Raw genomic sequence first — 57,671 nt, 5'->3', positions numbered from 1 at the left:
GACACCGACCTGACCGCGGCCGAGCGGCGGGAGCAGCCGGAGACCAGGCAGGTCATCATCGACATGACCGCGCTCGGCCGGATCGGCACCCCCGCCGATGTCGCCGACGTCGTGGCGTTCCTCGCCTCGGACGACGCGAGGTGGGTCACCGGACAGCTCATCGAGGTCAGCGGTGGCCTGTTCCTGGGGCTGCCCCCTGGCCTCGCACACTGACCGCGCCCGCCGACCACGGAGAGGAGAGCCCGTGTTCCCGGGCCGTGTCCGCGAAGTCCCGCCGAGCCGCCCCCGGCACCAGACGCCGCGCGCTGCTCCGCGGCGACTTCGCGGACCCGACCTAGTGGGACTCGCCGAGCCAGCCCGCGTCCGACGGTGCGTCACATCCGACGAAGGAGTTGACGAAGGCCTCCGCGGCCCGCTCGTCGGCGGCGGTCCGCGCCAGGTCGTCGAGGAACTCCGCGGTGAAGGGACGCAACTCGGCTTGCTCGCAGGTGTAGGCGAAGGCCGCGAGCCGCTGCGCATCGCGGGTCGCGGCATAGCCCGCCAGCGCCTCGTCGAGCCCGACCGCACCCGAGAGCCCGGCGTCGAGGGCGTCGGCGAGCACGGCGGCGTCGGCGAAGGCGTCGGAGATCCCCTGAGCCGAGACGGGATCCTTGTGGTGGCCGGCGTCCCCGGCCAGGACCCATCCCGGGCCGTGGGCGTGCCTGCGGGCATTGCGGACGGCTGCGGACCGGGGCTGGGACACCAGGTCCGCGCTCGCCAGCACCCGGCCGACCTCGGGGACCTCCGTCAGGGACGACATGTAGAACTCATCCAGCGCCGAACGCCCCGGGCCGGGAGCCTCCTCGGGAGGGAAGACCAGCGAAACCACGGTGAGATCGCAGTTCGTCGGCCACAGGGAGATGCCGCGCCGACCGCGGAACACCACCCGCACCCCCCGTTCCGCGACCCCCGTCCAGTAGCCGTAGAGGCTGCGTGCGAGAACCCCCCTGTCCTCCAGGACCGGGGCCTCCACCAGGCGGGCGACCGTCGAGTTGCGGCCGTCGGCCCCGACCACCACGCGGGCGTGCAGGCCGGCGGGCCCGTCCGGGCCGGTTCCCCGTACCCCCGCCACCCTGCCGTCGACGACGATGAGACCGGTGACCGCGAAGAGTTCCCGCAGCCGCGCCCCCTTGGCGCGGGCCTCGGCCACCAACAGGGCGTCCAACTCGGTCCGCCGGGGTGCGTAGGTCACGGCTTCCGTCCCCGCGGCCCTCGGTCCGCCCGTCACCACCCGGCCCTCGAAGTCGAGCGAGGCACTTGCGATGGGCGGGCATCCCGTTTTCTCCAATGCCGGAACAAGCCCCCATGCGCGGAGTTGTTGAACACCCGGCCACCGGATCCAGTGCGTGGATACCGTATCGGTTCCGATGGGATTTTGATCAACCAGCTCCACCGCGTAACCGCGTTGGGAGAGAAGCATTCCCAGCGGGGCACCAGCACACCGCGCGCCCACGACCAAGACATCGTAAGGGTGATCTGCCGTGCCTAATTGATTAACGCTCAACACTTTCCTTTCTTCGCGACAAAGTCGACTCCAGTGTTCGCGCAACTCGCACCGGTCGATGGGCGATGCAGTGAAATGCTGCCTAAAGCAGCAGGTCAGATGCGCTATGGAGGTGCAGTCGACTTGTTGAAAAAGTTTCCGTCACAGATGGCTGATTCGCGCCCGGAAAACCGTCCCCCGCGCGACCACAGATACCCGTCCGGCTACGGACCGACACTCCGCCGCATGGCCTTGGCTCAAATTCTTTTATTGCTTCGGCATTCCGTTGACGCCGCTCGGTGGGCCAACCTAGCATCGCATTATGGTCAGCGATTCGATTCCGCTAATTGCGGCGCGATGTCATCAGCAGACAGATCCCATACACCTGCTCTGTTACTTCGCCCCCGAGGTCGAACAGGAATTGACCTCCGCGGGACTCCAGCCAGGGCACATGGCGTATTTCGCCGGCCGCGCCGCTGCGCTCGGCCGCGCCTCGTCCGCCGCGGTGGCAGCCATGCTCTACAACTTCAACCCCGCCCTCGTCGCCCGCCATCTGCCCAGGGCGTGGGACCTGGCCTCGCCGGAGCGCGTGACCGAGGCCCGTCTGACTGCCGTGGACCGCGCGTTGAGCCGCATCCTCGGCGACGAGGCGGTGGGCAGCCCGGAGGTCGCCGAGGCGGCCGCACTCGCCCGAGTCGCCGCCGAGGCATGCTCCCCCGAGGGACGGCCCCTGTACGCCGCGCACGCCGAGCTGCCGTGGCCCCGTGAACCGCACTTGGTGCTGTGGCACGCCATCACGCTGCTGCGTGAGCACCGGGGCGACGGCCACATCACCGCGCTGGTCGGCCACGGGGTCGGCGCCATCGCGGCGCTGGTCACCGACACCGCCACCGGCAGAAGCCTGTTCGGGGCCCAGCAGCTGCGCGAGCACCGCGACTGGTCCGAGGGGGAGTGGGACGCGGAGGTGACGGCGCTCACCGAATCGGGCCTCCTGGACTCCTCCGGACGGTTGACCGAACCGGGCAGACGGCTGCGTTCCCGGATCGAGGACGCGACCGACGCCGCCGCGGCTCCCCCCTACCGAGCCTTGGGAGCCGAACGCGCGGAACGGCTGATCGCGCTGTGCAAGCCGCTCCACGACGCCGTGGTCGCCTCAGGCGAGCTGCCCGCCAACGACGCGGCGGACCAGCTCGCCCACGGGTGAGATCGAGCCCACCCCCGTCCGCTCGCGCCGGTAGTTCCCGCCGACCACCGGTGCCGACCTGAAAGGAGCATCTCGCACACCACCCGCCAACCGCTGCCCACTCCACCACCTTCCGCTCGCCGTCCCGCTGCGGGTCGTGTCCGTACCGCCATCCGGACGCGACCCGCTCCTCAGCCGGGAACGCCCGGGACGAGCCGCCGGTACCCGGTCCCGCCCGCCCTGCCCCGACCGGCGACCTCAGCAGGTCGTCCGCCCACGCGACCAACCCCCAGCGGAGCTATACGACTCACGCAGTGGAAGTGATCCATGGACGTCACCACACTCATCGACGCGGTCGCACAGATCAAGTGTCAGGCCGACGAACTCACACACCAGGAGGTGATCGACAGCCTCTCCCGCCCGCTCGCGGAGTTCACCACCTCGGCGGAGAACCAGGGCTTCGCCGAGGCGTACGGACCGAGCGGGAACTACACGCGGCTGCTGCTGAACGACCCGCGGGAGCCCTACCAGATCGTCCTGGTGTTCTGGGGTCCGGGACGGGGGAGCCCGATACACGACCACGACGACACGATCGGCGCGGTCAGCGCGCTCACCGGCGAGGCGAAGGAGATCAAGTACGGCGTCACCCGGTGCCAGGGAGAGCGTGTCAAGCTCACCCAGGGCAGCGAGTTCACCATCGCGCCCGGCCGGGTCACCCCGATCCTGCCCGAGGCCGACAAGCAACTGCACCTGATGGTCAACGAAGAGACGCGCTGGGCGGCCACCGTCCACATCTACCTCACCGCGATCCACCGCTACCGGCAGTACGAGCCCACGCCGGACGGCTCTTTCCGCACGGCCGAGACCTCGCTGTGGTTCGACGAGTGCCGGGTCGCGCGCAGGATGCCCACGCGCACCCGTATCTGACCCCGCCGGGGCACACCTCCCGGCCGCCGGGGGCGCGCCACGCCCAGCGTGCGCGTCCGGTCCCGCAGAAAAGGGGTAACGATGGACATGCTCGACGCCGTGGCCCGCCAGGTCCGCCGGGCGCCGGACGCCCCGGCGCTCACCGACCACCGGGGCACCCGGCTGACCTACGCCGAACTCGACTCCGCCGCCCGTGCGGCGGCCGGCGCCCTGACCTCCCTCGGTATACGCCCCGGGGACCGCGTCGGGCTGGTGTTGCCCCGCACCGCGGACCTGTTCGTGCTCGAACTCGCCGTGCTGCTCGCGGGTGCCTGCTTCACCCCGCTGGACCAGGCCCAGCCACCGGACCGGCTGCGCCTGCTGGTGCGGCGCGCCTCCGTGGCGCTGCTCATCACCGACGACGAGGAACTGGCCGGGGACGCCGGCGTCTCCACGGTCCGGCCCGATGGGCTGCCCACCCGGGGCGGCCCCGCCCCGCGCGCTCCGGGCGCCCGCCCGGAGGACCCCGCCTACTGCCTGTTCACCTCCGGATCGACGGGGACGCCGGTGGGCGCCCTGATCAGCCGTGCGGCCCTGGACGTGTACGTCGCCGCGTACGCGCGGCTGGTGGGCGCATCGCCACGAGAGCGCGGAGCGCAGATCGGCTCGCCGGGGTTCGACGTCACCATCGACGAGCTCTGGCCGTTCCTGAGCACGGGCGCATCCGTGCACATCACGTCCGACGCCGACCGCTCGTCGCCCCGCGCGCTGGTGGACTGGCTGCGCGCCAACCGGATCACCCAGACCTACGTCCCCCCGCTGCTGCTGGAGTCGATATTCCGTCTCGACGGCGTGGACCTCGGTGAGGTACGGCTCATCCGCACCGGCGGCGAGCGACTCGCCGCCTACCCACCGCCGGGATTCCCCAGCCGCGTCCTCAATGAGTACGGGCCGACCGAGACCGTCGCCGGCGCCGTGTTCTGCGATGTCTCCGCGTGGCCCGACCGCGGCATCCTGCCGCCGATCGGGACCCCGCTGCCGCACATCAGGGCCAGTGTCCGCGACCCGCGGGGAGCGCCGGTCGCGCGCGGCACACCGGGCGAGCTGTACCTGGGCGGCCCGACCGTCGGCATCGGCTACGTCGGCGACGACGAGCGCACCGCGCGCAGGTTCGTCGAGGTGGGCGGGGAGCGCTGTTTCCGCACCGGCGACCTGGTCCGCGAACTGCCCTCGGGCGACCTGGAGTTCCTGCGCCGCCTCGACGACCAGGTGCAACTCCTCGGGAAGCGCGTCGAGCCGGGCGAAACGGAGAGCGCGGCGGTCGCCCATCCCGCGGTCCGGCGGGCGGCGGTGGCCGCCGCGACGGACGACGCGGGCCGTGCGGAGCGGCTGGTGTGCTTCGTGGAGTGGCACCCGGGGCACGGCGACGCGGACACCGCCGACCTCCGCGCCCACCTGAGCCGGCTGCTGCCCGGCCACATGGTGCCCACCGAGGTGCGCACGGTCGACCGGCTGCCCACGACTCCCGCCGGCAAGATCGACCGGAGGGCGCTGCTGCGCGCCCGGTCGGGTCCGGCACGCCCGGCGCCGACCCCGCAGGCGCTGGTGCCGGTGTGGGAACGAGTGCTGGGCGTCACCGGCCTCACCGTCCATTCCGACTTCTTCCTGCACGGCGGTGACTCGGCGCGGGCGGTGACCGCGGTGACCGAGATCGGTCTGCGGCTGGGCCTGCGGGTCAGCGTACGCGAAGTGTTCGTCCACCCCACCCCTGCCAAGCTGGCCGAGCGGCTGACGGAGGATAAGCAGTGAGCGCAAGCCCCGTGCTCGACATGGTCACGACCACCGCGACCGCCCACGCCGAGGCGACCGCCATCGTCCAGGGCGAGCGGTCGCTGACCTACCGCGAACTGGCGGCGGCCGTGCCCCGCTTCGCGGCGGCGCTGACCGGCGCGGGCGCGTCCCCCGGCGCCCACGTGCTGCTCGCGCTGGACAACCGGCCCGAGTTCGCGATCGCCTACTTCGCCACGGCCGAGGCGGGCTGCACGGTGGAGGCCATCGATCCGGACCAGCCGGACGAGGTACTGCGGCGGAGGCTGGCCGGCGGCCGGCCGGCCGTCGTGGTCACCACGTCGGGACACCCCGTCGCCGCACTCGCCGACTGCCCCGTCCTCACCGTGGACGCCCCCCTGCCCCGGGCGCGGGGGGCGGCGGAGCGCCCGCCGTCACAGGCCAACGGCCCGTGGGTGACCGCTCTCTCCTCCGGCAGCACGGGCGAACCCAAGCGCGTCGTCCGCGGCCAGGCCCACCAGGTCGCGGAAGCGACCAACATCACCGCGACGGCGGGCATCACCGCCGCTGACGTCCTGCTCTGCCCGCTGCCGCTGTTCCACGCCCTCGGACAGTTCTGCTGCCTGCTGGCGGCGGTGCGCTCCGGCGCCACGTTGGTGCTGCCGGACCGGAGCGCCGGCGCGTCGTCGGTGGACGCCGTGGCGCACGCCCTGGCCCGGCACCGCGTCACGCTGTTGATCGCCGTGCCCCAGATCTTCGACGCCCTGGCCGACCTGCCCTCGGACACCCCGGTCGACCTGGGCACGGTGCGCCTGTGCCTGTCCGGGAGCAACTTCCTCGATCCCGCCGTGGCGCGGCGCTTCCAAGCGCGCTTCGGCATCCCCGTGCGCCAGACCTACGGCAGCACGGAGGCGGGCAGCGTCTGCTGGGACGTCGGCGCGGAGCCCTCCCCGGGCACGGTCGGAACCCCGCTGAAGGGCGTACAGGTCCAAGTGACCGACGAGAGCGGCGCCCCACTGCCGCCGGGTGCGACGGGCGAGATCGTGGTGCACGGTCCCGCCGTGGTCAACGACCCCGGAAGCGACCACCACAGAACGGGTGACCTGGGCAGGCTGGACACACGCGGCAGGCTGACCGTTGTCGGGCGGTCCCGGGTCCTGATCGACACCGGCGGGCACAAGGTGAATCCGGTCGAGGTCGAACAGGTGCTGGCCGACCACCCGCTGATCGCCGACGCCGGAGTGGCCGGCATCCCGCTGCCCGGCCGGGGAGCACTGCTGGTGGCGGCGGTACGACTGCGCGACGCGGCCCGGCCCGAACCCCCCGACGTGCTCGCGCACTGCGCACGGCGCCTGCCCCCCTACGCGGTGCCCCAGCGGGTGCGCGTGGTGGCCGAGGTGCCCCGCACCCCGCTGGGCAAGATTCGCCGCGCGGTGCTCGCCGCCAGGCTCGCGGAGGAGCAGGAGGAGACGGAGGCCGGCCTGCGGGAGCGGCTGGCGGCGCTGCCCCCGGACCGGCGGCGCACCGAGGTGTGCGACCACCTGCGCCTCAAGGTGGCCGAGGTGGTGGGCACGACACCCTCAGCGGTGGACCCCGGCGCCCCGCTCCGGGCGGCCGGCGTGGACTCCCTGGCCGCGCTGCGGCTGCGCATGGCCGTGCACAGGGACCTGGGGGTGAGGCTGCCGCTGCCCTCTCTCCTGGGCCCGCGCGCGCTGGCGGAGCTGACCGACGAACTCGTGAAAGGGCTCGACGGACCCGGGGACGACCCCGATCCGGTTTCGCACGGACCCGTCGAGGGCCGCTTCCCGCTGGCACCGAACCAGCTGTCGCTGTGGCACGCCGACAACCTCGACCTCGGCGGATCGGCCTACGTGGTGGCCTTCGCGGCGCGCCTGACCGACGGCTGCGACGTGGCGGCACTGCGGCGGACGTGGACGACCCTGGCCCACCGGCACCCCGTTCTGCGCACCTCCTTCCCGCTGCGCGACGGCACCCCCGTGCAGCAGGTGTCCGCCGGGCCGGAGGTGGACTTCGCGGTCGTACCGGTGCCGCCGGCCTGGGACCGCACGAACCGCGAGGACCTGGTCCGTACGGCGTTCGAGCCCTTCGACCTGGCCGCGCGACCGCCCCTGCGCGTCCGGCTCTACACCGGATGGGCCAAGGGGCCGGTGATGGTGGTGTCCCAACACCACCTGATCACGGACTACTGGTCCATGATCACCATGCTGCGGGAGCTCGCGGTGGTCTACGCGGCGGAGAGCACCGGAGCCGAGGCGTACCTGCCCGCCCCCGCGCACACCTACACCGACTTCGCGGCCTGGTCGCTCACACGGTCCCGGACACCCCAGGGTGCCGAGGACCTCGAGTACTGGGTGCGGCATCTGACGCCCCCGCCGCTACCCGCGGACCTGCCCACCGACCGGCCCCGACCGGTGGTGCGCGGGCAGCGCGGCTCGACGGTGCGCACGGAGCTGTCGCCGGCCCGGGCAGCCGCCGTCCGCACCCACGCCCGCGCCACCGGCACAACCCCGTTCGCCGTGCTGCTCACGGTGTTCCACGTGCTGTTGCACGCCCACACCGGACGCGCCGACAGCGCCGTCGGGGTGAACATCGCGGGCCGCGAACGGCCCGAGTTCGCCGATGTGCTCGGCTACTTCGTCAACCCCGTGGTGCACCGGGTCCGGCTGGCACCGGACCAGACGTTCTCCGCCCTGCTCGACTCGGTCACCGAGACGCTGCTCGCGGCGCTCGGGCACAGCGGCCCCACCTTCCAGGACCTGCTGCAACCGGTCGGCGCACCCCGCGACCGAAGTCGCGCTCCACTGGTGGAAGTCGGCTTCGGGCAGAACACCGCGCACGACCCCGCGCTGAGCGGAGTGGGCGCGCTGCTGTTCGCCGACCGCGACGGCGTACGCGTGCCCCTGGGCCCGCTGACCCTGGAAACGGTCGCGCTGCGCCGCACGGGAGCCGTCTACGATCTGGCGGGCGCGGTCTTCGAGGGCGACGACTCGATCTCGATCACCTGGGAGTACGACGCGGACCTGTTCACCCGGGCCACGGTGCGCCGGCTGGCGGCCCGGTTCGAGACCTTGCTGGACACCCTGCTCGCCGCACCCGACACCGAGCTGGGGACCCTGTCCGCGCCGGCCTCGCGCCCGGGTGGGCTCACCGGAGCGCGCCCCGATGAGCCGATCGCCGACCGCGTACGACGGTGGGCCGAGGCGGACCCCGCGGCCCTGGCGATCGCCGACGGCACGGATACGGCCACCTACGGCGAGATCGACCGGGCCGCGGACCGGGTGGCGGCCGCACTCGCCGTCCACACCGATCCAGACCGCTCCGCCGTGGTGGCCGTGCGGGCCGAACGGGCAACCGGCCTGGCCGCCGCGTGCCTCGGGGTGCTGCGCGCGGGCCTGGTCTGCGCCCCCGTCACCGCACAGGACGACTCCGCCCCCGCCGAGCCGTCCGATGCGGGGGCATCGGCCCTGGTGGACATGGCGGGGTCCGCGGACGCCCCGGGCCCACCCACGGTGCGCGTCCACGGTACGTCCACGGCGTCCGCGCCCCCGGCGGAGCGCCCCTATGGTCCGCGCGGGCCCGCGCTGGTGGTACGCACCAGCGGCACCACCGGCGCCCGACGGCCGATGGTGCTCACGCACCGGGCGCTCACCGGCGCGGTGCGCGACGACGAGCGCGGCGAGGTGTTGATCGCCCATGGCACGGCCGACCGGCTCGCGCTCGACCTGCTCACCGCCCTCGCGGCAGGGAGTACCGCGGTGCCCTTGCCTCCCGCCACGCGACTGGCGGAGCTCGCCCGGGGGCGGGCGGCGGCCTCGGCCCAGGTCACCCCCACCGAACTGGCCGACCTCCTCCGCCGCCTGGACGAGGGCGGCGGCACCCCGCTGGTGCGGACCCTGGTGGTCAGTGGCGAGACCCTCTGCTCGGACCTCGCCGACCGGTGGCGGCACCACGCTCCGCGAAGCCGCCTCGTGCACAGGTACGGCGGTGCCGAATGGGGACCGGTGGTCGCCGAGGAGGAGGTGCCCGCCGGCAAGGCGGCGGCGGTCGTGGAACCGGCCACCGGCATCGTGCCCGTGGGCAGGGCCTCGGCCGATCCACTGCTGTGCGTGGTGGACCCGTGGGGCCGTGCCTGCCCGACGGGAGTGCCCGGGGAGATCTGCGTCGGCGAGACGGACGCGCCGGCCCCGCTCGGCGCGGCACGGGAGAAACCCTCGTTCCGGCACCCGCTGATACCCGATGCCCGGGTACGGCGGACGGGGGACGCCGGCGTGCTCCTCCGGGACGGCAGGCTGCTCGTGCTCGGCCGGATCGCGGAGATTCACTCCGAGCACGGCTACCACCACGCCCCGGCCCGGGTCGAGCGCGTGCTGCGTGGCCACCCGGCCGTACGGGCGGCCACGGCTCCAGGAGGCGGAGCCGGACGGTCCATCGCGGTGGCGGAGACGGACGGTTCGGTGTCCGAGGGGGAGCTGATGGACGTGCTGCGCCGCGAGTTGCCCGCCCATCTGCTGCCCGGACGACTGCGGTGCGAGGCGCGGCTGCCGAGGACGCCGGACGGCAAGGCCTCGCGCGTCCTGCCGGCACCCGCGGACGCCGGCGCTCAGGCGCCCACGCCCGTCCAGGACATGACCGAGGTCGAGGCCGCGCTGGCGAGCGTCTGGCGCGACGTCCTCGGCGTCGGAGACGTCGGCCTGGATGACGACTACTACGCGCTGGGCGGCGACTCGGTGCAGGCCGTGCGGATCGCCACGAAGGCCGCCGAAAAGGGACTGCAGGTCACCCGCCGACATCTGTTCACCCACCCGACCGTCCGGTCACTGGCCCGGGTCACCACCTCGGCCGCCGGGGCGACAAAAGTGAGCGAGACCTTCGCCCGGCGCAGGTCCATCCCTCTGACCCCGGTCCAACGCTGGTTCTTCGAGCTGGAACTGCCCGACGCGAACCACTGGAACCAGTCGGTCGCGGTGCGGGTGCCGCGGTCGCCGGCCTCGAAGACGCTGCTGGCCGCCGTCCAAGCGGTGGCCGACCACCACGGCGTACTGCGTCACCGCTTCCGCAAGCGGGCAACGGATTGGGAGCAGGTCAGCGATCCGACGGCGCAGACCGTGGCGATCGAGGACGTGACGGCATCCGACGACGATGCCGTGTCCGCCGCGATCGACCGGGCCAGACGGGGTGTCGACATCGCCGGGGGCCCGCTGCTGCGCGCCACACTGATCCGAAAGGGGGCAGGCCGGGGCCTGCTGGTCCTCACCGCGCACCACCTTGTGGTGGACGTGCTGTCATGGGGCGTGTTCCTGGACGACCTGCGGACCGCCTGCGCCAACTGCGCCGCGGCAGACCCCGTCCGGCTGCCCCCGGTGCCCGTCGCCTACCACCAGTGGGCACGTTCCCTGCAGCAGCACGCCGACGACCTCGCCGGGCGCCTCGGCCCAGCCGTACGGGACGGCACGCCCGGCGCTCTCCCCGGCCCGCCGCCCACGACGTACGAGGGCGGCACCCGCGTCGTCGAGCGCGCGCTCGACTCGGCGCACACCCGTCCCCTGCTGAAGGGCCTGCGAAGGCGGGGCGCGCACCCGGCTGACGCGGTACTGGCGGCCGCGTCGAGCGCTGCCGCCGCCGACCTGGGCTGCCGCGAGGTCCGCGTCGTAACGGAACTGCACGGTCGGGAAGAGGAGGTGGTCGGCGGTGCCGACCTGTCGCGGACCGTGGGCTGGTTCACCACCCTGGCCCTCGTGCTGGTCGACGCCGCGCCGGACGCCGAGCCGCGCGAGGTGCTCGACCGTGCCCGGCAGGCCCGTGCACGCCATGCCCTCGAACACGCCCTGGTGCGGCACGGCACCTCCGACACCGCCGTCCGGTCCCGGCTCGCCGAGACGGAACGCCCCTGGGTGAGCGTGAACTACCTGGGCAGGCTCGGGTCGGTGTTCGCGGGTACGGCAGGACGGGACGACGACGGCCTGGTGGAGGTCCCGTTGCCGTACCGAGGCGACCGGGGCCCGGCCAACCCCAGGCCATTCCACTGGGAGTTCAGCGCTTACACGGAGGGGGAGGAGCTGAGATTGCGGCTGGCACACGCGGGCGACGGCGACCAGGCGGAACGCCTTCTGGACACCGCCCGCGACTACCTCCGTTCCCTCGCCGCCGTCCTGGACCAGGCAGCGCAGGGGGAGTCGCGGTGAGCGAGAACTGGCTGGTGGACCTCGTGCCCGCCGAGCGGCCGGAGCGGGTGGCGTACCTGTTCCCGCACGCGGGCGCGGGCGTCAGCGCGGTACTGGCACTGGGCCGGGCCCTGGCCCCGGACCCCCACCCGGTGGCGATCCGTCTGCCCGGCAGGGAGGTGCTGCTCGACCACGCTCCGATCGCCGACCTCCCGGCCGTGGCCAAGCGGCTGGCGGACGCCATCCGTACGCATGCGGGCGAGGCGCGGATCATCCTCTACGGCCACTCGTCGGGGTCGGCGCTGGCGTACGAGACAGCCCGTGCGCTGGAGCCGGAGACCGCCCTTCTGCTCGCGGTCTCGGCACAACAGGCGCCGGGGACACCCGTCCGCATGGCCGCCGGGTGCTGGGACTTCCCGGACCACCGGTTCTTCGCCCAGGTCGTCGCGGACGGCTACCTGCCCGCCGAACTGCTCGACACCCCGGACGTCCTGGAGATGGTGGCCCCGGCTCTGCGCGCGGACTACCGGGCGACCTACGAGTACCTCACCGGAACCACCCAGTGGCCACCCGTGGCCTCCCCGATCCTGGCCATCCGCGCCACGGAGGACGCGACCGTCGCCGAGGAGGACATCACCGCGTGGTCGGCGCTGACGACGAGCGGCCTCACGACCGCGCTGATCACCGCCGGGCACAACCTGCTGCGCGACCGTCCGCTGGAACTCGCCGCCGCGCTCCGGCACGCGCTGCCCTGAGCGCCGGGCCCGGCGGCGGGCGGTCAGGGGCTGCGGTGGACGGAAACGGCGTACTCTCCGCCGGTGTAAGGGTTCCGGGACCAGGTGGCGTATCTGGCTTCGAGGTTGAGTCCCGCCGCACGGCAGTGAGCGTCGTAGTCGTCCAGTGTGTAATCGCGGTTCAGCGAGAACCCGGCGACGAGGCGCCCACCTGGATGGACGTGACTCGCCGCCCCGGTCACCAGGGCCGGTTCCGTTCCCGGTGGGGTGAACAGGGGGACGTTGCCCGCCATCACCACCACGTCGAATGACTGTCCGAGGTCGAGTCCCACCAGGTCGTGCCGGTACCAGGTGATCTGAGGCGCGCGGCGCCGGGCGGTGGCGAGCATCGACTCGTCGACGTCCACGCCCGTCACGGCGATCCCGTGGCGAGCCAGCTCGATGGCCACCCGACCGGTGCCACAGCCCGCGTCGAGGACCGTGGTCGGCGCGAAGGAACGGATCAGCGCGGCTTCACCATGGACATCCCCTCCCTCGACTGCGATGCGGTCGAACCGGGCCTGGTACTCCTCACCGTTCCACGTCATGCGATCACCATGGCACACCCGCCGCATCGCCCCAAGGCAGATTTCCGGTGCTTCGTGAACCCCAGTCCGCAGACGGGATGGGGGTCGTACGAACGAGATGCGGACACCACATCGGCTCCTCACTGGATGCCAAGAAGTCCGTTAACGATAACGTTCGGCAACCGAAGAGGCCCACGACTCACCTCCCATGAATCTTCGCGCTTTGTGTGGGCCTTTGACCTCCATATTCATTGCGGTGAAGGGGCTGGCATCTGCTCGCTCCACATCGAGACCCTTGCTATGAACTGAATGGTGTCGTTAACGTCACGCAACGTGCGTTCGGTGACTCCGGAGTTCGGGGGGTCCGCGTGTGCCCTGTGGTTCACATACAGCCATCACATGTGGCCCGATTCGGTGGAGGTGATCAATGTCAGCATCGGGCAGGATCCGTCGTGCGACTGCGCCGCTCGCTCGGCGTGGCTTCTTGCCGGGATGGCCGCCGGCCGGCGCCCTCCTGGTCTCCCTGCCGACTCCGGTGCTGTGCATCTCCGCCCAGCGCTGCTTCGTCAGCAGCCTGAAGATCCACCGCTTACCCCTGCGCACCTCCTCCTCGCCGTGAAGGGAACTCCATGCTGAGATCTCTGCTCCGCCACGCCACCGTGACCGCGGTCTGCTCCGGGCTGCTGTGGAGTGCCGTCCCCGCCTCCGCCCAGTCCTCTCACCACACCCGCCACCCTCACACCGTCCCCTCCGCCCGGTGGGCCGACCGCGCCACCGACGCCTACCGGGCCTTGCAGGCCAACCTCTACCAAGGTCCCGACGCGCACGGCCTGTACCTGGAGCGCACGCCCCGGCGGGCCGGGGACCCGGAGCACTCCTACCTGTGGCCGATGCGGGAGGCCACGGCAGCCGCCGTGGACATGCAGCGACTCCCGAACACCGGCCAGGACTACCGTCGGGACGCGGCCGAGCGCTTCGACACCGTCGAGTTGTACTTCGGCTCCGGTGACCGGCCGGGTTACCAGTCCTACCTGCCCGCCCCCCTGGGATCGGGCGGCGACGTCTACTACGACGACAACGCCGTGGTGGGCTTGAGCGAACTCGACCAGTACGAGGTCACCGGCGGCAACACATTCCTCAACCGTGCCGAACAGGTCATGCCCATCGTCACGCGTGCCTGGGACGACGACAGCACCAAGGCCTGCCCGGGCGGCATGGACTGGTTCGACTCGCCCAACAACAACATCCGCGCCACCAACGTCACCTCGCTGTCCGCCGAACTCGCCGCCAGGCTCTACGAGGACACTCACAACAGTGTCTACCTGGACGCGGCCGAGAAATGGTACGGGTGGGTGTACTCGTGTATGCGGCAGGCGCCGGGCCTGTACGTCAACGACCGCGCTGACGACGGCAGCACCGACCCGACCCTGTGGAGCTACAACTCAGGCTCCATGATCGGTGCGGCTGTCGCCCTCTACCGCGGCACCGGCAACACCGACTACCTGAACAAGGCCGTCGAAGACGCCCGGGCCTCCCTGGCGTACTGGACCCAGGACAGCCGCCTGCACGACCAGCCGGCCATCTTCAACGCCTTCTACTTCAAGGCCCTGCTCGCCCTGGACGCGGTGCGCCCCGACCCCGCCTACCTGCGGGCCATCACCACCTACGCGGACAGCGCGTACGCCACCAACCGAGACGCCGCAACCGGGCTGTTCCGCTTCCAGCCCTCAGGCGGCGGCGACTACGACCCCGCGGCTCCAGCCGAAACCCTCGAGCAGTCCGCCATGGTCCAGATCTTCGCCACCCTGGCCCGTGCCACCCAGCAGGGCCACCACCAGCCGGGCCACCGCCCGCGCTCCTGACACACCGGGGCGAGGCCACGCGAACCCAGCCCTCGACGCAAAGGACACCCACGCGCCATGCCCAAGCCACCGCTGACCCGGCCTTCCTGGTGGGAAACCACTGCTGCGCCGCGACGGCAGGGGCGGACTGCTCCAGTCCATCCGGCTGCGTATGCGCCGCTCCGGCAGGGCAGGTGGTGGGCAGGGTGTCACCAATGACATCCGCTACGCCGCCTCCCCCGCTCGTCGGGGCCTGTGGCGGATACCGGGTGCAGGTCGATGAGGACCATGATCAATCGAAGAAGTTGCGGTTCTGGCGTACGAAATCGGCGAAGCCGAGGGCTGGACGGCCCGTCAGGTCGGCCACGGTTGAAGTGACAGACTCGGCACCGCCGTTGCGGTAAGCGCGGGCAACTCCGATCAGGGCATCGACGTGGAACTCCGGCGTTCCGCTATCCAGCATGGCCGCGCGCGCTTCGTCGTCCGGCAGGCCCACGTAGCGCACCGGCTTGCCGAGGACGTCGGAAAACTCTTCGGCGGCTTCAGCGTAGGTCAGGGCTTTCGGTCCGGTGAGGTCGTAGACGCAGCCGTCGTGGCCATCGGTGGTGAGAACCCTCGCCGCGACACAGGCGATGTCGCCGATGTCGATGAAGCTTATGGGTGCGGTGATCAAGGGGAAGCTGAACTCCCCGGCTTCGCGGATGGACCGCTGGCGCAGGAAGTTCTGCAGGTAGAAGTTGGGTCGCAGGATCGTCCAGGGCAGACCGGACCTGACCAGCGACTGTTCGACGGGCTGATGCAGCCGGGCGATGGGTGAGAGTCCTTCGTCGGCCCGCCAGACCGACAGCTTGACCACCCGGACGCCAACCGCACGGGCGGCTTCCAGCATGTTGAGTTCGTGCGTCGTTTGGGCGGGACTCGTCGCGCCGAGAAGGAATACGGTCTCGATGCCATCGAGCGCAGGACTGATCGTGTCCGGTATGGCCAGATCGAGCGTCACTGCCTGACCGCCAGCCTTGATCACCTGAGCCGTGGTGTGCGGATCGCGATAAGCCGCCCGCGCGGCCACGCCGTCGGCACGAAGACGGGTGAGGAGAGCCGTTCCGACGTTCCCGCCCGCGCCAGTCACCAGAATCATCGTCACACCCTCCCCGGGCGATAGCAGCGAATATGCCAAGAACCGGAACGTACCATCCTGGGATGGCGGCGAGGCAGGCCAATAGTGATCTTCAGGCTATGGCGTTCAACGGGCGTTCGCCCCAGCGAATGACTTTCTCGCCGCGGATGCGGGGGTGTTCCTTGCGTTGGGCGGCGAGCAAGTCGGGATGGCGGGCGGGGGCGTTGCGCCGGCGCAGGTGGGCGTGCAGGGCCCGGGTCTGCGCGGGATGGCCGCGGTGGTAGGACATTCCCGACAGGCCGGAAGGCCCCTGGACGACTGGTTACTGAACGGCCGACTGGACAGTGGCGGAGGACAAAAAGTCGACCAGGAGCGCATTGACCTCGCTGGGACGCTCCTGTTGGATCCAGTGGCCGCAGCCGGGCAGGACCACCGGACCGCGAAGGTTCGGCACATACTGGCGCATCGCATCCGTATCCATAAAGCGTGTGGCAGTGTCCGACTCGCCGGTGACGAACAGCACTGGCTGGCGGATCGGGGTCGCACCCAGGGCGGGCAGTTCCTCCCAGTCGCGGTCGACGTTGCGGTACCGGTTGAGCGCGCCGGTGAAGCCAGTGCGGCGGAATTCTTCCGCGTAGTAGGACAGGTCGGATTCGGCCAGCCAGGACGGGAGGCGCGCGGGCTCAGGGATCGGGTCGAGCAGCCGGGAGCCGGCGGGCAGGCCGGTCAGCAGTCTGACCGCCAGACCGTCGGGTGCGTCCCCGGACAGTGCGGAGAAGATGAGGCGCATCGAGCGTTCGACATCGGCCTGCAACTCGGCTTCGGCGACGCCAGGAGCTTGGAAGTGCAGTAGCCAGTTGAACTTGCCGTCCGCCCAGCGGCGCAGGGCCTGGGTCATGGGGGCGGGGGGCCGCCGGTGGTATGGCACGCTGAGCGCGGCCAGAGCAGGGAACCGTTCGGGGGCCAGCTGGGCGCACGCCCAGCCGATCTGGGCACCCCAGTCATGACCGACCAGCGCGGCGGTCGGCTCGTCCAGCGCATCCAGCATGCCCACCACGTCGTCCACCATCGCCTGCATGCCGTACGCCTCGACGTCGGGCAGGACGGTGGTCTGACCATAGCCGCGCAGGTCAGGGGCGATGACGTGGAAACCGGCCGCGGCGAGGGCACCCAACTGGTGGCGCCACGAGTACCACAGTTCGGGGAAGCCGTGCAGCAGGATGACCAACGGACCCTCCCCGGCTTCGGCGATATGGATGTTGATGCCGTTGGCGTGCAGCGTGCGGTGTCTCATGGCCTCGATATTGGCGAATGCATGGGGCGCGGGCGTCGTACGGCGGGCGACTTCTCGCGTACACCCGGCGGAGTAGCGCCAGGGCTGGTGAAGTGCTCGAGGAGCTGACTTGGGCCACCTGCTGCTCACCACGCGGCCTGGTACTACCCCGCATCGCGACGGGCCCCAGCCGGAGCTGTTCGCCACCAGCCCGACCGTCTCCTTCCCCGGTCGGCCGGTCCCTTCGGACACCGTGCCCGCAGGGCCGGAGGTTACTCATGTCTGCGTGCTCCTTGCGATTCCATGTCAACGGCCGGGCCGCGGTATAGAAGCCGCACGCCAGTCTCCTCGTTGGCCCGGCGCCGCGTTGTCTGCCCGGCCGAGTGGGGGAGAGCTGGTTCGCCGATGACGCCTCGTTCGACGACGTGACCTTCACCGGCGACGCCTCCTTCAGTGGGGCGCGGTTCGATGCGGAGTCGAGGTTGGGCCCGCTGGCGTGCGCGGGTGCTGAACCGTCTGCGCGCCCGGCCCCGGCGGCCGCCCGGCCGAAGCGGCGGTCTTCTCGATCGATGTCCTGCCGGGCAGTATCGGTTGCATGCCCGATTTCACGGAGATGTCAGGACAGGGCGGTGCGGGGCCGGTGGTGACGGTGGGTACCGATTCAGTCCCGGCGCCGGAGCGGCTTGGCTGGTGGTCCGAGATGGTCGACCACGAAGTCATGCCCGTGGCGGTACACAGCGCGCACACGGCCGTCTTCCGGGGCCGGGCGGAAGCCGTCGAGCTGCCGCACAGCCAGGTGACGGCCTTCGATTTCTCCCCGATGGCAGCCCGTCGCTCGCCGGTCCACATCCGCCGCCACGACCCCGAGAACTACTACCTGCTCCTGGTCCGGGACAGCTCGGTCCGGCTGGAGCAGGCGCGCGGCGTCGCCTGCCTCCAAGCCGGCGACATGGCCCTGTTCTCCACCTCGCATCCGCTGGCCTGCGAGTTCCTCGACCACGGTCGCCAGACCCGCCTGACGCTGATGCGGCTGCCGCGCCCCGTCCCGCCGCTGGCCGGCGGCCAGGCTGACCGGCTGCTGGCCGAGCCGCTGCCGCCCCGGGCCGGGTCGGCGGCCCTGCTCGGCCTGTACCTGGCACAGCTGCCGCAGACCGCCCGCACCTGCGGCCCGGCGGAGCTGGCCCGGCTTGGCGCCATCGGGGTGGACCTGGCCGCCACCTTGCTGGCGGCCCGGCTCGGAGTTCAGGACACCCTGCCCGCCGAGACCCGCAATGCGGTACTGCTGGCCCGGATCAACGCCTTCATCGACCACCACTTGGGCGACCCCGAGTTATGTCCCGCGGCCATCGCTGCCCACCACCACGTCTCCGTACGCACTCTCCACCTGCTGTTCCAAAGTGAACCGGAAACCGTCAGCGCCTGGATACGTCGGCGCCGCCTGGAACGCTGCCATGCCGACCTCACCGACCCACGGCTGCGGCGGCGGTCGATCAGCGCCATTGCCGCCCGGTGGGGGTTCCTGCGCCCGGCGGACTTCAGCCGGGCGTTCCGCGCCGCGTACGGCGTGGCGCCCAGAGAGTTCCGGCGGGCGGCGCTGCGCAGTCTGCCGGATGCCCGACGGGCTGCACGGAGCGACAAGTAAGGCTGCGCGCATCGCCAACTCGCAGCCGACGGTGGGCGTCACGATGTGAGGACACAGAAGAGGAACACCGGCGCGCCAGCGCTGTCCGAGGGCGAGCGGAGGTACCGAAAGATGAAACCGTATGAAACCGTATTCCGTTTAACGTTCACGCCGATTCTGCTGGCGGCGGCCCTCACTGAAGGAATCTCGGCAGCTCACGCTCAGGCTGGAAGGGAATTGATCATGAAACTTGCCAAGAAGCTCTTAATGGTTGGCGCAGTTGTCGCAACCACCGCAGGTCTGGGCATCATCCCGGCCGAAGCCAGCTCCAGCGCCGCAGCGGCATGTTGGACCTTCGGAAACACGACCAGTTTCGGCACGTACGGCGGCCAGGTCTGCGACAGCAACCACATCATGGGCTGGGCCAAGGACACGAAGGCCGACGGCTACTGCGTCTTCTTACGAGTGCACTACCCGAACGGGTACGCCGACGGCCCGTGGGCCTGCCCGAAGAACGTACAGAAGAGCTGGGACTGGTGGGCCCCGCAGGGCATTACCAACGTGAGCATCGAGAAGGTCTACGCTCCGTGACAGGGCATAACCGCTCGCGAACCTGATCACGCGTGAGCGGGCGACGGCCAGATCCTCCGGTGAACAGGCCGCGGAGGACGAACAGGGAGCCACCGGACGGAGCCCGGTCGACCGCGGTCGACCGGGCTCCAAGCGCCATCTGATCCGCGATGCCACCGGCATCCCGCTCAGGGCCTCGCTCACCGGATTGCAACCGCAAAGACCGGGGCGGATCCGCAGAGGGCGGGCTCGGCGAGGTCGAAGGTCTCCAGGTTGGCCCGGCGGGCACCGAGGAGAAGCTCCGCCGGCTCGATCGGGGCCACGGGCAGCATGCGGCCGTGGGCCTTGGCATCCCCACCACGCGTGGTGATCGATGAACCCACGAAGGTGAGCTGCCGCATGGCCCTCAACCAAGATCGAGAACAAGATCAAGGAAGCGCAATGCCGTGCCGCGAGATGCTGGGCCATCACGTCGGTGGGGTATGTCGTCACCAGGCCGAGTGCGGACAACCGGTAGGCGGCGTCGTGGGCTGGCGCGGTGGAGGTGCCGTTCCCGACGACGAGGACGCGGCCGACCGCCGCTATGCGGTCGATGGTGAGGGACAGCAGTTCGGGGTCGACGGTCTCTGTCGCATCGACCAGGGCCCGGCCACTGCGGCGCAGGATGCGGTCCAGGATCTCGCCGACCGAGGTCCGGCTGTCGATTTCCTCTTCGTGGGCGAGTTCCTGCTCCTGCTCGTCCTGCTGGGCGAGATCGCGTGTGATGGCGAGCTTGACGTCTTGGTAGCCCCGGTACCCGATGCGTTGGCAGGCACGGACCGCGGACGACTGGGCCACGCCCGCCTTCTGGGCCAGCTCGGTCACCGAGCCGCGCACGACCGCTTCGCGCCTACGAACGGCGGGGCGGCCGGGCGCACTTTGCGGTCGACCCGCACGCGCCCGCGCAGACCGGCATCCGCGACATCGACCTGGCTCCGCGGAACGCAGACGGGCTGGTGAAGTGCCACATCGAGACGCTACGACGCGAGGCCCTCGACCACGTGCTGGTCTGGAACGAGGCCCATGCTCGACACGTTCTTGAGAGCTACGCGCGGCACTGCAACGGGCATCGACCACATCAGGCGCGGGCGCAACGCCCTCCTCTCGTCGAACACCAGACTGCACCGCTGTCCGACCTGAACACCACGCGGCGGCCACGCCGGACTCGTGTCCTCGGCGGCCTGATCAACGAGTACACATACGCAGCCTGACAAGCCGCGATGGGTTTCCGAACGGCCCACGTTGGGGCCGCCACTGCCGCGCCATTGACGAAGCCCTGCATCCGCCACGCCGACCCCTCCCACCGGCCGGCGCCGTCCACGCCTCCGACCCGGAGAACCCGCACTCATGGATCTGCGGGAATCAGCCCCCTTCCACCCAGGAGGGTCTCGTCTCGTGCGTAGGTTCTGGGTGCACGAGCGAGACGGCAGGAGCGGCGAAGCCGGACCCGGCCGGGTACCTCACAGCCAGCGACCGCGTGCACGTGGGCCCCACGCTCTCCGCTGGGTTCAAAGACTCCGAGGCCGGCGCGCGAGCCGTGCACGCAGCGGGAATGTATCTCGTCTTCATCGGCGAGCCGGCCGTCAACCCCCACGTAAAGGCAGGCGACATGCGCCGCGGGAGGTCGGTAAGTCCGTGGTCACAGCCGGTCCTTTACCGGGCGGCCGGCCTGCATGACGAGCAGGATGTTGTCCGGGTCGGCGAGGTCGGCGATGTCGTGGAGCGGGTCGGTCCGGCACACGACAAGATCAGCGAGCTTCCCCGGTTCGATCGTGCCGAGGTCGGCGTCGAGGCCGAGGAGCCGGGCTGCGACGCGGGTGCCGGCCTCGATCGCGCCCATGGGGGAGAGGCCGAGGTCGACGAGGTGAGCCAGTTCGCGCAGGTTGTGTCCATGCGAGGTCACCCCGGAGTCGGTGCCGAGCGCTATGGGTACGCCTCGGCGGATCGCCTCGGCGACTCGTTCCATCGCGAGTGCGGACCAGCGGATCTTCTTCTGGTAAAGGAAGTCGGGCACTGAGCCCCGCTCCGGGATGGAGGCCGCGGTGGTGAGCGTCGGCACGAGTGTGGTGCCGTGTTCGAGCATGACGTCGATTGTCTCGTCGTCGATGCCGTAGCCGTGTTCGATGCTGGTGACGCCGGCGAGGACGGCGTTGCGGATGCCGGTGGTGCCTTGGGCGTGCGCGGCGACCGGTCGCCCGTGTCGTCGAAGCGCTTCGTCGACGATGGCGGCCATCTCGTCGGTTGCGAGCCCTTCGTCGTCAGGCTGGTCCGTCGGGCTGCTCACGCCGCCTGTGGCGCACACCTTGATCACGTCCGCACCGGCCCGGATGACGCGGCGTGTCGCGATTCGGGCTTCGCTAACGGTGTCGGCGATCTCCGTCCAGGGCTGCGGGCGGAGCGCATCGACGTCGATCCCACTGGGCTGTGTGAAGTCGGCGTGCCCGCCGGTGTGGCTGATCATCCGGACCGCAACCTGGAGGCGCGGCGCCTCCACCAGGCCGGCCGTCACTGCCTCTCGGTATCCGGCGTCGAGGCCGCCGAGGTCGCGCGCGGTGGTGACGCCGGCTGCGAGGGTCCGGCGGAGGCGCTCCGCCGTCTGGAAGGTGGCGAGCGATGCCCAGTGCCTCGGTGGCTCCAGCAGTTCGCCGACGTGGTCGAGAGCGAAGTGCACATGGCAGTCGATGAAGCCCGGCGTCACGGTGCGGCCACCGAGATCGATGACGGTCTCGTCCGGGGCCGGCGTCGGCCCGGGCCCAGTACCGGCGTGAGAGATACGGCCGAAGGCGTCGACGGCGATGGTCGCACCGTCAACCGGCGTTGCGCCGGTGCCGTCGATTAGCCGTGCGTTGATCAGTTGAGTCATGGAGGGCTCCGTCCAGCGGGAAGGGGAGGAATTCTATTCCAAACTCGATGTAAATCTAAGCACTGGCGTTGCGCGTGAGACGTTGTTCCCTGCGGTACACTTGCGCCGCAACGATATTCCCTGAATGGAGGAAGGGGCGGGGATGGCGGCTAAGGCAGCCCGACGTCAGGGGGCTGACGGGGACGGCGCACACGGTTCGGGTCCTCAGAAGCTCCAGGCCGGGCAGTCGAGCGGCCCGCTGACCAGCGGTGCGGTCCTCGCGCAGATTCAGGCCGCTGCGCCGTCGCTCGTGCCCAGTGCGCGTCGGGCCATGGAAGTGATCATCGCTGATCCCGAGGCAGCCACCAGATACTCCGCCGCGGACCTCGCCGCGCGTGCTGACACGGCGGCATCAACCGTGGTCAGAGCCTGCCAGCAAGCCGGGTTCAAGGGTTTCCAGGAGCTAAAGCTGGCCCTGGTCCGTGACCTGGCCCTGCGCGGCGCCGACCAACTGGTGTTCGCCGACGAGCTGGATACCGACTCGCCTCCGAACGCGGTGTTGCACACCATCCTCGCGGCCAGCAGCCGTGCGCTGTCCGACGCGATCAGCACGGTGGACCCGGCCGCATTCGCCGGTGCGTTGGGCGCCCTGCGTACCCGCCAGAAGGTGTTCTTCGTCGGTAACGGCCAGTCGACCACGCCCGTCCGAGACGCGGCACACCGCATGCGGATGCTGGGGCTGGCCACGGCAGCGCCGATGGACGCGATCACACAGCACATCGCTGCTCGGCAGTTGGGCGAAAGTGGCGTCTGCTTGGCGATGAGCCACAGCGGCGCGACACGAGAGACAGTGTTGGCCGCGGAGACCGCGAAGGCGGGCGGCGCCTACGTCATCGCGGTGACGAGCTTTCACGGCTCGCCGTTGGCCGACATCGCGGACGCGCCGCTCATCGCGGGCAGCCCGGGGCAGGGTTTCCGGCTGGAGGCCACGGCCAGCCGACTGGCACATCTGGCGATCACCGACGCGCTGTTCGTCGGACTCGCCTTGCGTGATCCGGATCGGTCCAGGGAGTACCTGAACGCGATCGCGGACGTCCACGCGGAACACATGCTGTGAGGGGCGACTGGGGCCATGGTGAGTCCCTCCAGTACAGCGAGGGGCTCCCGCTCCTGACCTATCTGCGGGTGGGCGAGCCCGGTCGGCCCCTCGTCGTGTTCCTGCCGGGCGGCGGCCACCTGGCTCGCATCAGTTACGGGCACCCGGGCGGCCGCCCGGACGACTTTCTCGCGCATTGGCTGGCGGCACGTGGGTTCACGGTACTCGCGCTGTCATATCCGTCGGACCATCCGGCCGTTCCGGCGGCGCACCCGGAGTTGACCGTCGACCGGTGGGGTGCGGCGGCAGCGGTGCTCACCCAACGGATCGTCGCCGAGCACCACCTCGGGGCCGGAGTCATCCTGTGCGGCTGGAGCATGGCCGGCCGATCCGTCCTACCGTTCGCCCTGACCGCCCGGCGGGTCGGCCTCGATCTGCGTTGCTTCGTGTCCCTCGCGGCTTCGGCTCCGCTGCCCGGCCTCGTACCGGTCCCTCCGGCAGGCCAGCCATTGACCCCCGAGGGCCTGTGGGAAGCCGCCCTGGGGCAGTCGTCGATCCGGCTGGACGAGTGGTACGGGCAGATCTCCGCGCAGGCGGGACAAGACGAGCCGATCATGTCGCGGGACGAGTACGTACGGCACTACCTGTGCCGGCACTCGGTCGGTCTGCGTGGTGAGGCGCAGCACTGGGACGGGCAGTCCGACATCCACGACGTCGAGGCCGCGATCCGGGAGACCGGGGTGGGACGGTGGGCAGAGTTCCCCATATGCGCGGCCATCGTCCCGGAGGGCGCACAGGACGCTCGGCACGCCCTGTGCGATCACCTCACCTGGCCGGCGATCACTGCCTACTCGCTGGGATGGCGCCTGTCAGATGCGACGGCGCTGTCGGCTGACACCTGGGCGGGCCTGACCGCGTACAGTCGGCGGCTGCCGACGGACCTGGTCCGTTTCATGCCCGGCAACCACTTCTTCTTCCTCGGCGCCGCCGGTGCCCGCCGTGCGGCACGCCATATCGAGGAGCTCTGGCAGGCCGCCGAGGATCTCCACCTCGTCGTGGCCGGTGCTCTGACGCCCCATGAGGTCCCATGAGGCGTCGGACATGTGTCGACGCGTCACCGCTGTCCGGCCTCGACGCCGGACAGCAGGCGGACCGGACTGAAGACAGCGGCGTGGTCGAGCGCACCTGCCCCCGTGGCGACCAGGCGTGCCATCTGCTGGGCGGCGACCGAGCCAACGGGTAGCGGGACACCGTGACCCCGCGCGGTCTCCAGCGCGATCCCGAGGTCCTTGTGGTGCAGGGCGACGCGGAATTCCGATGTGAACGCGCCATCGTTCATGGTCGCGCCCTTCTGGCTGACGACTCGGCTGCTCGCCAGGCCATCGCCCAGCACCTCAAACGCGGTCGGCAGTGGTACTCCGGCAACGTCCAGTATCACCAGTGCCTCAGCGAGGATGGCGAGGTTTCCGGCGACGATCAGCTGGTTGGCGGCCCCTGACGGTCTGACCGGCACCGGCCGGGCCGATCTGCACGATGGTGTGGCCCATGGGGCGCGGGTGGGGGGAGCGCCCGGTCCAGGGCGGCCGCCTCACCGCCGACCATGATGGACAGGGTCCGGTCGAACGCGCCCTGTTCGCCGCCCGACACCAGTGCGTCGAGCGTGTCCACACCGCGGTCGCGACCGCCCGCCGCGATCCGGCGGGCGGTGTCTGGACGGACGGCGCTCATGTCGATGAGCGGGCTCCCGGGACACACGGTGGCGAGGAGGCCCTCGGGAGTGAGGGCGACTGCCTCGACGTCGGGGTGTCCAGAAACGTGGTGATCACCACGTCGCAGCGGCGTGCCGGCTCAGCGAGGTTGCCGGCTGCGCCACCGCCGCGGCGGGCGAGCTCGTCCGTTCGGGCAGCGCTCCGGTTGTATCCGATCACCTGGTGGCCGGCGCCCCGCAGGGCAGCTGCCGTGGGCCGTCGCCGTGGCCAGGCCCATGATGCCCAGACCGACGAATCCGGTGGTCATCGGTGATCCTTGGTGGCCTGGGCGATGAGGTTGGCGTCTTCCTGCTGACGTCGACGAGCGTCGAGGAGGACCTGTTCTTCCCGGTCGCGGGGGACTACGACGACTCCGTCGGTGTCGGCCACCACCAGGTCGCCCGGGTTGACGACGACGCCCGCGCACTGGATCTGGCCGCCGACATCGCCGTCCCATCCCTTGTTCGGCCCGGCGGCGCAGATGCCGCGCGCGTAGACGGTGAAGCCCCGCTGGCGGATCGCTTCGACGTCGCGGACCGCGCCGTCCACGATCAGGCCGATCAGACCCGCCCGGATGGCCTCCACGGTGCGGACCTCGCCCCAGACGGCCCGGTCCACGAAGCCGCCGGCATCGACGACGAGGATGCTGCCGACCGGTGCCGTCTCGATGGCGCGCAGGAGGGTGTTGTTCTCGCCCGGCATGCTGCGAGCGGTCCATGCGCGTCCCAGCAGTGTGCCGCCGACGACCGGCCGGATGGCCGCGTGCATGGCTTGGAAGCGGTTGAGGCAGTCGCAGACGGCGCTGCTGGCCAGTCCTTGCCAACGGTCGAGGTTGTCGGCGGGGGCTGTAGTCATGAGAGCTCCTTATGAATTGTTGAGTGCGCCGGACGGTTTGAGGCGCTTGAAGAGTTGCCGCGCGTCGCGGTGCCGGATCAGGCGGCGGTCGTCGCCGGACAGCGGGCGAGTGTGCGCGATGCGCTGAGCGGACTCGGTGATGGTTGGGGAGTGAACGGCCAGTCGGCCCCGTACGGCAGCTGGCTCGGCGGCACCAGCCGCAGCAACGAGGGCAGTTGCGTGTCGAGTGGGCATCCCACCAGGTCGTAGTGGGCTCGGCGCAGGACGGCCAGAGTGTTGACGGCGTCGACACCGCGCCACTCGGCTGTCAGCTGCTGCCCGAGCGTGTGGATCCGGTCGGCGGGTGGGGGAGCGCGCCACCCCCGTGGGGGAGGATGATGCTCAGCTGCGGATACCTGTCCAGTGCACCGGTCAGCAGAAGACCGGTGACCGCCCGGGCGGTCTCGAAGGGAAACTCGGACAGCGGCAAGGAGGCGAACAACTCGAACTGGCCGGGGTGTCGGGCGGCCAGCGCCGCCCCGTCCTCGTTGACGCCATGAGCGAGCACCGTCGCCGCGGTCGTCGCCGAAGTGAACGCCTGGCGATGAGATGGACAGGACGCCGAGTTCGACGCCGAGTTCGTCCATCGTGCGCAGGGCGGGGCCTGGCCGACAGACCAGTCCGGCCATGCGGCCAGGCCGTCCGGGCCTGGCGTTTCGAGGTGTTGGTACGCCCTCCGGTACCGCTTTGGCGGGAAGCGTGCGTGGACGTCGATGCCGCCTTGTCGGTTCACAGCGGGCTCTTGTTCACCAGGCGAGCGCGAAGCCGTCGCGCCGTGGATCGGCGCCGCCCCACATGGTCGAGGTGTCCGGATCGAAGGCCACGCCGTGCCCGCCGCCGACCACACGGCTCCAGGCGCCCAGGTCGTGCATCTGGTGTCCACGCCCACGGAGCCCAGCCAAGGTTGCCGCGCTGAACCTGCTCTCGGTGCCCAGGAGAGTGCCGTGCCCGACACGGATCCGAGGCGCCTCGATCGCCTCCTGGATGTCCATGCGATGGTCAACGACGTTGATGATCATCTGGGGTGTGGTCTGCAGGATGCCGTGCGATCCGGGTGTGCCGACGACCAGGAACGGTTCGCCGTCCGACCAGACCTGTGAGGGAGCGAGGCAGACCTCCACGCGCTTGCCGGGGCCGATCGCGTTGGGACTCGCGGGATCGGTGTCGAACCAGGAGGCGAAGCTGTTCAGCAACAGTCCGGTCGTGCCGGCCACCACTCCTGATCCGAACGCGCCCCCCAGGGTCTGGGTGCAGGACACCACGTAACCCTGTGCGTCGGCGGTGACGAAGTGCGTGGTGTTCTCGGGACCGGCGAACACGGCCCGGGTCCATTCCAGTGCGGGGTTGTATTCATGACGCTCCCCTGGGAACGCGGTTGCCCGCCGCAGGTCCAGCCGTCCCGTCGCCGCCGCGATGTGTGCGTCGGACAGCAGGTCGTCGTACGGGGGCGACGAATCCGACAGGTGGGCCTTTCGTTCCTCGATCGCCACCTTGAAGACCTCTGACAGCAGGTGCAGGTATTCGTCGCTGTCCGATGCCATCGTGGAGAGCGGGAACTCGCTGAGCATGCGCAGGCTCACGAGATACTCCAGCGCGGCGCTCGGCACGGGCGGGCAGTAGACCGTCAGCCCGTGATATGTGCTGGAGATCGCGCCCTGCCAGCGGGGCGCGAAACCGGCCAGGTCGGGCGCCGCCAGCAGGCCGCCGTGGTCGGCGCAGTACTGGATGATCTCCTCGGCGATGGGTCCTCGGTAGAGCGCTTCGGCGCCGGCTTCGGCGATGAGCCGCAGGGTGTCGGCGGCGTTCTTCTGGACCAGGAGTTCGCCCGGGCGCGGGACTCGTCCGTTGGGGAGGAAGATCTCTCTGCTGGTCGCGGCGAGTTCAAGGCGGGGACGGGCCGCCGCGAGATAGTGGTGGAGGTAGTGGGAGACCGGGAAGCCCTGCTCGGCGTAGCCGATGGCCGGCGCCAGCACCGTCGCGAGGTCCATGGTCCCGTAGCGCTCCAGGGCCGCGGACCAGCCTCCGGCCGCGCCGGGAACCATCGCCGAGAGAATCCCGACGTCCTTGGCTCCGGGGGCGGCGAACCGGTCGGGGTGTGCGGCCTCTGGTGCCGGTCCGACGAAGTCGAGCACCGTGGGTGCCGGCTCCTGCGGTGCCCGGATGAGCATGTAGCCGACGCCGGTGGGTCCGCTGCTGCACGGCTCGACGACGCTCAGCGCGGCGGCGACGGCCACCGCCGCGTCGACCGCGTTTCCGCCTGCCCACAGCATGCGCATGCCGGCCTGGGTAGCCAGTTGGTGGGCCGAGGTGACAACGCCGTTGCGCCCGCCGACCGCGGGACGGTGGGTGGTCATCGGGTGGCCATCACAGTCTCGATCTCGGCGAGCGAATCGAGCAGATGGGTGTGCGGAGCGGCCTCCAGTGTGGTTCGGGTGTGGGCTCCGGTGGTGACACCGGCGACGACGCCGGCCCCCGAGCGCCATCCTGCGAGCAGGTCGCTGCGGGTGTCGCCAACGACCGCGACGGCATGCATGTCGGTGACCTGTAGTCGAAGCGCAGCGGTGAGGATCATGTCAGGGAACGGCCTGCCCCGGCCCGCGTCGCTCGGGCTGAGCGTGAGATCAACTATGTCTCGCCAGCCCAGTGCATCGACGAGTGCCTCGCGGGTGCGTTCCGCGAAGCCCGTGATGAGCGCGATCCGTACGCCCGCTGTCCGAAGTCGCAAGAACAGGTCCTCGACGCCGGGAAATGCCTTGATGCCGACCTGGCCGACAAGCTCCTCGTAACGCCGCTCGAACGCCTCGTTGGCCGTCTTCGCCAGTTCTTCCTCAGGCAGCACATCGCGAAAGGCGTCCAGCTTGCTGCGGCCGCGGTTGCCGTCGAACGAGGCCATGGCGGCCTTGAGCTTGGGGCCGTCTGGAACTCCCGTGTCCAGCAGTGCGGTGCGGAACGCCTCAATGACCAGGCCATCGTCGCTGAACGCGGTACCGGCCATGTCACAGACCAGCAACTCCCAGCTCGGTGGTGCAACGCGCATGGTGCTTCCCTTCGATCGGTGGAACGCGATGAGGGAACGATAATCCATCAATGACCATCCGCTTGGCAATGAGGTTGCTTGTGCGGCTAGCCTGCCCGGGTCGAGAGGAGACCCCATGCAGCACGACGTCGTCGCCGACTTCACCCGATCCATACCGCCAGCCCCGCCCGAGGTGGGCGACGCACTGGCCGATACCCTCGGGGCCATCGCCGCCGACCCCGGCGCCCGGACGCTGCTCCACGAGAGCAAGACCGGCGGCGGCCCGGAAGACCGCCTCGCGGCGGCACGATGGATGGCGCGGCGGATGCCCGCGCCAGAGCCGCACCGGTTGCTGTTGACCAACGGAACGCAGAGTTCGCTCCTGTTGGTCCTGCGCCACCTGGCCGCCCCGGGGGATGTCGTACTGGCCGAGGGCCTCACCTATGGGGCCATCGGCAACCTGGCCGAGCGTGCCAGAGTTCGCCTCCGCCCGGTCGATCTTGACGATGACGGCATGGTGCCCGAGTCGCTTGCCGCGGCGTGCCGGAAGCTCAAACCTCGGCTGATCTACTGCAATCCGGGCTACCACAACCCGACCACGACAACGATGAGCCTGGAGCGACGACACCAGATCGTCGCCGTCGCGCGCCAATACGGGGTGCCGGTATTCGAGGATGATGTGCTCGGCGCCCTTCACCCGGATACGCCGCCGCCGATCGCGACCCTGGCCCCGGAGCTGACCTGGTACTCGATGGGGCTGACCAAGTCGCTCACTCAGGGGCTCCGGGTCGGATACCTTCTCGGCCCCGACGGGCCCGCCGTCGAGGCCGTGACGCAGCCCATCGCGCGGCTGTCGTACTGGGTGGCGAATCCACTGTCCGCCGAGGTCGTCCGCCGTTGGATCGACGGCGGCCAGGCCACTGCCATCGCCGACGCCATCCACCGGGAGTCGGCCGTACGACAGCGACTCGCCGGGCAGCTGCTGCACGGGCTGCACTTCGACACCCAGGACGCGGCCATGCATCTGTGGCTGCGCGTGCCGACCGGGCACACCTCGCACAGCTACACCGCGGCCGCCGCGGAACGCGGTGTGCTGGTCCGGCCGGCCGAGATGTTCGCCGTCGACGGCCACCCGGTGCCACCCCGGGTGCGGCTGTCACTGAGCACTCCGCTCGACCGGGCGCAGGTCCGGCGGGGATTGGAGATCATCTCCGCCCTGTCGTCACATGAACGATGGGCAAACATCGTCCGGCGCCCGTAGCGCACGCAACGCTGTTGCCATACGGTCATCATTGAAGGGAAAATCGCTCCCTGACCGAGGGTCCTGGGCTCCGCAATTCCGACCCGGCCGACTTCCTCGGGCATAGAGGAAGTCAGCGTCCGCGACGGATCCTGCACGATGGTGCCGACCATCTTGATCTGCTCGGCACCAGTCCTGACCGGCTGGGCGGTCCTCCTGGTGAGCGTATTCACGCTGACGCCGCAGCTGCTCGCACTTGCATTGACCGCGTGCGGCTGCGCCCCGCTCACTCATGCCTTCCACTTCGACCGCGGCAGGGAGACAGTATGAAGAAAAATAAGATGAAGGAAAAGATCCTCCTCGGTGACATGGTTTTCGGACTGGGCTTGGACTCACCAGATCCGATGATGGTCGAATATGCCGCCTTGGCCAGGCTGGACTTTGTGCGCTTCGACTGCGAACAGGGGCCCTACACGCTGGAGAGCATCGAGCACGCGGTACGTTCCGCCGAAGCGGCCGACATCGTTCCCACGGCAAGAGTCTCAGGGGTTGAGTCCGGCTTTGTCGTGCAACTTCTCAACCGCGGTGTCAGCGGACTCACCTTCGCCCACACCCGAACGGCGCGCGACGCGGCCGCTGCCGTCCGTTCGGTGAAGTTCGCACCGGAAGGTGACCGCACCCTCACATCGCCGAGCGGGCATGGCATGCACGCCCGTTGGGCGCTCGGCCTGGACGCGCAGGATGCCTTCGCGTTCGCGAATAGTGAGACGCTGGTCGTCTGCACGATCGAGGATCCGACCGGCCTGGCGAATATCGGAGACATCGCCGCGGTTCCGGGTGTGGATGTCATCACCTTCGGCCCCAACGACATCGCGGCGACCATGGGATACACCGGCGACACGATGCACCCTGAAGTCCGGAAGGCCGTCCGCGACGGCATCAAGCGAGCCACAGCCGCAGGTGCGGCGGTGGGGATCTCCGTCGGTTCCCGCGGCGCCGAGTGGGCTGCCGACTACGTCGAGGCCGGCGCGCGAGTCCTTCAATTCCTCCCGGCTCCGCTCATGATCGATGCTGTCGCCCGGACGCGCGCCGATCTTGGCGTCTGACAACAAGAAAAACGGTTCCGTCGCAGGGAACCGGTCCCACACCGCAAGGGCGGCCACATGACTCTGTCTCTCCATCAATCAGCGGGTGGTGCACCTGCGGGCGCATTGCACACTGCGTCATTCCGGAAGCGCGTCGGCGCATATGTGCTGTGCGGTCCGTTCCTGCTGTTTCTGGGGGTGTTCTCCGTACTTCCGGCAGCGTCGGCGCTGGTGCTGGCCCTGTTCAACTGGCCTCTGGCCGGCGGCGGCGCCCGGTTCACCGGCCTCGACTCCTTCCGGCAGGTGTTGGACAGTGAGGAACTGCGCCAAGCTCTCATCAATACTCTGCTGTACTCGCTGTTCACCGTGCCGGCCGTCACGGTGCTCGGCCTTCTGATCGCCCTCACCATTCACAGCGTGCGGCGTGGAAAGGTTTTCTGGCGGACCGTGTACTTTCTGCCGTTCGCCAGCACTCTCGCCGCGATGAGCATCGTCTGGAAGTGGATGTTCTACCCGGAACGGGGGCTGATCGACTCCACCGTGGGCCAGTTGTTCGGAGTGACGAACTGGTTGAGCGACAGTTCGCTCGCCCTCCCGGCGGTTGCCCTCGTGGGAGTGTGGCACCAACTCGGATACGCGGTGGTGCTGTTTCTTTCGGGGCTGGCCAACGTGCCCACCGCGCATCTGGAGGCGGCCCGTCTCGATGGCGCGAACGCCTGGCATCGGTTCTGGCACGTCCAGTGGCCCGCTCTCGGGCCGACCACGGTGTTCGCCGTCGTCATCAGCACCATCAGCGCGCTGCGCGTCTACGACACCGTGGCGCTGATGACCGAGGGAGGGCCCATCGGCAGTACCACAACTCTGAGCTATGAACTCTACCGGCGAGGGGTTTTCTATCAGGACATCAGCGGAGGGGCCGTCATCAGCATCGTGCTGCTGGTCACCGTCATGCTGGTGACGCTGGTGCAGATGCGGTCATTCGGCCGACGACTCAGTAAGGCGGGCGCCCGATGACCACCGGCGCGGAATCGCACCATGCCGCCGGCGTTCTGTCGCCGGGCCGAACAGAGCCACCCGACTCCTCCGGCCATGGCCGGGGAAGCGTCCTGCGGCGGGCCGCCGCGAGCGACATACCCCGGCACATACTGCTGGCCTTGGGTGCCATCGTCATGCTCGCGCCGTTCGCCTGGATGGTGTTCAGCTCTTTCAAACCGGACGACGAAATCTACAACGGCGACCTCCTGCCGCGGCATCCGACCTTCGACTCCTATCGCCGCGTCTTCGACACGGTGCCGATGGGGCAGTACTTCCTCAACAGCGTGGCGGTGACCGGGCTGATCTTCCTCGGTCAGGTGCTGCTCGCCGTTCCGGCCGCCTACGCCCTGGCGCGGATGCGGTTTCGCGGCAGCAGGTTGGCACTCGGGTTGGTTCTGTTCGGCACCATGCTGCCGATGCAGGTCGTGGCCGTACCCTTGTATCTGCTGTTCGCCAAGGTCGGCCTCCTGGACAATCGCCTGTCGCTGATTTCACCTTTTCTTGCCAGCGCCTTCGGCGTGTTCCTGCTCCGCCAGTTCTTTCTGGGAATCCCGCAGAACGTACTGGACGCCGCGCGGCTCGATGGAGCAAGTAACTGGACAACGGTATGGCGAATCGTCCTGCCGATGGCCCGGCCGGCGCTCACCGCATTCGCTGTCTTCAGTATCGTCTCCCACTGGAACGACTACTTCTGGCCGAGCCTGGTCCTGTCGAGTGACAATGCGGCAACGGTGTCCTACGGTATTTCCGCATTCGCCAACTCGGAAAGCAATGACTTCGCTGCCCAGATGGCCGCCGCCACGCTGGCGGTGCTTCCGCTCGTGGTGGGGTTCCTGCTCGCCCAGCGGCATTTCGTTCGCGGTCTCGTGCTGTCGAACACCCCGGACTAGACACACCAATCGGTCTCATTTTCAAGGAGTGAAACCATGCGATGGAGAATCACCGTAGCGCTGGCATCCCTCGGCCTTCTGGCCGGGGTGACTTCCTGCGGCACATCGAACACCAAGGGCGGCGCTGTCAGTGTCTACTACACGCAAGCCAGCCTCTATGCCGATCCGTTGAAAACTGCCATCAAGCCGCTGGAGAAAGAGCCGAAAGCTCCTCGGGTGAACCTTGTCCTTGCGGGCAAGAACTACAACGACGTCCAGCAGCGGATCATCCGCGAGGCAGGCACCGGTCGCCTGCCGGATGTGGCTCTGGTCGGGCTGAATAACCTGCGCGGACTGGTCGACCTCGGCATCGCCCAGCCGCTGGACAGTGCGATGGCCAAGGGCAGCCTGGACACCAAGAACATCGACCCGAAGTTCCTGAAGCTCACCCAGTACAACGGAAAACAATACGGGATTCCCTACGGCGTCGCGACGCGGATCCTCTACGCCAACGCGGATATGTTCAAGGCCGCAGGGCTCGACCCGACGCATCTGCCAACCACGTGGAGTGAGCTGCGCAAGGACGCTACGAAGCTGGCGGATCCGGCCAAGCATAAGTACGGCATCGTGATGGACTGGAATGGCGGCAGCAATATCGATTTCCAGCAGCAACTGGCAAGCGCCGGTGGCACGATGCTCAACCCCGGCGAAACCGGCGCCGCATTCAACAGCCCCCAGGGCCGTGCGGTGGTCAACTACTGGCGCGGCCTGGTCAAGGACAAGGCCATGCCGTTGCTCGCCCGCACATCGGACACCAGCCCCAATGTCCAGGCATTCATCAACGGCGACGCCGGCATGCTGATCCAGTCCAACGGAAACCTCGGCAACATCAACAAGAGCGCGAAGTTCACCGTCGCCACCGGACAGGCCCCCATCAAAGACGGCGGCACACGCAGCGCACCCGCGTCAGGCGCGGCGATCGTCTTGCTCACCAAGGACCCTCACCGTCAGGAGGCCGCCCTCAAGGCCATTCAGCAACTGGCCAGTCCAACGGCGAGCACGGCACTGACCCTTGCGTCCGGCTACATACCCGTCAACTCCGTCGCCCTGAAGAGCCCGGAGTTGAAGAAGTACTTCAGCGAGAAGCCCAACCGGCACACACCGCTGGACGCCATCCCCCACCTGAACCAGTGGCAGACCTACCCCGGCAGCCACGACGTCGAGGCGAACGATGCCATCGAGAAGAGCCTCCTGCAGGCTCTGGGTGGCAGTGAGTCCCCAGAGAAGGCGCTCACCGAGTCGCAGAACGCGGTCAACGAGATCCTGAAGAACCATGGCTGAGGGAATCGACTGCGTCGACGTGACCAAGACGTTCGGGCCGACGGACCAGGCCCTGCGTCAAGTGACCGTGTCGTGCCAGGCCGGCGAAACACTGACCCTGGTCGGGCCCAGCGGTTGCGGCAAGACCACCCTGCTGCGCTGCATCGCCGGACTGGACCATCCCACCGGCGGGACGATCCGGATCAACGGCCGTGACATGACTCATGCCGACCCCCAGCGTCGAAGCACGGCCATGGTCTTCCAGAACTACGCCCTGTACCCGGCCAAGACGGTTGCCGCCAACATCGAGTTCCCGCTGGTCATGGGCAAGGTGCCGCGAAGTGAGCGCGCCGGGCGGGTCGCCGGGATCGCACGGCTGCTGCGGTTGACTTCACATCTGGAGAAGAAGCCAGCCCAGCTGTCAGGTGGGCAGAAACAGCGTGTCGGCATTGGGCGGGCGCTGATCCGCCAGCCGTCTGTGCTGCTGATGGACGAGCCGCTGTCGAACCTCGACGCCGCGCTGCGGGTCGATATGCGCACCGAATTGCACGAACTGTTCCAGAAGCTCGGTGCCACGGTCGTCTACGTCACCCACGACCAGACCGAGGCGCTCACACTTGGCGATCAGGTAGCCGTCCTGAACGAGGGACAGCTACAGCAACAGGCCACTCCACGCGAGGTCTACGCCCGCCCGGCGAACAGGTTCACCGCTTCGTTCCTCGGAGCCATGAACCTCCTCGACGGCACCGTCCAGGACGGATACTTCCGAACGCCCGACGGGTCGCCGATCGTCGAGCTCCGGGCGCCGAAGGCCGCCGCGACGGCGTGCATCGGCATCAGGCCCGAGGACCTTCGAACGGCCGACACCTCGGCAGGCCGCCCCCACATCACGCTCACCGGCCGGGTCAGGCTCCTCGAACTGCTTGGCAGTGAGGAACTCGCCCACATCACTCTCGCCAGTGACCACAAGCTCAAGGCCCGGCTGCCGGTGGGAACCGTCATAGCGGACACCGTGCGCCTGTGCGTCGATGTCGAACGTCTGCATCTCTTCGATGCCGAGGGCATACGCATCGACACATAGGCGGGGAGGCATCGAGGAAGCTCGCCTTCCGTCGCATTCCATCCCATCACCCAGAAAAGAAGGGACCAGCCAAGATGCCAAAGCTCCTCACGGACGCACAAGTTCACCAGTATGAGCGAGACGGTTATGTCCATCCGCTGCGAGCATTCTCCGCTGACGAGGCACGGGGCGTCTTGGAACACATGGATGCCCTTGAGCGGGGGAGCCGGATCTGTGGTCACGCGCCAAGTACAAGCCGCATTTGCTGATGAAGTGGCTCAACGATTTCAAGCGTGGACGTGCGGATCACCCAGCGGGCCCCCGGCTCCGGGGAACTGGCCGGCGAGGTCACGTACCAGTGGATGGCCGAGCGCGACACGGATGGGAACTACTGGGTCTGCGGCTGGCTCAACGAACGATGAGCGAACGCCGCGCGCAGCGCCGGGGAGAGCGGTGGTGCCGTGCACGGCGAGCGCGGTCAGTAGAGGTCGCCGTCGTCGATCACCGCTCTCCGCGTCGCCGCCGGAGCGCTGGGCGAGGGTCCGAGTGACCCTTGATCATGGGGAGCCGGCTCCGGGTCTCCTTGTCCTCCGGGCTGTTTTCGAAGCGCCGTCTACCTCCGTGAACGCGTGCAGTACGAGCCCCCGCGCCAGATGGTCTTCTCGAACGCCTCGCTGCGCGCGATTGCCTGGATCACACCCGCATTTCCTTCATGGCGCCGTACCCATGCGCCATGGTGATCGCCGGGTGCCGACCGGGCCGGTCGGGAACGTACAGCGCCCCGCGCAAGGTCACGCCGTCGGGCGGCGCGAGCTCGATGTCGAGGTGAGTGGACTGGCTCATAGCTACTTCCTCCGGACTGTGCGACCGGTGTCGTCGGGTATGTTGTGTGAACATCTGCGCGGCGTTCGGCCTGGCGCACCACCGTCACTGAGGCGATGGCCTTCGCCGACGACGAACATCGCGATCGATCAGCGTCGCCAGCAACCGTTGATCCGCGGGTCGGGGACGGAACAACGGTCTGGGCGTCGCCACCAGTGCACGGCAGCATGCGGCCAGGGTCGCGAATTTTGCTGCGGCCACGTTCATCGCGAATGTGGGCGCTCACTTGACGTTTTGGCGCCGAAGTCGGTATCGAGCAGAAAACGGGTGGTGGTGCAGGCCAGCTCGATCGGGTCGGGCTCGGTCAGTCCGATCTGTTCGGCCAGGCGCACAGCATCGGCCACGGGGAATCGGTCGGTACCGATGAACACCAGGGCTTCCGGGTCGAGTCCCGTCCAGCGACTAAGCCCGGAACGGAGCCCGAGGACCACCAGGGGCATGGGCAGGTGGAGTGTCGGGGCCGAGACACCGAGGTACCCGGCCACCGCGGCGATCAGTTCGCCCAGGGGCGGGGTGCTGTCATGCAGTAGCCAGTAGTCCTGGCCAACGGTTTCATCCAGACTCGCGGCGCCCGCGATGAACCCGGCCACGTAGTTGACAGCGACTAGGGGCATCCAGTGGTGGTTCCCGCCCGGTGCGACCGGTAGCCGACCACGCCACAGCGCTTTCACCAGGTCAGGCCAGCCCCAGAACTGCGTGGTCTCCCCGGTGCGAGAGTCGCCGACCACCGGGCCCGGGTGCACCACGGTCAACGGGATCGCGTGCGCCTTCGCATACTCGCGGACAGCTGTGTCAGCCTCGAGTTTCGAATCGTGGTACTTGTTGTCCGGCATCCAGAACGGTGCTCGCCGATGCTGAAAACCGGTCGCGAGAACCAACCGCTGCAGCCGCGGCGAATCGGCAGCCAGTTCGGCCACGCGTAGGGAACCCTCGACATTGACATCGCGCGCGACAGCGTCGGGCAGACCGAACGACATCGCCGCCCCGAGATGGAAGATCGTCCGCGCGGTCCGGGCAACCACCATGTCATCTGCGTTCAACCGTAGGCCCGGTGCCGCGAGGTCTCCGGGCAACGGATGCAGCAGGTCACCGCGCCCCTTGTGCGCGTCGACCCATGAGCGAAGCTCGCCCAGACGTCCGGATTCGCCACGCATCAGCACCGCGACACGTTGACCGTCGGCGGTCAACTCGGGCAGCAGCCATCGCCCGATGAACCCGGTTCCCCCTGTAACCAACGCATCCACTGTCCTCATGCGCTGACCTCCTGATCGGTGACATTCACAACGTTGGCAGCCACCAGGCGCATCACAAACTGTGCACACAGCAGTCCGGCGATCGCCTCGATTGCCGTGCGCGGGCTGGTCAGCTCCCGGGTCGTCTGTAGAACTTTCGATCGTGTGTGGTCACCTCGCGTCATATCTGGACTATAGAGACCGGCCCAGTGACGTGAGTCGGAGATTTGGTGGCGGTAGGTGGTGACTTTGTCGAGGATCTCGTCGGCTGTCTTCGTCCAGACGAACGGTCGTGGCTGTTCGTTCCAGTCGACCGGCCATGCCCGGATGTCGCGTTCGAGAGTCTGGACGGAGCGGTGCGGGCGGAAGCGCGTGTGCGCCGGCAGCCACTTCTTGACCTCGGGCGTCTTGTGGGTCGCGTAGTTGTCCAGGATCAGGTGCACGCCGGGGCCCGCCGGAATCTCCTTGTCGAGCCTGGCCAGGAACTTCTTGAACTCCATGGCCCGGTGCCGGCGGTGCAGGGAGCCGATGACCTTCCCCGTCGCCACTTCCAACGCGGCGGACAAGGTGGTGGTGCCGGCCCGGACGTAGTCGTGGCTGCGGCGCTCGGGAACGCCGGGTGTCATCGGCAGGACCGGCTGGGAGCGGTCCGGCGCCCGGATCCGTTGGATCGGGGATGGAACGCCGTGCGGCCTCTCGGCCGTCGGTTTCCCCGTCCCTGCCCGCCGAACCCGGCGTGTGGGTCATCCCCGCACCGGGCTCTCCATGTGAGCTGATGGGTTCGGCTGACCAGTTCGGAGACGTGCTCGATCTCCTTAAGCTCAAGCGGGTAACGGGAAGGTCGTGCCATGACTCGATCCTTTCATGGAAACGAGTCTCCATTCGATCCGATGCGGTTCACTGACCGCTGCCCCGGACCCGTGTACAGCGCAGCGCAGGCCGAGGGCCGGCGGCGGGTGAATCGTGGCTCTGTCGCAGGTCGGTTCTGCCTCTACCGACGCGATCGCCACGTCGGCAACGCCAGATAACAGCAGCTCCTTCAGATCAACCGTGCTCTCTCCCACGGCCGGTGACCATCACCCGGAGACGCCGGGTCCTCGCTGTCTCCCGCTCCGGTTTCTGCCGGCGCCGAAGCCCAGCGGATCCCAGCGAGCAGTCGGGGCAGAGATCACTGTGGAGATCAGAAGGGTCCACGCGCCGCCGGGCCGACAGCGGACGGCAATGGTCATGAGTGCTCATTGCGGCACCTGGGCCGGACCTACGGTCAAGAGGCCTGGGCCTGACCATGTGCGCCGCTACCGCGTGCTCGGGTTGTTCACGGATAGGGAGGAGGGGCAACTCTGCTCCTCGGCTCCGGTCAGGGAGCGGGCGATGCGGAACTGCCGCGTTGCCTCGGCACTGCGCCCCGCCGCCGCGTAGGTGTTCCCGAGACGGCGGCGGACCTCCGCCTCCAGCGGTGTACTCGTGTGCTCGGTGAGCGTGGACAGGGCCTCGTGGTGGAGGGCGACAGCCAGGCGCAGGTCTCCCTGACCGTGTTCCGCGGCGCCGAGCAGGGACAGGCTCACCGCGCGCAGCTGCGGGTCCGCGACCTCCCGGGCCAGGCCGGCCGCCCGTCCCAGCAGGGTCCTGGCCACCGCATGCCGCCCGAGTGCCAGGCAGGCCTCGGCGGCGAAACACAGGGTCTTGCTGATCATCCTGGGCCGGCCGATCTTCTCGGCGAAGGCGAGGGAGGTGGCGTAGTACGCTAGCGCCTCCTCGTGCTGCCCCTGTTGGTCGGAGATGGCGCCGAGGTTGCAGTTCGCCATCCCGGCCAGCCAGTCGTCGTCGAGTCGGGCCGCGAGGTCCACCACCTCGCTGAGGTGGGCGACCGCCTCCGCAGTGCGGCCCGTCGCCCGCTTCGTGGCGCCCAGCCCGGCGATCGCCCGGGCCTGTTCGCGCAGGTCGCCCTGGCGGCGGGCGAGGCGCAGCGCGTCGGCACTCCAGGCATGCCCCTGCCGGAAGCGTCCCTGGTAGATGTCGGCGGTGGCCATGCAGTTCCGCAGGGAGGAGGACATCCGCCGGTCGGCGGCTAGGTCCGCGCAGGGCAGCGCGACCTCCAGGGCCGCCCGGCACTCATGGAAGCGGCCCTGGCGGACCAGGTGGTCGACCACGCTCTCGGCGATCCAGCAGGCCAGGTCATGCTCTCCGGCGGCGGCGGCGTAGGCCACCACGTCGACCAGTTCACCGCCCGCCGCGTCCAGCCATGCGGCGGCCTCCAGCCAGCGAGGGAAGGGCGAGCCGGAGACGTCCGGGCCGGTCGGAAAGCCCTCGGGACCCCAGTCGCTGGCGATCCGGCCGGCGGCTGTGTAGAGGAGCAGTACGGCGACGCGGTCCGCGGCGGACTCTTCGGGCGCCGTGGCGGCGAGGCGGCAAGTGTGATCCCGTACGAGGTCGTGCAGCCGGTAGCGGCCGGGCTGCGGCTGCTGCAGCAGACTCGCGTCGACCAGGCGCTCCAGGAGATCCTCAGTGTCCTCGCGGGAACGGCCCAGCATGACGGCAGGGGTGAGCGCGTCGAATCCGGCGGTCGGCGACAGACCCAACGCGCGGAAAGCGCGCCGCAGTTCGGGCGCGAGCTGGTCGTACGACATCAGAAAGGCGGCCTCCACGCTGCGGTCACCGGCCCGCAGTTCGCCGAGGCGGCGCGCGTCGTCCGACATCCGGTCCACCAGGTGGGCCAGCGTCCAGTACGGGCGGCTCTGCAGCCGGGCCCCCATGATCCGCAGTGCCAGGGGCAGACCCCCGCAGCGCCGGGCGAGTTCATGCGCGGCCGCTGGTTCCCGCTCGGCCCGCGTCTCACCCAGGAGGTGCGTGAGCAGTGTGACTGCCTCGCCCGTGCTGAGGGGCTCCACGGTGAGCCGCAGGTCGGCGTCGAGTCCGGACAGGCGCTGTCGGCTGGCCACCAGCACCCTGCTGCCCGGGCCCGCGGGCAGCAGGGTGCGCACCTGCTCCGCGCCGCGGGCGTCGTCCACGACCAGCAGCAGCCGCAGGGAGCTGGTGGCCGCGCGCCAGGCCGTGACCAACTCGTCCAGGTCGTCCGGCAGATCGCCGTCGGCGCTGTTGACGGCGCGCAGCAGCCGGTGCAGAGCCCGCTGTGGGCGGAGGCTCTCGTGTGCGGCGCCGTACGCGTGCAGGTCCACGAACAGACAGCCGTCGGGGTACTGGTCGCGAAGCATCCAGGCGGCACGGACCACCAGCGCGGTCTTGCCGATGCCCGCCGTGCCGTCCACGGCCGCCACCGACACGGCCCCGGCGGGCACGGGCGCGGTGAGCAGGGCGAGTTCCGCGTCCCGGCCGACGAGGCAGGCGGTGTCGCCGGGCAGTTCGTTCCGCCCCGCCGGGGGTTGCTCGAGTGCGGACGCGGACCCGGCCGCGCGCTGCCGCGCCGCCTGGCCGAGCAGCAGCAAGTCGTCCCGGCGCAGGACGCCCTGGTGTACCCGGCGCAGTTCCTCACCGGGCTCCACCCCCAGTTCGTCGAGGAGCGAGTCCCGTGTCTCCTGGTAGGCGGTGAGCGCCTCGGCCTGTCGGCCGCTGCCGTACAGCGCGCGCATCCGCAGGGCGGCGAGCGGTTCGTCGTACGGCTCTGCCGTGGGCACGTCCATGAGGTCGTCCAGGGCATCCGTGTAGCGGCCGAGGAGCACCAGGCACTCCACCCGCTGTTCGTGGAGTGTGCGCCGCCGCTGGGCGAGATGCTGCCGCTCCGCGTCGGCGAATGGTCCCGGCAGGCCGGGCAGCGGCTCGCCACGGAACAGCCGCAGGGCCCGGGTGCAGTGGTCAAGGGCGGTGGCGAGTTCGCCCGCGGCCTTCGCACGTCGGGCGCCGACGGCCTGTTCGGCCAGCTGACTGATGTCCGTCCGGGCGCCGCCCGGCACGAAGCGGTACCCGCCGTGCTCGCTGCGGATCAACGACTCGGCAGGCCGGGCCCCGGGCACGTCCAGTGCCTTGCGCAGCGGGTAGACGTAGCTCGGCAGGACCCGGCGGCCCGTCCCCGGGGGATCGGTTCCCCATACGCCATCAAGCAGTTGCTGGTGGGTGACCAGTCTCTCCATACGCAGGATCAACACGGTCAGCACCGCCTGCCGCCGTACGGGCCCGATGTCGAGCGGTGCCCCGCCCCGGCGGGCTCTGACCGGGCCGAGCAGGTCGATCCGCAGCCGTCCCGTCGCCTCTGCCGGTTCCGCCCCTGAATCCTCCGGAACCGCGCCCACCTCGAAGTCCCCCATGGTCCCGCAGTCCCCCAAGTCCTTGCTTCAGCGAAATTTCATCGGCATTGCATCGCCTCACGAAAGGTTTTTGCAAGTTGTGTCGGGCCCCGGCGCGCCTTCGCTCCTGCCCGATCGACGGGACCGGCCCTGCCGGTCCCCGATGGCGAGAACCGTACGGAAAGCGAGCAACCCCGTGAATGAGACCCCGCAGTCGGACCCCCGGCAGGGCTCCGGCGAGACTGGCCCCGCCCAGACGCTCCCTCAGGGAAGGCCAGGGTGGGGTCCTGCGGCGCAGGACCCGGGGCAGGTGCCGCCCCCGCCGGGCCATGCGCCGCCTCCGGTCTCGCCCCAGTCGCCGGGCACGCCTTCGGCCTGGACGCAGACGGCCCCAGCGACGCCGCCGCAGTACGGTGGCCCGGGCTCGGGGTGGCCGCGCGGTACCCGTACGCGGCCCTGGCTGATCGGAGCCGGTGCGGCCCTCGCCGTGGCCGCGATCGTCGGTATGGTCATCGCCATGTCGGGGGGCGACGACGAAAACACTGCGGAGGGGAAACAGTCCGGCGCCCCGGGCGGCGCCGCCATGCCGCAGGCGCCGACGTCGGCGGGGAAATCGTTCACCAAGGTGCCCCAAGGGTGCCAGCTGATCAAGGCGTCCACCATCGCACGCATCGCACCGGAAACCGAGTGCAAGCCGTCGCAGTTCGACAATGCCACCATGGCAGCGTTGATCACCAGGATGCCGAGCTGGGAAACGCCGTTCGGCTCGGGCGGCGGTTCGCTGAAACTGCGGGTGAACCTCACGGTCGGCCCGTCGGCGAGTGGCATGTTCGACATACACAAGAAGAGCGCCATCGAGGCCTTGAAGAAGATGCGCACGATCACCGACTCCCGGTCGCTCAGCGGGCTCGGCGAGGACGCCTACGTCGTGCATGGTGTGGACAAGGACCCCTTCCACCTGGCAGAGGCTCAGGTGATCGTCCGTGAGGGCAACGCCGAGTTCACCGCGAGCATTACCTACGACACCAGGGAGCCCGGCACGAACCAGCAGCGGGCCGAGGACGCCGTCGCCGCCGCCGCCCGCGACGTACTCGGTTCGCTGAGCTGACCCGCATCCACGACCACAGTGCACACACCGGCGCATGGCGGCAGCGACCCCACGGTTCCGCAGCCGCACACAAAAGTCTTCCAGCCGCACACGACGGTCCCACGGCAGCAGAGCCCGGGCCGAATCGGCCCCTACGAGGTCTTCCAGCTCCTGGGCGAAGGCGGCATGGGCCAGGTCTTCCTGGCCAGGTCACCTGGGTCACGCCTGGTCGCCCTGAAGGTCATCCGGCCCGAGTACGCCGAGATGCCGAACTTCCGCGGGCGTTTCCGGCGCGAGGCCGATGCCGCCCGTAGGGTCAGCGGGTTCTACACCCCGCCGGTGCTCGACGCGGACGCCGACGCCCAGCAGCCCTGGTTGGCCACCGCGTACATCCCCGCACCGTCCCTGCACGATGTCATACGCCGCTTCGGCTCGCTGCCCGAGCCGGCCCTGCGGGCCCTGGGCACCGGCCTCGCCGAGGCGCTGCTCGCGATCCACTCCGCCGGAATCGTCCACCGCGACCTCAAGCCCGGCAATGTGCTCGTGGCAGAAGACGGGCCTCGTGTCATCGACTTCGGCATCAGCCGAGCTGCTGACGCGACGCAGGTGACCCGGACGGACGCCGTGATCGGGACGCCCGGGTTCATGGCCCCCGAGCAGATCGTGTCGAGCCGCGAGGCCGGACCGGCGTCCGATGTCTTCTCCCTCGGCTGTGTCCTGGTCTTCGCGGCCACCGGCCAGGGCCCCTTCGGCGCCGGAAACACGGCCGAGATCCTCTACCGGGCCGTCCACGCCCCGCCACGTCTGGACGGGGTACCCGACGGGTTGCGCCCGCTGGTCGCCGCCTGCCTGGACAAGGATCCCGCCCGCAGGCCGCCCAGCACCTCGGTGCTGGCCGCGTCCGGCCCCACCGAACCGTCCGCGCTGCTCACATCGGGCCTGCGGGACGACCTCGCCGCACGCGAGGCGCACGCCGCCGTCCTGGTGGCCGCACCCCCCATGCCCATGACCTCGCCGACCACGGCGGACCCGAGCAGGCCGAGCCGCCGCCGCTTCATGTGGATCACCGCGGTCGGTGGCACCGCCACGGTGGCCGCGGGCGCCGCGGTCATGGCCAGGCGGCGGTCGGATCCCGGCCGCACCCCGGGCCGTGGCGGTAGCGCGGGTACCACGGTCCGGCCCCGGGCCAAGGCACCCGCGGGCCCGGAGCCGCAGTGGTCGAGCCCGCTGCGGCGGGTGGAGAACGGCCAACTACGGCTCCTCGGCTCCACGTTGGTGCATTGGGACAGGCAGGCCGCCATCGCCTACGACACCAGGACCGGAAAGGAACGCTGGGCGGCCAAGGCCCGCATACCGTCCGACGCTTCCAGCGGGCCGGACTGGCTCACAGTCCGGGGCTCGACGCTGTTCGGCACAGCCTGGGCAGGTGAGCGCGGCTACTTGCTCGGCGTGGATGCCAAGGGTGACCTGAAGTTCACCCACATGGTCACCGAGCAGAAGGACACGAACTCGTACGCCGACCAAGTCCAGGACGTTCTCTGCGTCGCCGGCTCAGTCGCCGTCGTCAGCACCAACGGCAAGCAGGGCAGCGTGTGCGCCGTGGACCTCGCCGAGGGGTCGGTGCTCTGGTCCCGCACGGTGAACGGCTCCGACTTCCAGGCCATCTCCGACGGGCGCCATTGCTTTTTGCAGGACAACGGCAACGTCCACAGAATCGAACTGCGTTCCGGCGAGGTGCACTGGACGGTCCGAGACGTCATCAAGCCCGGCACCTACCCGAGCCTGGCCACCGACGGCAACGTGTTGCTGGTCACCCACGTCAAGGTGCGGGCGTTGAGCACCTCCGACGGCCGCGACCTGTGGACCGCCGTCAGCGAGACGACCAACCTGAGCCCCACCACAGTCCACGGCAAGCGGGCCTACGTCGCGGACGGCCAGAGCACCGTCTTCGCCCTCGACCTGCGCCACGGCGGCCAGCTGTGGCACACCCCGAGCCCGCTGACCCTCAACCCCGCGGGCGCACTCGACCCAGGCCCCTCCGCCACCGAGCCCCTGGTGGCGCTCTCCCTGTTCGGCGCCGACACCCCGGGCTTCATCGTCCTGCGCGCCTCGGACGGCAAACCGCTGTGGGCGCACCAGGCATCCGGGGCCGAAGCCAAGAGCAAGAAGTCCTGGTCGGTGCAGACTTCCGGCACGACCGTCTACGCCGCGTCCGACACCACCCTCTACGCCTTCCGGAGCCCCACCCCATGACCACGCAGGGCGACACCACCGCCACGCACATCGGGCCTTACCGGGTGATCCGGGAACTCGGCGCGGGCGGCATGGGACGCGTCCATCTGGCCGCGTCGCGCAGCGGCCGTGCCGTCGCCGTCAAGGTCATACGCCCCGAACTGGCCGCCGATCCCGACTTCCGGCGGCGCTTCAAGGCCGAGGTGGACGCCGCCCGCGCGGTCGGCGGGGCCTTCACCGCGCCCGTCGTCGACGCCGATCCCGAGGGGCCGCGGCCGTGGCTCGCCACCGCGTACATCCCCGGCCCCTCGCTCACCGACGCCATCGCGGCCCACGGGCCCATGCCCGAGGCCACCTTGCGCGTGCTGGGCGCGGGCCTGGCCGAGGCGCTGGCCGCCATCCACCGCGCCGGGCTCATCCACCGCGACCTCAAGCCGTCCAACATCCTGCTCACCGCCGACGGGCCCAGAGTCATCGACTTCGGCATCAGCCGGGTTGTCGACGGGACCGTGCTCACCGCGGAGGGCCAGATCATCGGGTCGCCCGGCTTCATGTCGCCCGAACAGTCGACGGGGGCCGAGCTCACTTCCGCCAGCGACGTATTCGCACTCGGCGCCGTGCTCGCCTTCGCCGCCACCGGCGCCCTGCCCTTCGGGACCGGCACGCCGCACGCACTGCTCTACCGCGCCACCCACGGGGAACCGGAGCTGGCCGGCGTCCCGCAGGCCCTGCTCGGCATTGTCGCCGCCTGCCTCGACAAGGACCCCGCCCGGCGTCCGACCGTCACACAGCTCCAGGGCTGTCTGCGCCCGGCGACCACTGCGGGCTGGCTCGGCGCGGTCCAGTCGCAGGTGACCGCGGCGCGGCGCAGCCTGCATGACGAGGTGCGCACTCCGCTGCTCAGCAGGCGCCGCCTCCTCGCCGGCGCGGTGCTCGGCGTCGCTGCGGCCGCCACGGGCACCGCACTGATCCTCCGGTCGCGCGACGGGGACACGACCGCCATCCCCGAACTCTCCTGGACCGCGGACCTCCCGCAACCCGGCATGTCCCTCCTCGTGATGACACCGTCCACCCTGCTGTGCGGCGGGGAGACTTCGGGGGTCTGCCTCGACCGGGCCACCGGCAAGCTCCTGTGGAAGGACCTCGGCGGCCAGAACACCGGCACCACCGCCGACAACAAGCGCGTCTACACCGTACGCACCGACGGGAAGGTCCACGCGGTCGACGGCCGCTCCGGGAAGGAGCAGTGGGCCGCGTCCCCGGCCGAGGCCGGCGCGCCGGAGCTTGAGTTGGCGAACGGCTCGCTGCTCGTGACCAGAAGCGACGGGCGTCTCCAGGGCATCGACGCGTCTTCCGGTGAGGTGCGGTGGCAGACGCCGGACATGGGTGGACCCATGGTCGTCGGCACCACCCGGGCGGGCCATCTGATCGTCTGGGGCCGCGCGTCGAAATCGTCCACGACAGCGATCCTCAATGGGTACACCGTCATCGCGTCGGACACGGGCGACCGCCTGTGGTCCAAGGACCTCGTCGCCCTCTATCCACCGTCCGAGAGCGAGGTGCTCTACGCCATCGACGGCGATATGCGGCTGCTCGCACTCAAGCCCGCCGACGGCGAGACGCTCTGGAGCGAGCCCACCAGTCTCCCACCGACGAACAACGTGATCCTCGGCTGGCAAGGATCCCTGAATCTCCTCCAGGGAACCCTGTTCTGCTACCCGGGCGCCGGCGCCGTCGGCGCGACCGGTGGGTTGCTCACCGCCTTCGACCCGAAGACCGGCAAGACCCTGTGGAGCGTGCGGACCGCGGCCCGGGGAAACCGGGGCTACGACCGGTCCGGTGACACCGTCTGCTACCTCGACAAGGTCTTGCACGCCGTCGACGCCCGGACCGGGGCGAGGCGATGGACGGCAGGCTCCGGCCTCGGCGAGCTGCAGTTCCTGGGCGCCATACGCGGCCTCTTCCTCCTGGCGGGAAAGAAAGGGCTTTACGGCTTCGACGCCGAGACCGGCCAACAGATCTGGCACCATCCCGTCAGCGGTGGCTCCGGCTCCTGGTCGGCGTTTCCCACCGACGACCAGGTCTTCGCCAGTTGGTCCGGCAAGCTCTTCTGCTTCTCGGTGTCCAGGCGACACTCGGCAAGTCCGACCGCCAGCCGCTCATCGACGCCGTACTCGGTGAGCAGGTCGCGGAACGAGCGGGGATGAAGTCGTCGCCCAGGCCGTACTTGAACGTCACGCGCCGCGTGTTCACCCAGCGGGGGATCAGCAGCACCTCCTCGTGCTCGACGTTTACGCACTCCACCGGTCCGATGCCCGCGGGGAAGTCGAAAACCTCCGGTTCGCTGAACGGTGCGGTGGTGAACCAGCCGCGGTCCTTCTCGTAGACCACCGGCGGGTTCAGGCACTCCTCGATGGTGGTCCAGATGCTGAAAGAGGGCGCGAAGTCGTAGCCCTCGACCGTGAGGTTCGCGCCGTCGCGCAGGCCGATCTCCTCGATCTCGTCGAAGAGCTCGTCCGCGGCGTACCGCGCGAAGACGTCCGACAGGCCCGACTCCACACCCATGCCGACCAGAGCCAGGCGCCCCGACTCCGGTCGCCGTGCTCCTTCTGAACATCCGGGAAGACCTCTCTCACACCTTCAGGGGAGAACACGTACATGGGACGGCCGCGCACACGGCTCCTCGACCGTGAGCGCATCACCACCACCGCGCCGCAACTCATCGACGGGCGAGGCGACCTCAGCGTGCCGCAGATCGCGAAGCGGCTCGGGGCGCGGACCGGTTCGGACCACCCGCTCGACCGGGCGAGCCCGACGTCCCGTCGTACGCGATCGTCGCAGGCGTACCGGCACGGATCATCCGGTTCCGGCAGCCGCCCGAGATCGCGGAGCGGCTGGAGCGGCTCGCCTGGTGGGACTGGGACCACGCCACGCTCCGCGAGCGGCTCGACGACTTCCGCATGCTCAACGCGGTCGATCTGCTGGACCGCTATGAGCTCTGACGTTCAGTTCCCCGTGCTCTGACCGCATAGGTTCGCTTGGTTGGCGCTTGTGGCGCTCGTGGCGGTTGGATGTGTGGTGACGTCCGATCCGTCCGGGACGTGATCCACCGGTTCAACGAGATCGGTTTGGCATGTCCGGACCCTCGGTGGGCGCGAGATCGGCCGCGAGGCGTTTCGCGGCCTGCTCGCCCGCCGTGGCATCACCTTCCAGCGCACCAGGAAGAAGTCCCCAGACTCCGAGCGCGAGGGGAAACTGGACCGGATCGAGAGGTGAGTGCGTCAGCCGATCGTCGCCACGGTCGAGGCGACGAACAGCTCATCCGTCAGCGCGACGCGTGGGCGTCCCGCCTGCGCGTCGCGCTGACGGCCTTACCTTCTGGGCGGTCGGCACGGCGAACCAGCTCAGCGCCGCCCCTCCGGCAGCGGCGAGTCAACACGGCTGAGCGTGATCGTGAGAGCGTCTGGCTACAACGTGTAGGTCCGGGATAGGGAGGAGATCACCGATCACTCTTCTGCCGGTCATCTTGACTGCGAGTACGTGGGCCTTGCCAGAGCCCCTTCGGGCACAGGAGCCACAGGTGCGAAGGCACGTGAGTTGCCTGACAGCGCGGAGAGGACCAGTGGCGTTCGCCAACTGGCAGGTAGGTCCTCAGCTCAGTGGAGGGCTGACTCGGGCTTCGCTTCGGGAGGACTGTCGCCCCTGAGATGCGTGTGGAGTATCAGGGTCAGGGCGAGTCGCTGCACGGGGTCCGATAGGTTCACCTCGTGGAGAGACTCGATCCGGCGCATGCGCTGGCGAACCGTATTGGGATGGAGCTGTAGGGCTTCCGCGGCGCGGTTGTAGTCGCCCCAGTTCATCAGCCAGGTCAGCAACGTGTCAGCCAACGCTGCACCATCGCGGCTCTGACCGTTCAGCGCCATGAGGTCACTGAGTATGGCGTCGGAGACGACGGTGTGTGTGCGGCGGATGGTGAGATGCGCCCATATCTCTTCGTGACTGGCTGCTACACAACCTAGAGCTTCACCGGTTTGCAGCACCTCCAGCGCTTCCTGCTTCCTGACCGGCAAGTCCGCTACTGAGGAGGTGGGGCGACTGACGCCCACCGGGCCAATGCGTCCGTTCGAACTCAAGGATCGCGCCCAACTCCAACTCCCCGGGCCGTCGTCGTCCGTGAGGATGGCGAACACCATGCCTTCTACGTCCGCGAGAATCGGATCAGCCCACGCCTGGCGGCGGAATACGGTGCGCAACAGCCCGAGGTCATCTTGTGGGGTCGCGTCGCCCAGGCGACGCAATGCCGCTACGCGGACATGCTGGGCCGGTAGGACCAGGGCCTCGCTCGAGGAGCTGTCAACGGGCCTGCGGAGCGCCTCTCGAACCCGCTCTGTGGTGTAACGGCTGGAGAGTTCATCGTGCGCACGCAACCGGATGAGCAGCAGGCTCAAGGACCGTGAAAGATCTCGGAGTTGGTGTCGCGCCCGCGAGGTCAGTTCACCGGAGTGGATGACCCAGATTGACCCCACGAGTTCTGGGCCGACACGCAGGGGCACGACTAGACGGGTCAGGAAGCTCGGATCCTCGATATCCACGGTGAACGGCTCGTAACTCGTCGCCATCCGGCGAAATGTGCCTGTCGCGCGCAGCTGCGCCACGACGCTGTCGGGTACTGCACGTCCAAGGATGCTGGCCATCCGTGCGTCATCGGCGGTCTCGCCGAATGCGGAGTAGGCCAGTACTTGGTTGCGAATGTCTTCCACGGTGACGGGAGCCCTCAGCTGCTCGGCGATGGCGTCCGCGAGTCGAAAGACTCGTTGGTGGGCGTCGTCGATGTTCGCGGACGGGGCGTGGACGTGGTGGAGCAGGGCGTCGGTCATCGAGATGAACTCGGTCCATCCGACATCGTCAGCCAGCACCCCCAGAGTGAGGTGGCTCTCGCCGGCCAACTGCCGTGCCTGATCTCCGACTGGAGCACGCAGCACGACGCCCGTCGCCCGCTGTTCGGCGGCGGCGGCGATCACTGCGAGCTGGGACTCCGTTCCGAGGGCGCCGGTGGCGATGATGATGGCATCGCCAACTGCTCTATCAGCCGGGTCGCCATGTAACTGGAGGCTCGTGACATCGGTCGATTGACCTACGACCAGCGTCGTGGCGACCCCGGGGCCAAGGCTGTCGAAGAGACGATGCGCGGCGACCATGCGGCAGAAGTGTACGCACTGGACAGCAGGGTGGGTCAGGAATGTTTGATCGCGACATTCTCGTGTGATCGGTTCCACGCCACCATGAAGCTCATGAGAAACCTGAGTGACGGGGCTCCTCGCCATGTGGCCGTCGTGGGCGTCGGCATGGTGGGGCTGTCCACAGCACACGGCGGCGCTGGGAGCACGCGATGGCCGTGCCGGCCCCGCTCAACAGCGCGGCGCTGGATGCCTACGCCGAGCTGGAGGGCCGCAGATCTCCAGGTCACGTCGATGGCGGCCGCACCGTTCACCGTCGCGTACCGCGACCAGCGAGAGAGGCAAGCACTCTTGGACGAGTTCGAGCACCTTCAGCAACTGGGACTGGCCGTGGACTTCGGCCTCCTCGACGCCGCAGAAGCGGCAGCGGCCGTGCCTGCCCACCCTGTCACGCAACATCAGCTGCGCCCTGGCACTCAAAGGTCAACGGTTCATCGACTCCGCCGCCTTCGTAAGCGCACTCGCCGATGCAGTCGTCTCACGCGGCGGAATGCTGCACGCGAACTCTGCGGTCACACGTGTCGCCGCGGACGGAGGCGGTGCCCGAATCAATATAAGGAAGGATGACGCTGTCGTTCTGTCGACAAGTACGCACTTGAGCAAGCTCGCCCGACCGTTCGGCGTGAAGCGCGTCCAGCCCGGCGGGTACAGCTTCTCGGTGAAGGCCGAGACACTGCCCGACGGCCCGGTCTACTTCCCGGCCGAGCGACTCGCCTGCACCCCCTTGGGGATCGACTGCGCGTCGCTGGAATGATGGAGTTCCGACCGGCCGACGCCCCCCTGGACCTGCGGCGCAGAGCCGCCATGAGTCACGCTCGGCCCCGTCACAGGAAAACTCCTGGCAGAACAGATCGTCACTGGCCAAAACCCTCGTGAGCTGCACGCCGTGGACCCCCTCCGATGACGCTCACTGCCACCAGCAGTCGACGGCCCGCTCGGCCGAACCCCAGAAGCGGCGTTCACACGCGCCGTCAAGCACGCCAAAACCAGGCACATCGTGCTGTCAACACCAATGCCCGACAAGGAGTGAGAACGCATGACTGACGCACCACACTGGAGTCGGAGAGGACTGCTGCTGTCGGCAGCCGCCACCGGTGTAACCGCCGCGGTTTCCGGTACCGCGCAGGCCAGTTCAGGCAGCGCCGCGGCAGCGCAGCTCGACATCGTCCTGACCGGAGGCACCGTCATCGACGGCACCGGTCGAGCCCGCTATCTCGCGGACGTCGGCATCAAGGACGGCACGATCGCAAGAATCGGTGACCTCTCTTACGCCTCGGCCTCGAAGAGGATCGACGCCACGGGACTCGTCGTCGCTCCTGGCTTCATCGACCTGCACACGCATCCCACTCCGAGTGACCTGCCGGTCGCCGAGGGAGCGCTACGCCAGGGCGTAACCACCGCCCTCCTCAACCCCGACGGGTTCGAGGAGTTCCCGATCTCCAAGCTGTCATCCGTGGAAGACGCCGGCCTCGGTCAGAACGTGGGTGCCTACGCCGCCTTCGACGGGGCCTGGAGCCGGGCCGTCGGCGAGAAGGACCGGCGCGCCACCCAGGCCGAGATCGCGGCCATGCAGCAGTTCGTGACAGATGGCCTGCGCGGCGGCGCCTGGGGCGTCTCCCTCGGCCTCGACTACATGCCGCAGCACAACTCCGATACTGACGAGGTGATCAAGGTCCTCAGCGCGGCACGCGACTGGCGGACCAACACACCCAACCACATCCGCAACGAGGACATAGATGTCGTCGACGCGGTCGCCGAGCACCTCAGGATCGGCGAGCACGCCGGCCTGGTGCCGATCATCACCCACCACAAGATCATGCACGCCCGTTGGGGGAAGTCCCACCAGACCCTCGCGCTGCTGGACCAGACCAACGCGCGGGGCACCTATGCGGCCATGGACCAATACCCCTACCCGGCCGCGATGACAAATCTCGAGTGGATCGTCCCACGGACAGTGCTCGACGGCGGGCGCAGCGAATACCTGAAGCGCTTCGCCGACTCCATGCAACGGCCAACGATCGCACAGGAGATCGAGGAAATCATCCGCGTCAAGGTCGGCGAGGCGAAGAACGTCAGCCTGGTCGACCAGCAGCGGACTCTGGCCGACGCTGCCAAGGAGATGAACGTCAGCCCTGGAGAAGCCACCATGCGGATCATCGAGAAGGAGGAAGGCTGGACGAGCACTATCTATATGTTCGGCGATGAAGCGGACATCGAGCGCATCATGCGGCACCCGTTGGTCGCGGTCGCCTCCGACGGCGGAACCACGACGGATCCCACGACCCACCCCCGCCACTACGGCACCAACCCCCGAGTACTGGGCCGCTACGTCCGCGAACGCGGCGTCATCGACCTGGAGACGGCCGTCCGAAAGATGACCGGACTGCCCGCTACGCTCATCGGCATGGTCGACCGCGGATACATCGCCGAAGGCATGGCGGCAGATCTCACCGTGTTCGACCCGGACACCATCATCGACCGCGCCACCTTCGAGAAGCCCAAGCAGTATGCCCAAGGCGTCGAACACGTGATCATCAACGGGACTCTGGCGCTCATCCACGGCAAGCTCACCAACGCGCGCGCCGGCAAGGTCCTACGGCGCGAAGGGAACATGATCAGCCGACGTGAAACCGGCTCCGACACGGTCCGGGCGTCGACGAACGGCCGATTGGTTCCCCTCCAACAGACCTCCGCTTGGCGGTTCGCTCAGATCAGCTTCCACGCGCGGAGCCACGACGGCGACACCACCGGCCATCTCGTACTCAACTCACCCGACCACCACTTGACCTTCACCAGCACCCGGCTGGGCAAGCTCCAGGTGGCCGACGATTGGGCGAGCATCACCGGCCGAGGCCGGATCGCCGGTCAAGACGACGAACGTTCCTTCGTCGTCATCGTCGACGACAAGGACCCCCTCGAAGACGGCAAGACCGTGGTCACCGTGAAGGTCGCAGGGGGCTACTCGATCAAGGGCGCCCTCTGAGCGGCCGGTGCCGCTTGACGAGGGAGGCCCCACAATCCGCCCGGCCACCCTGCTGCTGACGAGCTGATCGGCAAAGACAGGAACAACGACACAACTGCGGGACGTGAGGGACCATGCCGGTCCCGTTCGCGACATCGACGGGACCGGCGCCCCTCCCAATTCCCACTAGCGGACCTGTGGCGAGGGCGAGGCGGGGCGCAGCTGCCCCACTGACAGACGTGCGTCGAACCGTGCGGCCTCGGCGTCTCGCTGGCACCGTCCCCGCACACGGAAGTCTGCGGACGCATCACGAAAGAGCTGGAGCTTGTCCATGGAAAGCATGAACACGGTGTCACCCACAGGCGGAAGGGCGCGAGCATGACCACACCCAAGGCCCCGGGGGCGGCAGCCGCTGACGCCCCCGATGAGGGCTACGAGCGCGGGCTCGGCAGCCGCCAGGTACAGATGATCGCCATAGGCGGCGCGATCGGTGTCGGTCTCTTCCTGGGCGCCGGCAAGAACATCGAGAAGGCAGGCACCAGCCTCATCCTGATGTACGCGCTCGCAGGCGTGGTCATCTTCTTCATCATGCGGGCCCTCGGCGAGCTGCTGCTGTACCGCCCGGTTTCGGGCTCGTTCGCGGGGTACGCCCGCGAATTCCTTGGCCCGTTCTTCGGCTACGTGACCGGCTGGACGTACTGGCTGATGTGGGCCGTCACCGGCATGACCGAACTGACCGCAGCGGCGATCTACATCAACTACTGGTTCCCCAACATCCCGCAGTGGACCAGCGCCCTCGCCTTTCTCGTAGTCCTTTTCGGCGTCAACCTGATCTCCGTGAAGATCTTCGGTGAGCTGGAGTTCTGGTTCTCGATGGTCAAGGTGACGGCCATCATCGGCATGATCGTCATCGGCATCGGCGTACTGACCCTCGGCTTCTCCCAAGCCGGCGACACCGCCACTGTGACCAACCTGTGGTCGCACGACGGCATCATCCCGAACGGCCTCGGCTCCAGCCTGATGACGCTGCAAGGCGTCATGTTCGCCTACCTCGCCGTGGAGCTGGTCGGCGTCACCGCCGGCGAGTCGGATAACCCCGAGAAGACCCTCCCCAAAGCGATCAACACCCTGCCCTGGCGCATCATCGTCTTCTACGTCGGCTCGCTGATCGTGATCCTCTCGGTCGTGAAGTGGACCGAGTTCCACGAGGGGGTCAGTCCATTTGTGGCGGCCTTCGGCGAGATCGGCATCCCGCTGGCGGCAGGCATCGTCAACTTCGTAGTACTGACTGCGGCCCTGTCCTCGTGCAACTCGGGCATGTACTCCACCGGCCGTATGCTGCGCGACTTGGCCGCCAACTCCGAGGCGCCGAAGTTCCTCGGCAAGCTCAGCGATCGGAAGGTGCCGGCGGCCGGCATCACGGTGTCCGTGATCGTCATGTCGGTCGGCGTGGTACTGAACTACCTGGTTCCGGAAAAGGCGTTCGGATATGTGATGTCGGTTGCGACTGCGGCGGCCATCTGGACCTGGGCGATGATCCTCATCAGCCACATCCGCTATCGCGCAAAGGTGGTCAAGGGCCTGCTGCCGGCGTCGTCGTTCCCCGCGCCGGGTGGCACGGTCTGCAGCTGGATCGCGCTGGTCTTCCTCGCCTTCGTGACCCTACTGACGGCGATGGACGCAGATGGGCGGATTTCGCTCTACGTCGGCGTCGCCTGGGCCGCGCTGCTGACCAGCGGCTGGTTCGCCTCGGCCAAGCGCAGCAGCCCGGCGGCTGAGGTAGAGCAGGGCCACGCGGACGTCCGGACTCGCTGAACAGCACGCACCGCGGAACCCCGAACTCGTGTCGCCTGTTTCGATGCCACCACATGGCGTCGAAACAGAGGTGCCGGAACCGTTGGGAGTGCGGCGTCGGTGGCGGGGCCTACCTGGTGGGCGACCCTGCGGGAGCCGACCTGATCGAGGTCTCCGCCGACGAACCACAGCCCGACCGCCTCTCGCAGACCGGCCGGGGACGGGTACACGCCAATCACGCGGTGAACAGCCGCATCGCATACGAAGAAGCCCTGACCAGCAGCCCTCGATCACTGCCGCGTCCGTGGTCTTCGACTGCGAGGAACGCCGCGCTTCCGTGGCAATCGGCAACCCGTGCACTGCGGGCTTCCGCACGTACCAGCTCTGAACACGCCATGCCGACACTCCGATCCGTCTACGGACCGGCAGGGTCGGGGCGTACGGCGGCACGCAAACCAGAACGAAAGGGCACTTGAACGATGACGGCTGAACCCGGGCTCGTGCGCGAGCTCATCCGACTGGCCTCCACTCCCCAGGGCGCCCCGTACTCGGCTGCGGTCGCATTCGGCGAGATGGTCCCGACGAGTGGCGCCCTGCCGGTCGAGCCCAACGGCACTGTGGCTGACGACTTCGCAACCCAGGTCCGCACTGCTCTGCGCGACTTCGAAACCCATCTAGAAGCGGCGGGCGCGGACCGGTCGACGCTGGTGAAAATCAACGCCTACGTCGCGGACATTGATCAACTGCCGACGCTCAACGAGGTCTACATCGAGGTGATGTGCCGCGCCGGTGCATCGGCGCGAGCGTCCGGCGAAGTGAGCAGGTTTCGCGGCGCGACCAAGGTCGAGTTCGACGCCGTCGCCTATCGACGACAGCGATGAGATGGAACAGGCACGCACGCCCATGCGAACCCGGCGAAAGCCCCTCCAGAGCACGCCGCAGACCGAGGAGCTGGCTCCTCGCGCCGAGGCCGTCATCGACTTGGCCGCAATTCGGCACAACGTCGCCCTGCTCTCCGCACTCGCCAGGAGAAACGGGGCAGAGACGATGGCCATCGTGAAGGCGGACGCGTACGGCCACGGACTGCTGCCAGTGGCCGAGGCCGCCCTGGCCGCAGGCGCCACCTGGCTTGGCACATGCGACCTGGCCAGCGCCTTCAAACTGCGCGAACACGGCGTCTCCGCACGCCTGTTCAGCTGGCTGGAAACCTCCGCCGCCGACTTCGACCGAGCGATCGCCGAAGACATCGACGTATCCGTCAGCTCACTCAACGAACTCGCGGTCATCGCGTGCGCCGCGCGCCGGGCGGGTCGCACCGCGCGCATCCATCTGAAGGTCGACACCGGACTGTGGCGCAACGGATGCCCGCCCGAAAACTGGCCCCAGCTCACGAAAGCGGCCGCGGCCGAACCAGCGGTGGATACTGTGGCCATCTGGTCCCACCTGGCCTGCGCGGACGAGACCGGCCACCCCGTCACCGGCCTCCAGGCCCGGCGGTTCGAAGAGGCGCCGGCCTCACGCCGAAACGGCACATCGCCAACTCGGCCGCAACCCTCACCCGGCCCGACCTTCACTTCGATCTCGTCCGAGTCGGCATCGCCGTCTACGGACTCGACCCGATCGGAGGCGAACACACCGCCGCCCTGCGGCCCGCCATGATATTCCGGTCGAGCGTCGCGCTGACCAAGACAATCCCGCCAGGGGAATCCGTCTCCTACGGGAGCACCTGGACTGCCGAGCAGGAGACCACACTGGCCCTGGTCCCCGTGGGCTACGCAGACGGCGTACCCCGCGCGCTCTCGGGCCGTATGGCGGTGTGGCTCGATGGCAAGTTGAGGAACGTGGCCGGACGGGTGTGCATGGACCAGATCGTCGTCGACTGCGGCAACGACCGTCCACTGACCGGCAGCGAAGTCGTCCTCTTCGGCAGCGCGAAGGGAGTGCCAACTGCCCATGAGTGGGCGGACGCGCTAGGCACTATCACCTACGAGATCGTCACCGGAATGCATCGCCCGCGCGTTCACCGACGCTATCTCAATGGCTATTGAGGTTTTCAGGGTGCGAAGCCCGAGGGCAGGGCCCTCCCTTCGCATCCGATATCGACGACGTAGCGGATGGCATCGACGATCTCGCGCCGCGGAGGGCCTCACAGGCTGGCCGTGGCAGCAGGGGCTCGAAGCAAGGCTCATTCCGCGTGGGTGGTGTCGGAGGGGTGGCGGCAGCGAACGCGTGGTGACCGGCCCTCGGGCAGTGCCGCGAGCCGCCCGTCGTCCGGGCGGCCCGCGGCAAGTCAGGGGCTGTCGACGAGGTCGAGGGTGGATCCGATGGAGTCGAGCTGAGCGATAATGTCCCTGATCCACTTGTCGCCGGGATGGGGTCGCGGCGACCGTGATCACCACACCGGGATCATGCCACTCACCAGCCAAACACGTCTCACCCGATATCACGCACCAGCTCGTT

The 57,671-nt window shown here is 69.1% G+C and carries 40 protein-coding genes and 8 pseudogenes (1 of these 48 running past the window's edge); 29 read left to right on the top strand and 19 right to left on the bottom strand.

The window, feature by feature from the left end; all coding sequences use genetic code 11:
- Positions 1-213, top strand: the final stretch of a protein-coding gene (locus JK364_RS47395; protein WP_201857648.1) for an SDR family NAD(P)-dependent oxidoreductase. The gene continues 570 nt to the left of window position 1, outside the view; the window shows 213 of its 783 coding nt (coding positions 571-783); the start codon falls outside the window, past its left edge; its stop codon occupies positions 211-213.
- 121 nt (positions 214-334) lie between these two features.
- Here JK364_RS47395 and JK364_RS47390 read toward each other — a convergent pair whose 3' ends face one another.
- Positions 335-1,546, bottom strand: coding sequence for an FAD-dependent oxidoreductase (locus JK364_RS47390; protein ID WP_307841624.1), 1,212 nt, complete (start codon positions 1,544-1,546; stop codon positions 335-337).
- Positions 1,547-1,844: 298 nt separating this feature from the next.
- On the opposite strand from JK364_RS47390, the gene JK364_RS47385 reads away from it, so the two are divergent.
- The 5 genes from JK364_RS47385 to JK364_RS47365 all read left to right on the top strand — a co-directional run bounded on the left by JK364_RS47385 (position 1,845) and on the right by JK364_RS47365 (position 12,336).
- Positions 1,845-2,726, top strand: coding sequence for an SCO6745 family protein (locus JK364_RS47385; RefSeq protein WP_372462080.1), 882 nt, complete (start codon positions 1,845-1,847; stop codon positions 2,724-2,726).
- A gap of 306 nt (positions 2,727-3,032) precedes the next feature.
- Positions 3,033-3,632 carry a cysteine dioxygenase gene (locus JK364_RS47380; protein ID WP_201857645.1) on the top strand — a complete coding sequence of 200 codons (600 nt, stop codon included), beginning with the start codon at positions 3,033-3,035 and terminating at the stop codon, positions 3,630-3,632.
- Between the two features lie 81 nt (positions 3,633-3,713).
- Positions 3,714-5,420, top strand: a complete 1,707-nt coding sequence (locus JK364_RS47375; RefSeq protein WP_201857644.1) for a non-ribosomal peptide synthetase — start codon at positions 3,714-3,716, stop codon at positions 5,418-5,420.
- Positions 5,417-11,602, top strand: coding sequence for a condensation domain-containing protein (locus JK364_RS47370; RefSeq protein ID WP_201857643.1), 6,186 nt, complete (start codon positions 5,417-5,419; stop codon positions 11,600-11,602). Before JK364_RS47375 ends, JK364_RS47370 begins: the two co-directional genes overlap by 4 nt.
- A complete protein-coding gene (locus JK364_RS47365) occupies positions 11,599-12,336 on the top strand; it encodes a thioesterase II family protein (RefSeq protein ID WP_201857642.1) in 738 nt (245 codons plus the stop codon). The genes JK364_RS47370 and JK364_RS47365 overlap by 4 nt, the downstream gene beginning before the upstream one ends.
- A 23-nt stretch (positions 12,337-12,359) precedes the next feature.
- Here the strand turns inward: JK364_RS47365 and JK364_RS47360 are convergent, their stop codons facing one another.
- A complete protein-coding gene (locus JK364_RS47360; RefSeq protein WP_201857641.1) occupies positions 12,360-12,902 on the bottom strand; it encodes a class I SAM-dependent DNA methyltransferase in 543 nt (180 codons plus the stop codon).
- Between the two features lie 608 nt (positions 12,903-13,510).
- On the opposite strand from JK364_RS47360, the gene JK364_RS47355 reads away from it, so the two are divergent.
- Entirely contained in the window at positions 13,511-14,743 is a 1,233-nt protein-coding gene (locus JK364_RS47355) for a glycoside hydrolase family 76 protein (protein WP_201857640.1), read from the top strand.
- A gap of 271 nt (positions 14,744-15,014) precedes the next feature.
- Here the strand turns inward: JK364_RS47355 and JK364_RS47350 are convergent, their stop codons facing one another.
- Both JK364_RS47350 and JK364_RS47340 read right to left on the bottom strand, forming a co-directional pair.
- Positions 15,015-15,860, bottom strand: coding sequence for an SDR family oxidoreductase (locus JK364_RS47350; RefSeq protein ID WP_201857664.1), 846 nt, complete (start codon positions 15,858-15,860; stop codon positions 15,015-15,017).
- Between the two features lie 301 nt (positions 15,861-16,161).
- A complete protein-coding gene (locus JK364_RS47340; protein ID WP_201857638.1) occupies positions 16,162-17,133 on the bottom strand; it encodes an alpha/beta fold hydrolase in 972 nt (323 codons plus the stop codon).
- 574 nt (positions 17,134-17,707) lie between these two features.
- Here JK364_RS47340 and JK364_RS47335 point away from each other — a divergent pair.
- The 3 genes and pseudogenes from JK364_RS47335 to JK364_RS58290 all read left to right on the top strand — a co-directional run.
- Entirely contained in the window at positions 17,708-18,754 is a 1,047-nt protein-coding gene (locus JK364_RS47335; RefSeq protein ID WP_230993622.1) for a helix-turn-helix domain-containing protein, read from the top strand.
- 111 nt (positions 18,755-18,865) lie between these two features.
- Positions 18,866-19,324: a hypothetical protein gene (locus tag JK364_RS47330; RefSeq protein ID WP_201857667.1), complete on the top strand. Its 459-nt coding sequence runs from the start codon at positions 18,866-18,868 to the stop codon at positions 19,322-19,324.
- A 94-nt stretch (positions 19,325-19,418) separates the two neighbouring features.
- Positions 19,419-19,568, top strand: a pseudogene (locus tag JK364_RS58290) (IS5/IS1182 family transposase); the annotation flags it as partial.
- Here JK364_RS58290 and JK364_RS47320 read toward each other — a convergent pair.
- Together JK364_RS47320 and JK364_RS47310 are read right to left on the bottom strand one after the other, a co-directional pair.
- Positions 19,504-19,704: a hypothetical protein gene (locus JK364_RS47320; RefSeq protein WP_201857666.1), complete on the bottom strand. Its 201-nt coding sequence runs from the start codon at positions 19,702-19,704 to the stop codon at positions 19,504-19,506. The pseudogene JK364_RS58290 and the gene JK364_RS47320 overlap by 65 nt on opposite strands.
- A 1,277-nt stretch (positions 19,705-20,981) precedes the next feature.
- Complete coding sequence (locus JK364_RS47310) at positions 20,982-22,205, bottom strand: metal-dependent hydrolase family protein (protein ID WP_201857637.1); 1,224 nt, start codon at positions 22,203-22,205, stop codon at positions 20,982-20,984.
- Positions 22,206-22,329: 124 nt separating this feature from the next.
- Between JK364_RS47310 and JK364_RS47305 the strand changes: the two genes are divergently transcribed.
- Both JK364_RS47305 and JK364_RS47300 read left to right on the top strand, forming a co-directional pair.
- Positions 22,330-23,301 (top strand): MurR/RpiR family transcriptional regulator, encoded by a 972-nt coding sequence (locus JK364_RS47305; RefSeq protein WP_307841623.1) that lies wholly within the window; start codon positions 22,330-22,332, stop codon positions 23,299-23,301.
- Positions 23,298-24,371, top strand: coding sequence for an alpha/beta fold hydrolase (locus tag JK364_RS47300; protein WP_201857635.1), 1,074 nt, complete (start codon positions 23,298-23,300; stop codon positions 24,369-24,371). Before JK364_RS47305 ends, JK364_RS47300 begins: the two co-directional genes overlap by 4 nt.
- 23 nt (positions 24,372-24,394) lie before the next feature.
- Here JK364_RS47300 and JK364_RS56340 read toward each other — a convergent pair whose 3' ends face one another.
- The 6 genes and pseudogenes from JK364_RS56340 to JK364_RS47275 form a co-directional block, all read right to left on the bottom strand.
- A complete protein-coding gene (locus tag JK364_RS56340; protein WP_307841622.1) occupies positions 24,395-24,793 on the bottom strand; it encodes an NAD-binding protein in 399 nt (132 codons plus the stop codon).
- Positions 24,757-25,208 (bottom strand): annotated as a pseudogene (locus tag JK364_RS56335) (NAD(P)-dependent oxidoreductase). The gene JK364_RS56340 and the pseudogene JK364_RS56335 overlap by 37 nt, the downstream one beginning before the upstream one ends.
- An 84-nt stretch (positions 25,209-25,292) precedes the next feature.
- Entirely contained in the window at positions 25,293-25,883 is a 591-nt protein-coding gene (locus tag JK364_RS47290; RefSeq protein WP_201857634.1) for an RraA family protein, read from the bottom strand.
- Positions 25,884-26,190: 307 nt separating this feature from the next.
- Positions 26,191-26,430 carry a hypothetical protein gene (locus tag JK364_RS47285; RefSeq protein WP_201857633.1) on the bottom strand — a complete coding sequence of 80 codons (240 nt, stop codon included), beginning with the start codon at positions 26,428-26,430 and terminating at the stop codon, positions 26,191-26,193.
- Between the two features lie 238 nt (positions 26,431-26,668).
- On the bottom strand, positions 26,669-28,276 hold the full coding sequence (locus JK364_RS47280) for a gamma-glutamyltransferase family protein (RefSeq protein WP_201857632.1): 1,608 nt from the start codon (positions 28,274-28,276) through the stop codon (positions 26,669-26,671).
- Entirely contained in the window at positions 28,273-28,959 is a 687-nt protein-coding gene (locus tag JK364_RS47275; protein ID WP_201857631.1) for an HAD family hydrolase, read from the bottom strand. Before JK364_RS47275 ends, JK364_RS47280 begins: the two co-directional genes overlap by 4 nt.
- Before the next feature lie 115 nt (positions 28,960-29,074).
- Here JK364_RS47275 and JK364_RS47270 point away from each other — a divergent pair, with 115 nt between their 5' ends.
- From JK364_RS47270 to JK364_RS57335, 7 genes are all read left to right on the top strand, one after another.
- Complete coding sequence (locus tag JK364_RS47270; protein ID WP_201857630.1) at positions 29,075-30,199, top strand: aminotransferase-like domain-containing protein; 1,125 nt, start codon at positions 29,075-29,077, stop codon at positions 30,197-30,199.
- Positions 30,200-30,504: 305 nt separating this feature from the next.
- Entirely contained in the window at positions 30,505-31,284 is a 780-nt protein-coding gene (locus JK364_RS47265) for an HpcH/HpaI aldolase family protein (RefSeq protein ID WP_201857629.1), read from the top strand.
- A gap of 57 nt (positions 31,285-31,341) precedes the next feature.
- Positions 31,342-32,277, top strand: coding sequence for a carbohydrate ABC transporter permease (locus JK364_RS47260; RefSeq protein ID WP_201857628.1), 936 nt, complete (start codon positions 31,342-31,344; stop codon positions 32,275-32,277).
- Positions 32,274-33,188: a carbohydrate ABC transporter permease gene (locus JK364_RS47255; protein WP_201857627.1), complete on the top strand. Its 915-nt coding sequence runs from the start codon at positions 32,274-32,276 to the stop codon at positions 33,186-33,188. The genes JK364_RS47260 and JK364_RS47255 overlap by 4 nt, the downstream gene beginning before the upstream one ends.
- Positions 33,189-33,224: 36 nt before the next feature.
- Positions 33,225-34,508, top strand: a complete 1,284-nt coding sequence (locus tag JK364_RS47250) for an ABC transporter substrate-binding protein (protein WP_201857626.1) — start codon at positions 33,225-33,227, stop codon at positions 34,506-34,508.
- Between the two features lie 19 nt (positions 34,509-34,527).
- Positions 34,528-35,568, top strand: coding sequence for an ABC transporter ATP-binding protein (locus JK364_RS47245; RefSeq protein ID WP_201857625.1), 1,041 nt, complete (start codon positions 34,528-34,530; stop codon positions 35,566-35,568).
- Positions 35,569-35,840: 272 nt separating this feature from the next.
- Positions 35,841-35,969 carry a hypothetical protein gene (locus JK364_RS57335; RefSeq protein WP_269146411.1) on the top strand — a complete coding sequence of 43 codons (129 nt, stop codon included), beginning with the start codon at positions 35,841-35,843 and terminating at the stop codon, positions 35,967-35,969.
- Between the two features lie 271 nt (positions 35,970-36,240).
- On the opposite strand, the gene JK364_RS47240 is transcribed toward JK364_RS57335, so the two are convergent.
- The 4 genes and pseudogenes from JK364_RS47240 to JK364_RS47225 form a co-directional block, all read right to left on the bottom strand.
- Positions 36,241-36,390: a hypothetical protein gene (locus tag JK364_RS47240; RefSeq protein WP_201857624.1), complete on the bottom strand. Its 150-nt coding sequence runs from the start codon at positions 36,388-36,390 to the stop codon at positions 36,241-36,243.
- A 242-nt stretch (positions 36,391-36,632) separates the two neighbouring features.
- Entirely contained in the window at positions 36,633-37,682 is a 1,050-nt protein-coding gene (locus JK364_RS47235) for an SDR family oxidoreductase (protein ID WP_201857623.1), read from the bottom strand.
- A gap of 194 nt (positions 37,683-37,876) precedes the next feature.
- Positions 37,877-38,326: pseudogene (locus JK364_RS47230) on the bottom strand (transposase); the annotation flags it as partial.
- A 630-nt stretch (positions 38,327-38,956) separates the two neighbouring features.
- Positions 38,957-41,920, bottom strand: a complete 2,964-nt coding sequence (locus JK364_RS47225; protein ID WP_201857622.1) for an AfsR/SARP family transcriptional regulator — start codon at positions 41,918-41,920, stop codon at positions 38,957-38,959.
- A gap of 466 nt (positions 41,921-42,386) precedes the next feature.
- On the opposite strand from JK364_RS47225, the gene JK364_RS47220 reads away from it, so the two are divergent.
- From JK364_RS47220 to JK364_RS47210, 3 genes are read left to right on the top strand one after another with little or no spacing between them, the layout of a single operon-like run.
- The gene (locus JK364_RS47220) at positions 42,387-43,007 is read left to right on the top strand and encodes a hypothetical protein (RefSeq protein ID WP_201857621.1); all 621 of its coding nucleotides are present in this window, start codon (positions 42,387-42,389) and stop codon (positions 43,005-43,007) included.
- Between the two features lie 18 nt (positions 43,008-43,025).
- Positions 43,026-45,239: a protein kinase domain-containing protein gene (locus JK364_RS57820; protein ID WP_201857620.1), complete on the top strand. Its 2,214-nt coding sequence runs from the start codon at positions 43,026-43,028 to the stop codon at positions 45,237-45,239.
- Positions 45,236-47,425: a protein kinase domain-containing protein gene (locus tag JK364_RS47210; RefSeq protein ID WP_201857619.1), complete on the top strand. Its 2,190-nt coding sequence runs from the start codon at positions 45,236-45,238 to the stop codon at positions 47,423-47,425. Before JK364_RS57820 ends, JK364_RS47210 begins: the two co-directional genes overlap by 4 nt.
- On the opposite strand, the pseudogene JK364_RS47205 reads toward JK364_RS47210, so the two are convergent.
- A pseudogene (locus JK364_RS47205) lies at positions 47,421-47,810 on the bottom strand (saccharopine dehydrogenase family protein); the annotation flags it as partial. The gene JK364_RS47210 and the pseudogene JK364_RS47205 sit on opposite strands and share 5 nt — an antisense overlap.
- A gap of 66 nt (positions 47,811-47,876) precedes the next feature.
- Between JK364_RS47205 and JK364_RS56330 the strand changes: the two are divergent.
- Positions 47,877-48,005, top strand: a pseudogene (locus tag JK364_RS56330) (TetR/AcrR family transcriptional regulator); the annotation flags it as partial.
- A gap of 293 nt (positions 48,006-48,298) precedes the next feature.
- Positions 48,299-48,488 (top strand): annotated as a pseudogene (locus tag JK364_RS56325) (IS630 family transposase); the annotation flags it as partial.
- Positions 48,489-48,874: 386 nt separating this feature from the next.
- On the opposite strand, the gene JK364_RS47200 reads toward JK364_RS56325, so the two are convergent.
- On the bottom strand, positions 48,875-50,416 hold the full coding sequence (locus tag JK364_RS47200; protein ID WP_201857618.1) for a PucR family transcriptional regulator: 1,542 nt from the start codon (positions 50,414-50,416) through the stop codon (positions 48,875-48,877).
- 124 nt (positions 50,417-50,540) lie between these two features.
- On the opposite strand from JK364_RS47200, the gene JK364_RS58285 reads away from it, so the two are divergent.
- The 5 genes and pseudogenes from JK364_RS58285 to alr all read left to right on the top strand — a co-directional run bounded on the left by JK364_RS58285 (position 50,541) and on the right by alr (position 57,259).
- A complete protein-coding gene (locus JK364_RS58285) occupies positions 50,541-51,209 on the top strand; it encodes an FAD-dependent oxidoreductase (protein WP_372462081.1) in 669 nt (222 codons plus the stop codon).
- Positions 51,210-51,491: 282 nt separating this feature from the next.
- Positions 51,492-53,438, top strand: coding sequence for an N-acyl-D-amino-acid deacylase family protein (locus tag JK364_RS47190; protein ID WP_201857616.1), 1,947 nt, complete (start codon positions 51,492-51,494; stop codon positions 53,436-53,438).
- Positions 53,439-53,795: 357 nt separating this feature from the next.
- Entirely contained in the window at positions 53,796-55,232 is a 1,437-nt protein-coding gene (locus JK364_RS47185; RefSeq protein ID WP_201857615.1) for an amino acid permease, read from the top strand.
- 458 nt (positions 55,233-55,690) lie between these two features.
- Positions 55,691-56,092 (top strand): RidA family protein, encoded by a 402-nt coding sequence (locus JK364_RS47180; RefSeq protein WP_201857614.1) that lies wholly within the window; start codon positions 55,691-55,693, stop codon positions 56,090-56,092.
- Positions 56,093-56,114: 22 nt separating this feature from the next.
- A pseudogene (gene alr, locus JK364_RS47175) lies at positions 56,115-57,259 on the top strand (alanine racemase).
- Positions 57,260-57,267: 8 nt separating this feature from the next.
- Here alr and JK364_RS58280 read toward each other — a convergent pair.
- A pseudogene (locus JK364_RS58280) lies at positions 57,268-57,462 on the bottom strand (transposase); the annotation flags it as partial.
- Positions 57,463-57,671 lie beyond the last annotated feature (209 nt).

The organism is Streptomyces endocoffeicus, from assembly GCF_016741935.1.
GTDB classification, from domain to species: Bacteria; Actinomycetota; Actinomycetes; order Streptomycetales; family Streptomycetaceae; genus Streptomyces; species Streptomyces endocoffeicus.
Note: the sequence above shows the minus strand (reverse complement) of the source record. Positions and strands in the feature narration are given on the sequence as shown.

Coding starts and splice junctions, on each gene's coding strand:
- JK364_RS47385 (WP_372462080.1), top strand. CDS start 1,845: ATGGTCAGCGATTCGATTCCGCTAATTGCGGCGCGATGTCATCAGCAG.
- JK364_RS47380 (WP_201857645.1), top strand. CDS start 3,033: ATGGACGTCACCACACTCATCGACGCGGTCGCACAGATCAAGTGTCAG.
- JK364_RS47375 (WP_201857644.1), top strand. CDS start 3,714: ATGGACATGCTCGACGCCGTGGCCCGCCAGGTCCGCCGGGCGCCGGAC.
- JK364_RS47360 (WP_201857641.1), bottom strand. CDS start 12,902: ATGACGTGGAACGGTGAGGAGTACCAGGCCCGGTTCGACCGCATCGCA.
- JK364_RS47355 (WP_201857640.1), top strand. CDS start 13,511: ATGCTGAGATCTCTGCTCCGCCACGCCACCGTGACCGCGGTCTGCTCC.
- JK364_RS47350 (WP_201857664.1), bottom strand. CDS start 15,860: ATGATTCTGGTGACTGGCGCGGGCGGGAACGTCGGAACGGCTCTCCTC.
- JK364_RS47340 (WP_201857638.1), bottom strand. CDS start 17,133: ATGAGACACCGCACGCTGCACGCCAACGGCATCAACATCCATATCGCC.
- JK364_RS47335 (WP_230993622.1), top strand. CDS start 17,708: ATGCCCGATTTCACGGAGATGTCAGGACAGGGCGGTGCGGGGCCGGTG.
- JK364_RS47330 (WP_201857667.1), top strand. CDS start 18,866: ATGAAACCGTATGAAACCGTATTCCGTTTAACGTTCACGCCGATTCTG.
- JK364_RS47320 (WP_201857666.1), bottom strand. CDS start 19,704: ATGCGGCAGCTCACCTTCGTGGGTTCATCGATCACCACGCGTGGTGGG.
- JK364_RS47310 (WP_201857637.1), bottom strand. CDS start 22,205: ATGACTCAACTGATCAACGCACGGCTAATCGACGGCACCGGCGCAACG.
- JK364_RS47305 (WP_307841623.1), top strand. CDS start 22,330: ATGGAGGAAGGGGCGGGGATGGCGGCTAAGGCAGCCCGACGTCAGGGG.
- JK364_RS47290 (WP_201857634.1), bottom strand. CDS start 25,883: ATGACTACAGCCCCCGCCGACAACCTCGACCGTTGGCAAGGACTGGCC.
- JK364_RS47280 (WP_201857632.1), bottom strand. CDS start 28,276: ATGACCACCCACCGTCCCGCGGTCGGCGGGCGCAACGGCGTTGTCACC.
- JK364_RS47275 (WP_201857631.1), bottom strand. CDS start 28,959: ATGCGCGTTGCACCACCGAGCTGGGAGTTGCTGGTCTGTGACATGGCC.
- JK364_RS47270 (WP_201857630.1), top strand. CDS start 29,075: ATGCAGCACGACGTCGTCGCCGACTTCACCCGATCCATACCGCCAGCC.
- JK364_RS47265 (WP_201857629.1), top strand. CDS start 30,505: ATGAAGAAAAATAAGATGAAGGAAAAGATCCTCCTCGGTGACATGGTT.
- JK364_RS47260 (WP_201857628.1), top strand. CDS start 31,342: ATGACTCTGTCTCTCCATCAATCAGCGGGTGGTGCACCTGCGGGCGCA.
- JK364_RS47255 (WP_201857627.1), top strand. CDS start 32,274: ATGACCACCGGCGCGGAATCGCACCATGCCGCCGGCGTTCTGTCGCCG.
- JK364_RS47250 (WP_201857626.1), top strand. CDS start 33,225: ATGCGATGGAGAATCACCGTAGCGCTGGCATCCCTCGGCCTTCTGGCC.
- JK364_RS47240 (WP_201857624.1), bottom strand. CDS start 36,390: ATGAGCCAGTCCACTCACCTCGACATCGAGCTCGCGCCGCCCGACGGC.
- JK364_RS47235 (WP_201857623.1), bottom strand. CDS start 37,682: ATGAGGACAGTGGATGCGTTGGTTACAGGGGGAACCGGGTTCATCGGG.
- JK364_RS47225 (WP_201857622.1), bottom strand. CDS start 41,920: ATGGGGGACTTCGAGGTGGGCGCGGTTCCGGAGGATTCAGGGGCGGAA.
- JK364_RS47210 (WP_201857619.1), top strand. CDS start 45,236: ATGACCACGCAGGGCGACACCACCGCCACGCACATCGGGCCTTACCGG.
- JK364_RS47200 (WP_201857618.1), bottom strand. CDS start 50,416: ATGGTCGCCGCGCATCGTCTCTTCGACAGCCTTGGCCCCGGGGTCGCC.
- JK364_RS58285 (WP_372462081.1), top strand. CDS start 50,541: ATGTGGCCGTCGTGGGCGTCGGCATGGTGGGGCTGTCCACAGCACACG.
- JK364_RS47190 (WP_201857616.1), top strand. CDS start 51,492: ATGACTGACGCACCACACTGGAGTCGGAGAGGACTGCTGCTGTCGGCA.
- JK364_RS47185 (WP_201857615.1), top strand. CDS start 53,796: ATGACCACACCCAAGGCCCCGGGGGCGGCAGCCGCTGACGCCCCCGAT.
- JK364_RS47180 (WP_201857614.1), top strand. CDS start 55,691: ATGACGGCTGAACCCGGGCTCGTGCGCGAGCTCATCCGACTGGCCTCC.